Source organism: Lentilactobacillus raoultii, from assembly GCF_900411375.1.
In the GTDB taxonomy this organism is placed as follows: domain Bacteria; phylum Bacillota; class Bacilli; order Lactobacillales; family Lactobacillaceae; genus Lentilactobacillus; species Lentilactobacillus raoultii.
Window position 1 is genome coordinate 1 of sequence record NZ_LS422988.1, and the last position, 57,671, is coordinate 57,671.

Genomic DNA, 57,671 nt, shown 5'->3' on the forward strand with positions numbered 1-57,671 from the left:
GCCATTTTCTCACGCATCTACCGGCCGTTTTGACCAGGGAATTAGTGTCAGCTTGAATTTCCATTTTCTGACGGATTATTCCAGGACGACTAAGGTGTTCGGTTAATTTTTAGCTTTCAAGTTTCAGATTATTAACTTTTGCAGGATTCATTTTTTATATCATTAAGGGTGGTAACTTGATGATCGGCTTCTTCGTGATGGCCATCATCTGGTCGATAGTCGGCATGGTGCCGGCTGATCAAGTGATTCAAAAAGTTTTTGCTGAACCAGCGCTTAATTACGCCCCGACAATTCTTTACATTGTCTTTGGATCGTGGTTTGGTCGTGTACTGGTCGATAGCGGGATTGCCCCGGCCATTTCCGAACAAACTAATAAAGTTGGTAAAAAGCACCCCTTTGTGGCAGCCGTGTTAGTATTGCTGGTAACTGCGCTAATTTTTGTGAGTGCCTACGGGGTGGGCTCCGTTATCGCAATTGGCGTGATCTTACTGCCAATTATGCTATCTGTCGGTATTCCAAGAGATTTAGCATTATCGACCTTTACCATGGCAATTGGCGCACCGATGTATCTCAACGTGGTTTTGTATAATCAAATTAAGGCATTCTTTCCGCACGCTGTGTACGGTGGCAGGTATTTGGCCTTTGGTTGGCTTGCAATGATTATTCAACTGGTGGCCGTGATTATCTTTCTATTTTTCAATCGAAAACGGTTTGACCCGGCTAAAGCTCAAGAAAATCTTGAAATAATTGGCGAACCTGAAAAAACTGATCAAATTGCCCAAGTACCAAAGATCGCTTATGTAGTACCCGTTATTCCGGTTTTGATGAACATGCTGTTTAGCTGGGATGCAATTCCGGCCTTGATTTTAGCCACTTTGATTGCGATGCTTTTAACTGGTAAATTCAAAGGCTATCAAAAATTTGTCGACTTCTTGAACAGTACGATTCAACAAGCAATTTCCGATATTGCCGGTTTGATCATGTTCTTAATGGCACTAATTATGTTTAGTGGTGCGGCTCAAATGGATGCGGGGCGCTTTAAACCGATTTTGGCGGCAATTCTACCGCATAACCATTTGATTTTGGTGATTGCGATCGGTGTCTTGGCTCCTTTAGCACTTTTCCGAGGGCCACTGCATGTTTGGGGAGCTGGTGCGGCGACCGCAGCGGTGCTATCTGGAACCGGGCTATTTAATGACGCCTTTCTGTTACCATTATTGTATATCCCGTCAATCATGGCGGTTTCAACTGATTTAACGCAATCTTGGAACGTTTGGGGTTTGAAGTATATGAAAGTTTCCTCAACCGCCTTCTTGAAAAATGGGGTTGTTTTGATGTGGATTGTCTCGATTATTAATGAAGTGTTGGTTTATTACTTTTGTGGTTAAATTAAACCAGAACAAACGAAAAGTGAGGAATTTAATGATGAGTGAATTAATTACAATTGGCGAACCAGTGGTCACTTTTGCATCAAAGCAGCCGGACGTCTCTCTGATTGATGCGACCGAATTTACCAAAATTATGGGTGGTGCTGAATTAAACGTTGCAATTGGGGCGACTCGTCTGGGTCATTCGACCGATTATATTTCAAGGGTCGGCAGTGATCCGTTTGGGGATTACGTGATCAAAACGATTTTGAGTCACGGGGTGGGAACCCGTTACATTTCACGAGATCCTCAATATTGGACCGGGCATCAGCTAAAACAGTTGGTGACCAAGGGCGATCCACAAACGTATAATTATCGTAAGGGGTCGGCAGCGGCGCATTTATCAAAAGAGGTCATTGAAGCTGTTGATTTGTCAGATGTCAAAATGGCCCACATGTCTGGGATCTTTCCGGCAATTTCTGAAATGGCCGAAGAAACCTTTACCACATTGTTGAACCGGTTGATTGAGCACAAGATTCCCATGACCTTTGATCCCAATCTGCGACCGACACTTTGGTCGAGCCAGGATAAGATGGTTCAAACGATTAATAAACTAGCCGGATCAGCAGACATTGTCTTACCAGGCGTCGAAGAAGGGAAAGTTCTATTAGGTACTGATGACCCGCAAAGAATTGCCGATTACTATCTAAAGGGTGAACGAACCAAAGTCGTCATCGTTAAAGTTGGTGCTGAAGGCGCCTTTGTCAAAACCAGCGCGGGTGATCAATATGAGGTGCCCGGGTTTAAGGTTGACCAAGTCATTGACACGGTTGGTGCCGGGGATGGCTTTGCCCTTGGCGTGATTACAGCACTGTTGGAAGGTAAACCATTAAAATCGGCGGTTATCCGGGGCAATGCAGTTGGGGCTTTACAGGTCCAAACGTATGGCGATAATGATGGTTATCCGGATCCGGCTCAATTAAAAACATTCTATGAAAAAGAAGGAGTCAATGAATAATGAAATTACAGGTTGCAATTGATCGGGTAACGCTTGGCTATGCCTTTAACTTGGCGCGTCAATTAGACGACGTTGTCGATATTATTGAATTTGGGACGTCATTGGTGAAAGACTATGGGCTGGTGGAAATCGGTAAACGGCGTCCCGAGTTGACACACGCCCAATTACTACTGGATTTAAAAACTTTTGATGAAGGCCCCTATGAATTTGAAAAGGGCTTTGATGCCAAGGGCGATATTTTAACTGTCATGGGTGCCGCTTCATCTGATACGCTACAAGGTGTTTACGATGTCACACGTCACCGACAAGGCGAGATGTTTATTGACTTAATGGAAACTACTGATCAAAAAGTCAACCAAATTGCGGGCTTTGAAAATGTGATTTATGGAATTCATCATTCCCACGATGCCACAGCCGGCTTTAACGCTGTCTCAACGGTCGAAGATTTTCACAAAAAATTCCCCAAAATTAAGCGGATTTCGGTCGCCGGCGGCATTGACTTGGCCACTGCTAAACGACTGGCTGATCAAGGAATTGCCGAATCGGTGATTGTTGGGAGCAAAATTATTAAAACTGAGGATCCGGTTGCCAGTGCAAAACAATTTATGGAGGTCTTAAAATGAGTTTAGTTAAACAGGTGATGGATGAAGTCAATCAAGTGATGGGGTTAATTGACGAAAGCCAGTTGGCCTCGGCTGAACAATTAATTCAAAAAGACAAGCGGATTTTTGTGCTCGGCGCTGGTCGGTCCGGTTTAATGGCTAAGGGCTTTGCCATGCGATTGATGCATATCGGCTACACTGTTTATGCCGTTGGTGAAACGATTACACCTTCGATTCAAGCCGGTGATGTGTTGGTTGCCGTTTCCGGCTCCGGCAAGACTGGCAGCATTTTGGAAGTGGTCGAAAAAGCCAAGGCTGATGGGGTCAAAGTTGTTGCAGTGACTAGCAACGCTGAATCCCCTCTGGGTAAGCTCGGTGATACCACAGTGGTTGTTCCAGGTGCGACGAAGGCTGGTGATGGGGTTAAATCAATTCAATTATTAAGTACCCTGTTTGATCAAAGTGTTCATATTACATTGGATATCTTGTGCCTGATGCTGAGTCGTCGCGACCACGTGTCAAATGATACGGCTAAGGCCACTCACTCTAATTTGGAATAAGATTGACACTGGTTAGGAGATACGAAAAAGTAGTTTAGATCTGGTCAGCTATGAAAATGACCTTAAGAATTAAAACGAGTTGTTAAACTGACACATCCGGTATCAGGGATTGTTTGGTCATCTCCGGCCATTGGGAGAGCAAGCAATCCCTGATCTTTTAGCTATTGATGATTTAGGGCTGAACACTGTGCTAAAATAATGATTAATAGGTTGATAATTAATTGAGAAATGGTGATTTAATGTCAAACAAGGGGAAGAAATCGGCAAATATTAAGGATGTCGCCGCGCTGGCCGGCGTTTCTGTGGCAACCGTTTCACGTTATTTAAATGGTGAATTGGGGCGAATGTCATCTAAAACGGCCAAAACCGTTCAAGAAGCGATTGAAAAGCTGAATTACGTGCCCAATTCAGTAGCTCGCCAAATGAAAACCCGCTCCAGTAAAATGATTGCGGTCGTTGTGTCCAATGTTGATGATTACTTTTCAACCGAGCTGTTTAAAGGGATCAGTGCCATTTTAGAAAGCCGGGGATACATCGGGGTGCTCTTTGATGTGGACTCTGATGAGCAACGTGAAAGGAAATTGTTGCGGACCATTGGTAGTCAGATGTTTGATGGGCTGATCATGCAGCCGGCTAATGGTCCGCAGACAATTATTGAAGCGCTTCGGCGGCCGTTACCAATCGTGACGGTTGACCGGGAAGTTGATCACAGTTCCTGGCCACAAGTGATTGTTAACAACTATGAGATTGCACGCTCGGTCAGTCGACACTTTAGACAGCTAGGGTACACTCACGCCATTGTCTTAACTTCCGAAATCAAAAAGGCCCGTACACGTCAAGAACGGTATCGTGGAATTACCGCTGAATTTAACCATGTGGACGCCATTGAAATTTCTGAGTTGGCTCACAATCATCAGGCAACGTACCGCCGACTGGTGCAATTAATTCAGGCAACGGCGGAAAAAACACTGATTTTTTGCTTAAAGGAACGCTGGCTGTTAGAATTTGTGCCACAATTGGTCTTTGATCAGCTGATTGACAATCAAAAGGTGACAGCCACTGGGTTTGCGGATACCGATTATGCTCACCAATTAGAGCCCCGTTTGAAGTTGATTTCGCAAAATCCTTATTTGATGGGGGGAAGTGCAGCAGAATTGATGCTAAATCAATTGCAGGATCATCCTCAACCAGCCGATCGGATTGTCATTCCGGCCAAATTCAAATAACCATCAGTTAAACTAAAAAAAGCGGCCCAAGAGTCGATCGATAATCGATTTTGAGCGGCTTTTTAAAATTAAAGCGATAGCATTAGTTAAGTGGCGTTGCTTAATCACTTTGGGTAGAAACCGGAAAAAATTAGGTGATTAATCCCGAAATAATTCAACCCATAAAGGAAAACAACGACGGCGTTGATTGCCAGCGACATGACGATAATCCCATAACGGAAAGTTGCCGTGTACCACCCGTAAGTCCATGGATTAGCATAGTGGGGGCCCTTAAAAGAGATGGTCATGATAAGTAAACCGATGGTGATGATTGCCTGGAGAAATAACCCCAGTAGGTAAATCGTAGGGCCACCATTAATTAGTTGAAAAAAATAGCCGCCTAATGCGATGGCATCCAAAAAGATTGCAAATAAGGTCAAATTTTTCCCTCCATCCAAATTGGATTTGATTTGTGCCAATGACCGTTTTCAATCCAAATATATGATATGCTTTTAATAATACCATTTTGCGAGATTTTGGAAAGGACGGTTACTTATGCTTGATTATACAACACAATCAGAGTGGGCTAATGGATTTGGTTCACAGCAATCACCAATTGACTTAAGGTCAAAAGACGCCGATCAGCGAGAAATGGGGTTAGGGTTTGAACGCCGCGATTCCTATCAGCTAACCAGTGAAATTGACGATCAAACGACTATTCGAGTTTTAGGTGATGGCGCTGCCAGTATTTTTGGCCGCCCATTTCAGTTTGTTCAACTTCACTTTCATGCCCCAGCTGAGCATTTAGTTGATGGCCAGGCGCAACCATTTGAAATTCACCTGGTTCATCAAAATCGGATCGGTCAATTGGTGGTGGTTGCATTACTGGTTAAGCAAGGGGAGGCAGATGCCACGCTCCAACAAATCATCGATCAGTTTGAAGCGGGACAAACCAAGCCGGTTGCCATTCAGCTGGGGGATTGGCTGCCTGAACGGCCAAGTGGCTTTCATTATTTAGGCTCGTTGACAACCCCGCCATTAACTGAAGGCGTTGAATGGCTGGTAGTTACTAAACCAAATGTGACAATTAGTGAGCAGCAATTAGCGTGGTTTAAAACTCATTTTCAACCAAATAATCGAACTATTCAATCCTTAAATGGGCGGACAGTCGAATACTATTCAAAATAATCGTGGGAGTGATGAATCGGGATGATCAGTCTTTCAAAATTGGCCAGTTGGTTTATTGTTGTCAATGCCCAGTCATCGTCAACCGAAAAGCTGACCCAGATGAAATTGATGTTTCTCCTATACTATGTTCAAGGTACTTATTTAGCACTCTATGATCAAAAAGCTTTTTCCAACGATATCCTTGCTTGGCGTTATGGCCCCGCAATTGCTCAAATCCACCAGCACTTTCGTGGCAAGCGGGTGGTAACATCAAACGTCACGACCCAAGACGAGGCCAACTATCGAGCCATTAATCGGGATGATCGATTATTAAAAATTGTTTTTGAAGTTCAGGAAACCTTTGGCCATCAAACGGCCGCTGCGTTGAGCCAACAAACAATGCGGGAACGGCCATGGCAAAGCACGCTCCAAAGTCAGGTTATCGATCCGGCAATTATTAAGGACTATTTTCAAAAACACGTTGTCGAAATTGAAAAGTAGAAAGTTAAAGCGGCCGATATGGAAGTTAGGTTCCATACCGGCCGCTAATTTAATAATGATTATTTTTCCCAACCGCACAGCCGATAATGGTGTGCCTTTGCCCAATGTAGAGTAACATGGACCTTTTTGCCGGCATTACTTAACCCACGACAATTTCGGGTGTAATGGTATTTCTTGCCGTGATGCGGTGCAATCCAGACATAGGTCGTTCTTGCGGCGGCGTGCATAGGTGGCTGAACCACGGCAATCCCGCCAAACATAAACGAGACGGCAGTGATCACAGTTGCCATTTTAAGTTTAGTCATTTGATGATTCTCCCCTCAGAAAATATCATGTGATCTCGATCACAATATCATCTTATCATAAGCCTCCTAATATTAATAGGCGTTATTTAAGAATATTAGTTGTCAGGGAGGAGACCAATCAAAAAAGGATGGCCGCTGGCATGGAATCTAATCTGACTTGTGCCAGGCGCCTTTTGAGTAGCGATACATGGTGATCTGGTTATCGTTTTTACCATGATGCCAAATCCAAGGATGTCTGGTTGGCACAATTTTAGTTCCGTATTTGAAAATCACTTTTGAGTTTTGAGTTGGTCGATACTTGGAGAGAATCAAGTGTTGCTTGATATTATACTCGGTGTTGTAACGAACGTAGTTTTTTGCTTCAATGCGGTATCCATGGAATTTTTTAGTCTGATATCTGCCGGCAAACAACCCGCTGGTCGTGAGTTGGACGCTGTCGGCATTAGCATTAACGGTCAGGCCGGCAACGCCCAAACAAAGGGTTGCAAGACCTAGATAAACGTAGTGACTTAATTTCAACGATTGGTGCTCCTTAGTAGTCTTTAGTTATTTCTGAAAGTCAGTTAGTCATTAATTTTCAAAATGGTTATCTTTATCTAAATTATCATGTTTAATCAGCTTAGACAATAACTGTTACAGAAGTGTCACCAGAATTTAAGTTTGGCAAACTAACGGTAACTAACAGGCATTAAATTAGTCGACAGCCCGCGACCTTTGATAAGCTATTGTTAATTCATCAACTTATTGAGGAGGAACGATTATGATACAGGTTAAACAGAGGCAGAATTACTGGCTATTGGCTGGTTTGATTATCGGGATTGAATTATTGGGCATGCTATCATCGATTTTGTCGGGTGATGTGCGTGGAATCTATGAAAGTTTAACACTGCCACCATTATCACCACCCGGACAACTATTTGGCATTGTCTGGCCCGCGCTATATTTATTAGTGGCGATTTCAGGCTATCTGATTTCAATGGCGGTTCAACCCAAATCAGTTAAACGACCGCAACTGATTTGGTATGGGTTGCAGCTGGTTGTGAACTTTGGCTGGTCAATCATCTTCTTTGGTGCTCAGATGTATTGGTTGGGCTTTTTGATGACCATTGTCATGGATCTATTGGTAATCGGGTGTCTCATTCGTTTCTACCCAACCAGCAGGGCCGCTGCCTGGTTATTAGTTCCATATCTAGCTTGGCTGTTGTTTGCGACTTATTTGGCTGGTGGAGTGGCATTGCTAAATTAAGACACTTAATTTAAAAGCAATTCAGGTTGCCAAACGACAAAAAATTTTCTGACTTTATTTTTCAAAAAAATAGTGATGCTGGATGGTTTACGCAACAGGGAGTTTGAAAATTTTGCTAAAACGTGACCCCATTTTCCCATTGCTTTTCCAAATTTCCACCAATATAATAAGAATTTGGCGGAAGGGGGAATTTTCGAATGGATAAAACAGCGGCGGCTGTCATGGATGTTGCGTTAGATGCAATGCAGCAGGGACAAATGGTTCGACTGGAAGTAGGCAACCAGCAGGAACAATCATCAGAAATCAACGCTAAGGTTGGCTACATAACGGGGATCAAAGGTAGCCGGTTAACTTTTACCAATATGTTGAATCAAAGCAAATTCGTAAAGTTATCGACAATTAGACGAGTTGAACTGGTGATGAAGTGAAGTGAGCGGATCCAAACGGTTAGACTCCGGAGTGTAAGGCGTTAGATGGGGAAATCCTGGGTCTGGATTTTTTCATCTAATCTCTTACATGCAGGAGTCTGCTTGGAGAAGCTGTCCTGGTAACGATGAGCGGATTATCTCAGTGTCAATTAGCTCCTTTAACATATATTCAAGCGGCCATCAATCGGAGTTTTACCGATACGATGGCCGCTTTTAAATTTAGTTGCGATGATTGCCCTGGTAATTTACTAAGTTAATTTTCTTTGATGGTGCAAAGGTATACCAAATGCGATAGTTTGAGTAATTGATAATCGAAGCGGGGTGCACATCACTAACTGAATGGGCTCCCTGATGGCCGAATAAAGGGACTGCTTGACCTAATCCAACCACTCCGAATTTGAATTGGTGAAAGTTTTTGAACATGTAACCTGAATCCGGTTTATGCTGTTCGGTTTTTAAGTTACAAATGATTCGTTGACCAGTGGTGAATTGAATGCCGTTTCTTTTTTGATATTGGGCAACCAAGAAAACGGGTTCACGCTTTGAGTTGAAAGCTGTCAAACCCAGAATAACGCGATCACCCTTTTTATTGAGATTAATCGTTGTAATGGTTTTTGGATTTAAAGTTTCGTCTCGCAACTTGTAAGGCATTCCTTGAAATGAGGATTTGGCCAGTTTGGTTGTATAAACCGTGAGCGCTACTACAAATAGCAACCCTAAGCTTATCAGTAAAGATACAATCTTTGGTGTTTTTTTAATAATTAACGCCTACCTTCCACAATAAAATTAAAAGTCTTGATTATCCAAGATTCAATATACCAATGATATGTGAAAATTTTATGACTAGCATTACTTCAATTGCTTCCATTAGAAAATACTCTAAAAATATTGATCATCTCACGCTAAAGTTAAAAGAATTGAGCAGCATTAAGGGCTTTGCAATTGGTTAAGTCGACTAAACGGTTGCCACCGTCATTACTATTCACATATAGTTTCTATAAAAAAATCAAACAATGGTCACATTAAATTCACTTTTATCGGTTATTCTTATGATGATCATAAGAATAATGGAGGAATTAAAATGAAGCAATCAATAAAACGTGGCTTATTGCTAGCCAGTGCATGGACGACAATAGTTGGCGGCGCACTTATTTTATCGGATCGGTCCGTTGAAGCGGCTAAAACTAAAATTACCCACCACAAGGCCCTCAAAACAAAAGTCAATCGACGAAACGTTGAACCGACTGGTAAAGCCGGGTTATATACCAAGCCAAGTGCTTTAACTGGTGAAAAACAGGTATTATCCAAGAAAACGATGAAGAAAATGGATCGTTCGGAAAATCCGGACCATTATTTCCGAGCTTATCGGGTGGCCAAAACCAATCGCCAACAGGTTTATTACAAGGTAGTCAGCTTTGATGGCAAGTATCGGGGCTGGGTATACGGTGGTAAAAAGATTAATCAGTTCTCTGGGGGCGTTTCTCGAGCAGAAACGTACCATGAAGTTGGCTTAACGGCCGAACAACGGCAAAAAACGTATCGGTTTGCCAATCCAGGAACCCATCATGTGACTTGGCGGGTACCGGAAACCACCACTTATAAACCGACCAAAGTGATTAACTCAACAACACCATACGCTGGTGATTCATTGTCAATCAAGAGTGCGGTTGAGCAGGAGAAGGGGGATCTGGTTTACTATTACGTTGCCAGCAAGCAACACCCTCAAATTAACGGCTGGATTAATAGTAAGGCGCTAACGTTAAAAACAGCCGGTCAATCAACTGTTCCGGATAACGCAGGTTCATCAACGCCGGCACCGGTGCCAACTCCCAGCGAACAGCCGCCAACCACTAATCCCGGCAGTTCCAATGGTGGTTCCCTTAATTACAGTGGCTCATTTAAGTATACTGACGCTAAAGTAATGAAAAACGCTTTTTCACAGGAAACGGATCAGGCGATGATTGATAAGGTGCAAAAGAGTTATAAAGAAGCCATCATTAAGAATCTTCCCGAGCCGTTTAAGTACGACCAATCAATGTCACTGGTTGAAGTCGCCAACAAGTTGGGTCACGGCAAACGATTCACGGCTGAGGGGGGTCGCAACTATATGGTGGTTGTTAACCCGACAGTACAGTCACTGGTAACGCTGGTGCCATATTCACAAATCAAGTGGATTAATCCAAAGGCCGAAGTTTCCGGATTGAATACTGGGTTCATCGGGATGTTCTTGAATGATGAGTTGAAATCTCAAATTCAAACCGCAGTTAACCTCCTCTACAAGGTTAATTATCTGGGCTCGCTGGTAATTATGTCACCGATGTCGGATAACACGGTTAAGAATCTCTTGGGAGATGGCAAACAATTAACCATCAATGTCGAAACCTTCTTTGAAGAATTGCCGATTAAGTTGAAATTCGATATTTCAGTTAAAATTGATCGAGATGATAATGGCATTTCAGGAGTCAATGTTGACTTGAAGCTGGATCCGGCTTCACTAATCGTTCCAGATCCGGCCAATCCAGCTAATTGCCAAATGGATGTTGATTCAAAAGCACTTGGCTTGAGTGGGTTTAAAGATACGCTTTTCAAAGCAGCCGTTAAAGTTTTCTACTCGATTAGGTATCCCTACTACAACAAGATCGATCAGAGTATGAATCCAGAAAAGGTGAAACGAGTTTTGGGTCATGGTAAAACCATCGCCATTGACCAAGCTGGTGTTAAGGCTAATTTGACCATGCAAGTTGATGTTGAACAAGCCGGTGGATCGGTTAAAAACGTATCAGTTAAGACTATTGCAACTAAACCAACTGAATAAACGATCATTAAAAAGTCGCTTGCTTCTGTGATAGAAACGAACGGCTTTTTTGCGTTGTTCACTGGGAAAAGGGTGACCATTGATTTTAGGATGAGTCAATTGTTTTTCACTTCAGAAGCGACTATAATTGAACGAACAGTTTTAAATGTCTTGGGCAAAATTCGCCTACTTGACAATCAAATGACTTTTATCAGAATCATCAACCCCGTTAATGCCATGATTGACTGTACAATTGAACGGGGGTTAAGGAGAGATTAAATGTCTCAATCATTTTCTAACGACCACTTTACAAACTTACCGGATAATATTGCTGACCTTGCGACTGGGTTGGCGATCCGACTGACTGAATTTCAAAAACGCTTGGCGCCGCCTCAAGGAAAACAAGTTCGCTCACAAGAAGAGTCCGCGTTACCCGGAAACGTGCTTTTTTATGTGCCGGAGCTTCATATGGATGATGCCCAGTATCAGGGACACGGTTTTTTACCACATTTAGTCAAAAAAAGTTTTTTGGACATTGACGTTGGCTTTGTGCCGGTTAGACAGGAATTGACTGTCCGACATGCCAAAATGGCCGGTCATTTTACCTATGAAGATGTGCATATTGATTTATTTAATCGGGTTCATCATCCTGATTACATTATTGGCGGCTATGAGATTAATGGTCACCGGCTTCGGGGGGTGATCATTCCAATCCCCGAGATAAAAACCAGCAGTGTGTTTGTCAGAATAGATGAACACTGGCACATTGCGAATGAGACCAATTCTTACGCGGTAGCAACTTTCCATCGATATTTTTTGGTAACAGGTGTTACAACAGGGCCCGACTCATTTCCATTAGTGGCAATTGTTAATCGGGATTTATCAATGATGGGGCCGGCTTGGACGCGACTGCTTCAAAAAGCAAGCACGCTTGGTTATCGGACTCAGTCAGGAAAGGCTCTGTTGGCTAATCCACAGTATTATGAACATTTGGGGATGTTTACTAATTATCAGGGAGCCCTTCAATTTGGTGTTGGGTTGGAGTCGCAGAAGGAAAAGCACCAGCGATCGGCGTTGCAAAAGTACAATTTGAACGTTTTGGGAAATCAGGGAAATTGGCAACAGGCGCCGCTTTTAAAACTTGAAAAGTTAGTTTAATAACCATTTTGTTAACGTTCGATTCTTTTGATTATTAAAGGAATCGAATGCTTTTTTATGATTAAATATGGAAAGAAAGCGCTTCTCATTTTGAAGCATAATGATGGCACCTGTATGTCGAGTGATTTATAATGAAAGTGTTGAAAGGAAAAGATATGTTTTAGGGGAGGTTTTAGATATGACGTTTGATCTTAAAAAGTCATTGCTTGTTTCAATGGCTGCGTTAGGACTGTTTGCGGCAACCGCAACCGTTAATGCTAATCAGGCCAACGCCAAGAGTTACGCACGAGTAACCTCAAATCAAAAGATGACGTCTGATCCGGCAACTCGAAACATTTCCTTTACCGGCAGTAATGCACTTTATACTAAAGCCGGCACACTTCGAGGTGCCAGAGTAGTTGCGACAAAGACGACGACGTCATTGTTGGCAAACTCAAGCTTGTCATCAGATAACTTCCGGGCATACCGAGTAGCAACGACCAACCGGGGATCGGTCTACTACAAAGTTGTCTCGTTTGATCGGCAATACCGTGGCTGGGTTTACGGTGGCAAGAGCACCGCAAGCTTTGGTGGCGGCACACAGGCTTACACCACGTTTACCAACACAAGTTTAAGTACGGCTCAGCAAAACAGCCTGTACAAGATTTCTAATCCTGGGGTTGCTAACGACGGCAAGACAGTTACCTATAAGCAACCGGCATGGACACAATACAAAGTTGGCCGTCAAATTATGGATTCAACGCCTTACGCAAACGCAACCTTTAAGATTACGCAAGTTGGGACACGAACCCGTGAAGGTGACCAATGGGTTAAAATCCAAGCTACCGATAATCAATACAGTCAAGCTAACGGCTGGATTTCATATAGTGGTTTGACTTTAACTCAAACACCGGTTGCTGACAACGCAGTCCGAGTCAACTTGGTTGATGCCAATAACAACAATAATGTAATTAAGACATTTGATTACGCCAAGAACGGTGCTCAAAAGGGCAGTCGACTCGGTACTCAAAATGGTTCCAACTGGACGTTGGCTTCAAATGATCAGACCGCTTTACAAAACCAAATCAATACGGCTTTGAATGGCACTGGTTATTACGTTGGGATCTTAAGTCAGAGCCAGATTAACGCTTTGGCTCAAGGTACTTTCGGCAGCTCGGTCAATGTTCCGGTTACTAAACAATCCAATATCGCTGATAACGCTGTTCGAATCAATTTGGTAACCCCAAACGGCACGTTATTGAAGTCGGTTGATTACCAGAAGAACGGTGCTTCAAGAGATAACACAGTTGGCTACTGGAACGGTTCGACTTGGACACTCTACAGTGGTGATAATACTGCGATTACCAATTTAATCACCAGCGCTTTGAGTGGTACCGGTTATTACCTGACGAACAATCAGTTAACCAGTGCTCAACAACAAGCAATTGCCGCTGGCCGATTTGGTGGTAGTGTGACGGTTAATGTGACAAATACACCTCAAACACAGTTTAGCCAAATCACGCCACGTTCAATCGGTTGGGGTGGACCATGGCTTGGTTCGACGGCTATGACTGCTACCAATTCTCCATATGATACGAAGACAGTTACTATCAATGGCCATTCGTATAGTGCTAATACCATCCAAAACATGGGGACTAGTGGAGAATCTTGGAACAACTTGGTAAAAGACATTAAGGCAGATAGTAGCGGCCTTGATAAAATTAATGCCAATTTTAAGAACTCTGCAATGAATCAATATATTGCACAAAACAATATGGCATTTGGCCCCGGATCAGGAAACTTTAATTCAAGTCAGGTAATGGCATATATTAATGCTAATGGGAATCTGAAGACGCTTCATTCACCGCAATATCCAGTATTTAGTCCAACAGGTTCAGGAGACAGTAGTAGTTACAATGTTTCCTATGCTTCGATCACTTATACTGCTTACAGCTCTGTTGATGGAACGTATGGTAATCCAATTGTGGTTTACTACAATTATCAATAATGATTAGGTTTCCCAATTAGATTTAATTGGGTCCTTCGAGTGAAATGTTAAAAGCGAATGGTTTATAAAAATAGACCGTAAGTGGGGAACAAAACCCGCTTCTAAATAAATAACGACGTTTATTTTTGCGAGAGTGGGAATAAACGTCGTTATTTTTATGACTTGTCATAATGTTTTTGGATGTTCGTTATTTTTTCATACTGCTTATGTATTTGAAATATAGGTTTGAACCCTGCTTAGGCCATAGTTGTTATTGAACTGACGAGTGAATTTCAACTGCAACTACGATATACTGGATGTTAAGAGTATTCCCCACATATGTGGGGGTGATCCTAGTATATGTGTGTTAAGAGAGTATTCCCCACGTATGTGGGGGTGAAATATCGAGTGTAACTTTGAAGATGATATGTTATCAGTTTATATTGGATTGCGTTATATGTCAGCTTTTATCTAATTATTATTTCACTGTTTAACTTAGATAATTTAGAAAAGTTAAAGAACGGCCGGCAACTCGATTAAATTGGTGATTCGGGCAGTAGATTAATCCGGGCCTAAAAATTTATGATTGAAGCTCACTTAAATTAATTAATCAGCTAGGGGCCGTTTAACGATTGGCGAAAATACTAGCAGCAGCACATTAATGGGTAAGTTACTTCCTGCTGTAAGAGTGTTCTAAATTGACAACTTTAGCTGGCATAAGGCGAGTTAACCAAGCCCTGATTAGTTTGGCCGCTACTAAGCTAGCACAAACGATAATGTTGAACTTGACTCGTAAGCCTATTTTTCAGTCATCAGGAAGCAGGTTACAACATATTTCAACATCTAAGGCATTTGCTCGTTGTATTCCGGTCTTCAATAGTTAAATCGGTGATTTCTTAAAAATCAAAATGTGATTGTTGATGATCAATCAGTAAAGTTAAAGAAGGATCTAAAAATTAAGAATAGCTTCTAAAAGTATTAAAAATAACTCAAACGCTAAAAGAGAGGGAAGTTGAACAAAATATTTTATATAACAGTATTTGTGTTTTAAAAGTATGCTATACTGTATTTGTTGATATCAATGAAGTTAATAAGAAATTATGAAAGGAAACCAAAGATGAATTTTTCAAAAAACGTAAGCGGTTTCTGGGGCAAAAAACGAAGAGATAAAAATGGCCAACAACTATGGCTACCACTTATCGTTCATTTAATTGACACCTCAAATACAATGAACTGGCTGTACAAAAATTGGTTGAGCGGCGGACAGAAACAGATCCTAAAAGCGAAAACGCTAAGTCAGGACGCATTTTCCGATGAAGATATCCAAAAGCTGATTGTGTTCTTGGGATTTATGCATGACATCGGCAAGGCAACCCCTGCATTTCAGACGAAACCATCTCGTATTTGCGATGTTGAAATGGATCGAAACTTTATCAATCGATTACGGGATCATGGCTTCTCTGACCTTAAACTTCCTAACCCCAATTTAGTTGAAAAATCTCCTCATGCAACTGCTGGGGAGGCGTTGATCGAGTTTGGAGAAGATTTTAATGTGAATGAGTCAGTTGGTGCCATTATCGGTGCCCATCATGGCGTTCCGTTGGGAAAAGCACCAAGCAGAAACATTAAAGATTTTCGGTCCAATTATTACCAGGTTGATAAGTCAGGCCCTATTCAAGATGTCTGGAAATGTGCTCAAAAAGAATTGTTTGATTATGGATTACACTTAGCCGGTTATCAGTCGGGCTCTGAAATCCCATGGGTAGGCCAGCCCCAAGCTGTTATTTTAACTGGTTTACTGACTATGGCCGATTGGTTAGCATCTAGTGAGTACTTTACAAACAAACAGAGTGATAAAGTTGAACTTTTTCCTTTGATTCCATTCGATCAAATAGCTAGTGATGTTGATACGTCAGTGCGATTTGAGAAAGCGATTAGAGCTTGGAATTTAAACGGAAGGTGGGTTCCCCACGCTATTGAAATGAATTCGGATCCTTACCAAAAACTTTGGGGCTTTCGTGCGCGACCTGTCCAAAAGGCGGTTATCGAAGCGGTTAATCACACCAAGGAACCTGGGATGGTTATTATCGAGGCCAGCACTGGTTCCGGGAAAACCGAAGCAGCCCTTGTCGTAGCTGAACAACTGGCTCGTTTTGACCACGAAGATGGGATTTTCTTTGGCTTACCCACCCAAGCGACAACCAATTCAATGTTTGATCGAGTCGATGATTGGTTAAGTAAAATTGCAAAATCTCAGAAAAAGAATTTGTCCATTCGATTAATGCACAGTAAAGCTCAATTTAATCGCCATTTTCAACGGATTCCGCATGCTAACAATATTGATGATGCAGATGATAAGTATGCCGATGGTGCGGTGACGATCAACGACTGGTTTTCTGGTAAGAAGTCAATCTTAACCAAATTTACCGTGGGGACAATCGATAATTTGTTACAAATGAGTTTGAAGCAGAAGCATCTTTTCCTAAAGCACCTTGGATTGAGTGGCAAAGTCGTCATCATTGATGAGGTTCATGCGATAGATGTCTTTATGAACCAGTATCTCGAGCAAACAATCATGTGGTTAGGCGCTTACCATGTTCCCATCATTGTTTTATCGGCAACGTTGCCAAAAGATAAACGATCAAGATTAATTAAAAGTTACTTAACTGGAAAGTATGGTTCCCTGAGTCCCAAAAAGTTTATCAAACCGGAAATTGCGCCAAAAGATTGGGAAACTACTGAATCATATCCGTTGGTTAGCATTTTGGATGGCAAGAAGTTAACCCAAATCACAAAATTTCCGGGCCGAAATGATCAGTCACCATTTCAGATTCAAGTTAACCGAATTAATCCGAGTGATGATGAGCTAATCAATCGAGTGGTTAGCCAGTTAAAAGGCGGCGGTGTAGCCGGAATTATCGTTAATACAGTTATTCGAGCACAAAAATTGACTAAATTGGTTCCAAAAGAAATCAAATTGATGCTATTGCACGGCTCTTTTTTGGAAACGACACGGGAAAGACTGACACAACAACTTCAGGATGATATTGGCAAAGACGGTCATCGGCCTAATCGAATGATTATTATTGGCACCCAAGTTTTAGAGCAGTCTCTCGATATCGACTTTGACGTTTTGTACACGGATATCGCACCAATTGATTTGCTTTTACAGAGAGCTGGCCGGCTCCATCGTCATCAGATTCAGCGGCCTAAGAATTTGCAAGTACCACAATTGTTTATCACCGGGATTGCTGGAGCTGGCAAATATGGTAAGGGGAATGAAATGATCTATTCAAAATATTTGTTGATGAAAACTGACTACTTTTTACCTGATACGATCAGCATTCCAGCAATGGTTTCCAAGTTGGTACAGGCGGTGTATAGCAGTGAAACAGATGGAGAAGTAGCAGAAAAAATTCCGGGTTTGCTTAAAGCAAAAGACGCACAAGGAAAGTTTATTGATCATGAAGAATGTAAGGCGAAATCTTTTCGAATTAAGCGGCCTCAACAGTTTGGCTACTCCACTATTCATAGTTGGCTTGAGCATAGGAATTTCGATGTTGACCGGGACCCATACATTTCGAATGCAACTGTGCGGGACATTAAGCCAACTTTAGAGGTGATTCTGCTTCAGCATACAGATGATGGTGATTTCTTAATTGACGAAGGAACTACTCGCGGTGAGAAAGTGACCATTGATGATGCTAAGTTGATTGCTCAGCAGCTGATCAAACTTCCGGTAGCTGTGACGGAAAGAAATATGAATGGTGTATTAGAGGTGCTGCAAGATCTTACTAAGAAATATTACCCGGATTGGGCAGAAAATTCTTGGTTAAAGAAATCATTAGCGTTGCCACTAGATGAGCATTTTCAGATTTCCTTAAGCGGATGGAAATTAACGTATTCAACCAAGTTTGGTCTAAGTTATGCAAAGGAGGATTAGTATGAGCGCACGAAGTTTCAACTTGATAACTGAGCCGTGGATCAAGGTGATTGATCGAGGGACCAACCGGGAGGAAACGGTATCGCTAACTAATCTTTTTGAGAATGCCCAAAATTACCGCCAATTTGCGGGGGAATTACGAGCGCAGGACTTAGCGATTTTACGTTTTTTGTTGGCCATTCTAACAACGGTTTATTCGCGTTTCGATGCAGCTGGGAAACCGTACCCATGGTTGAAGGTGGATCCTGAGACACTAGAGGATATTGGTGAGGAAGATATTAGCGCATATGAAGTGGTTGGCAAAAGAGGTCCGCAGCGTTATGTTGCCGACTTATTAGAAACATGGCGCCAATTAAATTCCCAGGGACATTTTTCAACAATCGTGGTGACATACTTACAGCACCATTCCAAGCAATTTGACCTATTTGGTGATCAGCCGTTCTATCAGGTAACTGAGGAGCAGTACAACCAATTAGTTTTGGACAAAGACCGAATATCTTTAAAAAAGCCTAAGGGAATGGTGGCAATTCGCCAGATCAATCGGCAAATTTCTGAAAGCGGTAATAAAGTTGCCCTCTTTTCACCAAAGTCGGAATCCTATAAGGATCAAATGCCATTAGATGAACTGGTACGTTGGTTGATTTCATATGAAAACTACAGTAGCGTCACTGACAAATCAAAGGTTAAAACAGATGAGAAAATGAGTGTTCCAGCTGGTTGGCTATATAAATTAAATCCAGTCTTTATCCAAGGGAAATCAGTTTTTGAGACCCTAATGTTGAACATGGTGCTGGTTAATCATGATGATAATAACGACCAAGGATATGTTTCTCAGAAACCGGTCTGGGAATACAACAGTGTTTTTGAGTATATTGATAAACGGAAAGGAACAAGTCGTCCCGATAATATTGCTGAACTCTACACAACGTGGTCGCGGCTTCTGTACATTGATTGGGAAACCGGGAAACCAGTGATTTTTAGCGCCGGCATCCCTATGTTTAATAATTTCGAAGCGTATATTGAACCGATGACAACTTGGCGGAAAACGAAAACGCAAAACGACGGCACACATTGGCTTCCACCACAGAAGAGGCTGAGTAATGTAAACGTTGCAATGTGGCGCAACTTTGGTCAGTATGTCAGCGTAAATCAAAATGATGATGAGATTAGTGTTGATTCTGAGCCTGGAATCGTTAAATGGCTACATCTGTTGGAAGAAAGAGGATTGATTGAGAATCAAGCAACAATCTCATTAGCGTCGGCGACCCTGATAAGGGACGATAATTCGTCATCACAGATGCCTGTGGCTGAGGTGTTTGATGATATGCGGATTAAGGCCAATGTACTGTTTGACCCAGACCCTGACAGGTCTCAGTATTGGCCTGGAAGAATTGAAAATATGATTGACTTAACCAAAGAGAGTGATAAGAAATCCGTCGGGACCATCTATCGCACTTTCATCACAAATATTTCAAGAATCCGTAACGCGGGAACTGCCAATCAAGGTTTTGTTAATGCAGCTATGGCGTCATACTACGATGGCTTAAATGGGCCTTTTAAAGAATGGCTCGAAGGTTTAAGTAATGATGATGATCGAGACGATAAAAGTGAAGAATGGATGAATTATCTGCGTCATTATGTATTTCAACTTGCGGATAATATTACACGGCAATTATCTCCCAGAGATATTGCCGGTTATACGGACCGTAATCGTCGTAAACATAATATCTTCATGGCAATGAATCGATTTAAACACGATATTGCGAGTCGATTGAGAAAGGGAGAAGTGACTAAATGACGAGTGCAAAAATACAAGATGAGATTGCTACTGGAATTGAAACTAGCGCTGTTCGAATTATGAGCGAATTATACAATCATGGCAATTTAAATCGGGCCGCCCTAGCCGGGGCTCGAGGAGCAGCAACCATCAGCAGTCCCCGAGCACAGAAAGTCTGGCCATTAATTATGAGTCAGTTAGAAAAGTTGGATACAACTATTCGCCAAGAAGCTCCAAAAGCTAAAATTCTGAGCATTTCTGGAACGCCCACTAATGTCGAAACGGCTTTGTATACCGCAATTCACTTTTATGCGATTCATCAGCAAGGAAGCGACCGGGTGGAATTTGGTAATTCGCGTAGAGGCAACGGGGCCACATTTTTTACCGCGTTGGCGCAATTACGGAATGTTCAGGGGATGCGAGATTCTTTGGACCGGCGGATCGACGCACTACTTGGCATGACTAATATTCATGGAGTTATTAATGCGTTGGCCCATTTGGTTGGTATTCTCAAAGCTAAGTACACGGGCCCTCAAATTGATTATCCTCGATTAGCAAAGGACTTGTTTGTTTTTCAGGAAGGTTATATTAGTGCTAACGCGACACGTCTTCAATGGGGACAAGAATATTATTAATTAATCAGACAACTAACGACTGATAAGGGAGTAAGAAAATAATGACTCAAAATTTATATATTGACATTAATGTTCTTCAAACGGTTCCGTCTTCGAATATTAATCGTGATGATAATGGCGCACCGAAAACCGCTCTATATGGTGGTGTTACTCGCTCGCGAGTGTCATCTCAAAGCTGGAAGTATGCAATGCGAAAGGGGTTTGAAACGGACAACATTGAGAATGGTATTCGAACAAAGAAAGTGGTTGAAGAGTTATCTAAAGATTTAGCAGCCGTTGACGAGTCTCTTGATGACAAATCAGCAACTCAAAAAGCCGTTGCCGTTTTGAAAAAATTCGGTATTAAATTTGAGACCGAGAAGGGGAATAAAAATAAATCAAGTGCGCTGTTAATGGTAAGTCATGGTCAAATCAAAAAATTTGCTAAATATGTAACTGCGCATGACATTTTAAAGCAGAAAAATATTACTAGCAAAACAAAGAAGGAAATTGAAAAAGTATTATCTGGGGATCGAACCTTAGATTTGGCACTCTTTGGCCGAATGGTTGCCGATGATGCCGAATTGAATGTTGAAGGGGCTGCTCAAGTGGCACATGCGATTTCTACTCATGAAGTCGTTCCGGAGTTTGACTACTTTACGGCAACTGATGATTTATCAAAAAAGAGTGAAAGTGGCGCCGCGATGTTGGGAACTATTGAATATAATTCAGCAACCCTTTATCGATACGCTAATTTGAATGTCAAAGAGTTAAGCGAGAATCTGGGAACCACTAATACAGTGGAAGCAGCAAAGGATTTTATAAAAGTATTTATATCCACTATGCCAACTGGCAAGCAACATACATTTGCTAATAAAACCGTTCCGAATTATGTAATGATCAACGTTCGTACGGACACGCCCGTTAATTTAATAACGGCTTTTGAAACACCAGTTAGTGCAGATAATGGTTATGTTGCCAAGTCAATTGAGGCTTTGGAAACGGAATACGATGAAACACAACAATTTGTTGACGCCCCACTTTTAACGGTTGTTTTGGCAGAACGCAAGTATAATTCAATAATCGAAAATCGGGTGGATAAGTTATCTGAATTGCTGAGCCAAGTTACTGATGTGGTATCAAAGGCGGTGCAAGATGAAGACCATAACGATTAGGCTTGCTGGCCTCTTGCAGTCATATGGAAACGAAGCCCCGTTTAATATTCGAACGACCAGTAATTATCCATCCAAGAGTGCAGTTATCGGGATGATTTCGGCGGCATTTGGGTATCAACGAGATTGTTCAAAAATTCAGATATTCAACCGGTTAGAATTCGCAGTAAGAATTGATCAGCCGGGAAAACTATTAACTGATTTTCAGACCGTTCACACTGCTAAGTCTTCCTATACAACTCATCGTGATTATTTGCAGGACGCAGTCTTTGTTGTCGCAATTGGAAGCGACGATGAGCAATTGATTGATGATATTGATGAGGCGTTACACCATCCCAAGTATCAATTATTTCTAGGGAGAAGGGCAAATGTCCCAGCAGGGATCTTAAAGACGAAAGTATTCAAGAATACCAATCCGTTGACAGCTCTAAAGCAGTTATCTTGTCAAGCTGATGAATGGTATCAATATCAGCATTATCAGGGGCGTGATTCTATTCAGTTGAAAGTGTTGGGTGATGCTAATCTAGTACCGGATGCTGAAAGTTTCTTGGTTAAAGATACCGTTAAGTCGTTTGATCAAAGCCACCGTCAGCATGGCTTTAGAGCTGTAGTAGAAAGTAATGTGATTACGAAGATAATTTGGAGAGATGGAAATCGAATGAATGATAGTGGGCCAGACACGCACCATAATCCGATGCGGTTTCTTTAGGAGGGAATATATATGTATTTATCACGTGTTGAAATTGATGTCGGCAATCGGCAGAAAATTAAGGGTCTCACGCATCTTGGCGCTTACCATAATTGGGTGGAACAATGTTTTCCGAGTGAAATTAAAGCTGGAAAACGTGGTCGCCACCTTTGGCGAATTGATCCATTGGATGGTAAGAAGTATTTATTACTGGTAAGCGAAGAAGTTCCGGACTTGCAACAAATGGAATCTAATGGAGTTCCGGGGACCGCTGTCACTAAATTGTATGATCAGTTTTTAGATCGTTTGAGAAAAAATCAAATCATGCAGTTTCGTTTAACGGCCAATCCAACTTATGCAATCAAAAGACCGGGAAGTAAACAACCGCGAATTGTGCCGCACATCACCATCGATAATCAACGCAACTGGTTGATAAAGCGAGCTGAGAAGTTGGGGTTCCATTTGGTACAACAGGTTCATAGCGATCTCCTTAAATCGAAAGACACATGGGCGTTTAATATTGTGAATCGAGACTACCAAATTCTTCGAAAGGGCCACCGAACGATTCGTTTGAGCCGGGTGACATTTGAAGGACTGCTTCAGATCGGTGATTTGGAGCGATTTAAGAAAACTCTGGTAAATGGAATCGGTCGTGAGAAAGCTTTTGGTATGGGCTTGATGACGGTGGTACCATTAAGCTAAATAAGGATTAGCTAGTATTGACGCAGAAAAGTCTAAAATTTTAGAATCTGACGGTAGCTGATACAAAAGCCACCTTGATTCTGATATTGAAACTAATGAAAAATGATGATTCTTATATTTTAAAGCACTATTATATCAACGTTTGCTTAGTGTATTCCCCACGTATGTAGGGGTGATCCCAAGTTCTAATAGAACGTTAAAGAACAGGCCCAGTATTCCCCACGTATGTAGGGGTGATCCTGTCTGGTGGAAAAAATCCAACAGGCGTATGGAGTATTCCCCACGTATGTAGGGGTGATCCTTACATAATGGAATTATTAAAAGACCTGGAATTGTATTCCCCACGTATGTAGGGGTGATCCCGAATTTAAGGATGCCAATATCAACACCGTTTAGTATTCCCCACGTATGTAGGGGTGATTCTTATCAGTTGGTTGCCGACGTATCTAGCTTTCTGTATTTCTCACGAATGTAAGGGGTGATTTTCACTTATGCTGCACTTTTAGCTTTGTTGATGAAATCGATGGTAGCCTAGTTGTGGATTATTACGTTTTAATGATATTATTTTTCCAAAATATTAAAAAGCAGTTCTTGTGATTTCGAAAAGCGTAAGAACTGCTTTATTTTGCATATTTGCAATCAAATGCTAATCATTATGATATAGTAATGAAAAGAAATTTGCAGTAAAATAAAAATCGTAGTATCAAATAATAAGTATTGGGGATAATCTATATGAAGCTAAACCTTAAGCGGTCGCTGTTTATTTCAGCAGCCACACTAAGCTTTTTTGCGGCTGCTGGCTTTGGGAACCAGCAGGCCAGCGCCAAAAGTTACGCGAAAGTCACATCAAATCGAACGTTGTCGATGAATCCATATGATCGAAACGTTACGTTTACTGGCAGCAATGCGCTTTATACTAAAGCAGGAACTTTAAAAGGAGCAAAATTGGTCGCTTCATCCAGTGAACTACAAAGCCTTGCCAATTCATCGAGTTCTCAGAACAATGTCCGGGCTTACCGCATTGCACGAACGAATCGTGGTTCCATTTATTATAAGGTTGTTACGTTTGACGGCCAGTATCGTGGCTGGATTTATGGTGGCAAGAGTGATTCGGATTTCTATGGTGGGGTTTCTCAATATAGCACAACGAAATATACGGCGATGTCCAATGATCAGCAAACGGGGACATTTAAAATTACTAATCCGGGAACTGCCAATGATGGCAAAACCGTAACCTATAAACAGCCAGCTTGGACTCAGTATAAAGTTGGCCGGCAAATTACAGATTCCAGTCCGTATGCCAATAAGACGTTTAAGATTGATCAGGCAGCTACCAGAACTCGTGAAGGTGATTTATGGGTTCACATTAGCGCAACTGATTCCGCCAATTCAGCTGCCAACGGTTGGATCCTTTATTCAGGCTTAACCAAGGTTAGCGGCAGTTCAACCAATTCTAATTCCAATAGCTCAACACCAACCACCAATAATGCGGTGCGGATTGTGTTGACTGACCCGAATGGTAATACCATTAAAGTACTTAACTATGGTAATGGCACAAAAGGCCAAACTTTGGGAACGCTAAATGGCTCAACTTGGTCATTGTCCGCCAATGACAATTCTCAAATCACAAGTCAAATTAATACGGCCTTGGCTGGAACCGGTTACTCACTTTCAAGTAGCAGTACAAATGGTACCTTAAGTCAGGATCAGATTAGTGCGCTAGCTCAGGCTAAGTATGGCTCGTCAGTCACAATTAAGACACTTGCATTGGGGCAGGCAACCCTTTCAGTTGTGCCAAATGGTTTGACTGCTGAAGATGGACCTGTGATTAGTGATTCTGCTGCACCTAGTTTTAAAAATACTGGATGGTCATCTTTCACTATTCTGCCATTTAAATTACCTGCAATGACACCAGGGACCTTTACCGCTTCCCAATTGTATAAGATGCAATCTAGTAATAACTCTGATTATCAAAAATTGATGTTTGCAATGAATCCACCAATTATCTCAACTGCTAACGATGTCAGCGCAATTAACGCCGCATATCTAGCAGAAGCTAAGAAGGAATACCTCAAATCATCCGTACCAACGCTCCACGGTGTCAACGGATCAAAACTTTCAGCCAGTGACATTGCCAGCCGGGTAACGGGCGTTAAGTCACCGATGTATCCACAGTTTGTTAAGGAAGGCGGCTTCCTTGGAATTGGCCAACAGTACGTATTGCGTTGGTATCACCTGAACTATACCGCAACCTCAGCTGCTTCGGATGGCACGCTTGGTAGCAGCACACCAGTTAGTGTTAATCTTACTGCTAGTGTTCCATCCAATAGTAGCTATGATAAATAATCAATCATTATATTCTTTGAAAGAACTAAGCTGGATGATGGCTTGGTTCTTTTTGTTTTTAAAAATATTGTAATGGTGATAAGGCTATCTGATAAATTATGTAACATTGGTGAAATATTTTAGGCTAAAAAATATTTTTCTCTATTTTTTCTTCGTTTTACGTATAAACGAATGAGATTAATTAGCACAATTACTTATTATTAATATTCATAATTTCTTCATATTTTGTACACAATTTAAAAAGTGAAATGGTTACCGTCACAGACAGGATTTGAAGAGATTGCTATCTTTATAAGCTCATTAAAGTATGAAGATTTGAATTTTTTGTGAATTTTCAGAAATTTTTTGAAAGCTTAATTTTTACTTTCTACTTTTGTTACAATGTTGTTTCAACGTAACCTTTTTGTAATATTAACTAAAAAACGAAAACTTTTCGTAATTTCACTAAAAGCTCGATAGCGTATACTTTTAATTATTCTTTGTGGATACACAAGAAAAATTGGAGGAATATATTTTGACAAATAACTTGAAAAAGTCATTATTTGTTGGATTGGCTGCCTTAGGGTTTGTCGCAGTTGCAGGTTCTGCAACGACTCAAGCAAGTGCTAAGACTTATGCTAAGATTACATCTAACAAAGCATTGACTTCTGAAGCTACATCTCGCAACGTAAATTGGACCGGTTCAGCTGCTTTATACACTAAAGCAGGTACTTTAAAGGGTGCCCGCGTCGTTGCCGGCAAGTCAACTTTAAACAATGCCGCTTCTTCAAAGGATAGCAAGAGCAACGTTCGCGCATACCGGGTTGCCACTACTAACCGTGGTTCCGTATACTACAAGGTTGTTTCATTTGACGGCCAGTACCGTGGCTGGATCTATGGTGGTAAATCAGCATCTAAATTTGGTGGTGGCTTAACATCATACGCAACCACTAAAGATGCAACATTAGACAGTTCAGCTGCTAATGCTACTTATACATTTGCACAACCAGGCTCAGATGCCGCAAACTTAGCATATGAAGCGCCGGCATGGACTCAATATAAGGTTGGCCGTGCCAAAGTTAATGGTAAAACCTTAACGACTACTGCACCATATTCAGGTGCTCAATTCAAAGTTACCAAAGCAGTTACTAATGCTCGCGACGGTCAGACTTGGTATCAAATTTCAGCTGCACCTGCCAGCTCAGCAAGTGCTTCAAGTGCTACAGCAAGTGCCGCTTCATCAGCAAGCACTTCCAGCGCCAGCTCATCAGCTTCATCATCCGCAAGTTCATCAGCTTCAGCAACTGCTGATCAGTTGAACGGCAAGTGGGTTGAAGCTTCTGCTGTTAAGGCTACATCAGCTTCATCATCTGCTTCTTCAGCATCATTTGATGCCAACAAGAGCGTTAAGGTTCAATACCGTGATGTGAAGACTGGTAAGACGTTGGACAAGACAAACACTTGGACAACTGCTTCATCCAACACTAAGAAGGATCAAAACCTTTACAATAGTGGTGCCAGCTTCAAGGACAACTCAGGCCGTGACTTAGGTGCCTACATTGTTAATGAAGGAGCTCCTTCGGGCTATGCTTTCACTACAAATGATAATAAAGATCCTGAAAGCAACGGTACCAGCACTAATTTGACAATCAGCCCAGCCTTGTCAAGTGCAACCTTTGGTGCAACTGTGACAGTTGATGTTCAACCAACTGCAGCAGCAACCAAGGTTTCATTTAACTATGTAAATGGTAACAATGGTTTGACCACTTTGAAGTCATCCGACTTTGCACTTGGGTTCCCAGGCTTAACTGACAATCAGCAAAAAGCCGCTTTACCAAATGGTGGCGCTACTGATGGTTCATTTAAGGTAAATGATTTCTTTGGTGACAATGGTAAGTTTGAAAAAGCTTTGAATGATTCAAATACCAAAGTGACCCTTGATTCCAAGAACTTATACACTGATACTTCTTCGAACAAGCAAGTTAGCGGTATGGGTTCAACAACCGGTTTCTTCGGTACCAGCGTTCCTGGATCAGATAACTGGCGTTACTTCTACGCATACGATGCTCAAGGAACTGATAGCAACAACGCTGCCAGCTTAAGCAACGGTTCAACTGTGAAGGTTGTTCTGCACCGTTACGTAACTCAAATTTCAGTTAACAGCAAAGACACATCAGTTAATGCAAACGCAAATTACGTTGCTAAGTAATTAGGGCTTGCCATGTTTAACGATGACTCGTTGAAACTGTAACTTCTTCACTTTTAAATAATAGGGGGCTCGGGGAATCTTTCTCCGGACCCTCTTGTACATAAGGCATCTTGACGAAGATGACCTTATTAATCATTGATAATCAATATATTGACTATCTTGATTCTCCAAAATTGATTTGGATGACCGGATGCTCTGATTCAAGCTCTTAGTATCCGTCACTTAACTGTTAGGGATGATTCAAGCTCATTCTTAATAGCTCACTAGGTAAAATAAAGCGAAACTATCGGCTCACTCCAAGGTCGATGGTTTCGCTTTTTTAAATTACTTGAAGAGGCATCTATTAAGTGATTTTGCTTACCACTCAATTATCTTCACACTTTCTTCACAATTAAGAATCCTCAAAATCTTCTTATCTGACAAGTATTTTCGCTGCTAAGCCAACACTTTATCCTTGATTATTTCGCTAAAATATGAAAAAAGTGTGAATTTTCAGATTTTTTAGAAGTTCCTTTCCCAGATTGTTAGAATGTTATCATTTGGAAAGATAGTTGTAAAAGTAGACCATTTTTGTGGTCAATTAGTAATGCCATAAACTAGTTTTTGAGGCTATACTATCTGTATTCTTTGTGGAAACACAATAGAAAATGGAGGAATGCTTTTATGACAACTAATTTTAAGAAGTCTTTGTTTGTCGGCTTGGCAGCTTTGAGCTTTGTTGCCGCTGCAGGTGCAGCCAACACTCAGGCAAGTGCAAAATCTTATGCCAAAGTCACTTCGAATAAGACTCTAACTTCAGACGCGACAACGCGTAATGTGACATTTAATGGTTCCAACGCACTTTATACCAAAGCTGGTACTTTAAAGGGCGCCAAGGTCGTTGCAACTACGACGACTTTAAAGAATTTGGCCTCATCCGATAGTTCCGAACAGAACGTTCGGGCTTACCGGGTTGCGACAACTAATCGTGGTTCGGTTTACTACAAAGTTGTTACCTTTGATGGGAAGTATCGTGGTTGGATTTACGGTGGTAAGTCGACTTCTTCATTCGGTGGCGGGATCGATTCATACGCTACGACTAAAGATGCAACATTAAGCAGTTCTGCTTCAAGCGCAACTTACACTTTTGCCAACCCAGGTTCCAGTTCAGCAGATTTAGCTTATAATGCCCCTGCATGGACCCAATACAAAGTCGGTCGAGCAACGGTTAATGGTAGTGTTGTGACAACGACGGCGCCATACTCTGGTGCTAAATTCACCATTACCAAAGCAGTTACCCGTTCTCGTGAAGGCGATACTTGGTATCAAATCTCGGCTGCGCCAGCTAGCTCAGCAAGTACTTCCAGCTCAACTTCAAGCGCATCATCTTCGGCTAGTGCTTCATCAGTTGCTCAATCCACTGCAGCTCAGTTAAATGGTAAGTGGGTTCAGGCTTCTGCATTGAAAGCTACTTCTGCCTCTTCATCTGCTTCATTTGATGCTGACACCAGTGTTAAGGTTCAATATCGGAATGCTTCAACCGGAAATACTTTAAGTACCACTAGGACCTGGACCACTTCTTCATCCAACTCATCAAAAGGTGAAAATGTCTACAATAGTGGATCAAGCTTTAAGGACAGTACCGGTCGTGACTTAGGTGCTTACATTGTCAACGCTGGCGCACCTTCGGGTTATGCCTTTAAGACAACAGATGATAAGAGTGCTTCCAGCGATGGGACCACCACTAACTTGAGCATCAGTCCAACGTTGTCAAACGCAACCTTTGGGGCAACTGTAACCGTTGATGTTGTGCCGGTTGCTTCCACCACGAAAGTTTCCTATAACTATGTCAATAGCAATGGGGGCTTGACAACCTTATCATCCAGTGACTTTGCGCTTGGGTACCCGGGATTGACTGATACACAACAATCAAACGATTTGCCTTCAGGTGGGTCAACTGACGGGTCCTTTAAAGTGAGCGATTATTTTGCTTCCAATGGTAAATTTGAAACTGCTCTTGATAATTCCAATACTAAAGTGACGCTTGATAACAAGAACTTGTACACTGATACCTCTTCAGGCAACAAAGTTTCACTGCTTGGCCAGTCAACCGGCTTCTTCGGCAGCAATGTCCCCGGATCTGACAATTGGCGCTATTTCTATGTCTACGATGCTTCTGGTACCGCAGATAACAACGCTTCTTCATTGACAAACGGCTCAACAGTTAAAGTAGTGCTTCACCGTTACGTTACCCAAATTTCTGTTAACAGTAAGGATACCTCTATCAACGCTAATACAGATTACGTTGCTAAATAACGACGAAAATTAAGATTAGGAGTCGTGAAGGCCACTGATCTTAGGGGGGATCGAAAGTCAGTTTCGGCTCTCCCCTACATACATAAAGCATGTCTTACCTGCATGCTTTATTAAAAAATAGATATACATTCCTTCAATTAATATATCTACTTTCATATAAATTGACTTGTCCGCGGAAAGTTGTTCAAGCCGGCTGTCCGCGTGCTGACCAGGGTTCCTTCAAGCTTGCCCGGGTTTGGTTCACCAGGTAAATGGAACGTCTCGAGATTAACTCGGGACGTTTTTTTAATATGAGTAAAAATGACTACCAATCACATGGTAAACTATTATATAATTACTACGTGATTATCAATGATTCTATGAGGAGGAAACGGGTATGAACAAGAGGTTACATAAATCGCTATTTATTGGTGTGGCAGCTTTGGGGCTATTTGTGGCTGCCGGTTTTTCAAATGTGCAGACTGTTAGTGCTAAAAGCAAAGCAGCAAAGGTGACACGAGACTACGCCGCAAGTGCAAAGGGATCGGATCGAAATGTTGTCCCAACCGGGCAGTACGCAATTTATACTAAGCCTGGAACGGTGAAAGGTGCCCGCTTAGTAGCCAGCAAGACAACTTTGAGTGATTTGGCCAATTCTGAGAACTCGAAGGATTATTTCCGGGCCTATCGAATTGCGAAAACCAACCGTGGTTCTTATTATGCAAAAGTTGTTTCATTTGACTATCAGCACCGTGGCTGGATCTATGTTGGTAAAAGTAATCCTGACAGCGATTGGGCATCAGTGGGCTATGGTTTGAAACATGCTGAAACGACAAAGCAAACACCATTGCCGGACACTAGGACGGTTCAGTTGACCAATCCGGGTGTTGTTAACGGCCTTTGGAATGCACCTTACCGCTCACAGTATCGGGCTAAGAAGTTGATTGAAGATACGACACCATATGGCGGTCAAAACTTTACAGTGACTGGCTCCGTTGAGATGACGCGTGAAGGGACACCATACTACTATATTGTGAATGACAATGATCCACAGGTTAAGGGCTGGATTTATGCTGGTGCTGTGATTGAACAGGTACCGACACCGACTGTAGACAATGATAAAGTTGTTTATGCCAAGATTATTGACGCTGACTCTGGACTGGTAGTGGCTGACCAAAAATTAACCAATACCCGAACGGACTTAACCAGCGCACCAGCTTTTGTCGCAACTGAGCTTGGAAATGGATCGAGTGATGAAGCAAAACTGGGCGCTTATGCACCGGGCTATATTTACGATACCTTAAGCGCTGCTGACAAGAGTGCCAATTACAGTGCGATTGCAGGTGCAACTTACGGTTCAACAGTAACGGTTAAAGCGCGTTTGGCTTCAAACAGTGTACCTTTTGATACGCTAAAAGATGCCAACTTGACGACTAACTAATTTTTTAACTGATTTCTGACTTTTTAAAGTTAAAGTGCTCCGATCATTGATTGGGGTGCTTTTTTATGACTTCTTTTTAGTAATTCGTGGCAAAACTACTCGGCTAGCTTAAGTACTATTCAACAGCTCGGTGAATTGCCTGTCAGTGAATAAAATCACTCACGATCAATGATCGATTTGTTTGAATGACTTGAAATTGTGAAGAATCTGTGAAATTATAATGAATGTGATATGCTATGAATTAATTTTGACTAAATTGTGAATATAAATTGACTTTTTCCTTAAAAAACAATTAAATTCGTAAAACTTAAGTCAACAAAATTTGTTACTTTTGACTGATTGGAAAGCTTGCTGTTAGCAAGCAATCAAGCCGGTTTGATAGCCTTTAGGGCTTAATTTTTTTGATTGGTATGGCCGACTTTGAACACTAAAAGTCTGATTAGGATTGTGAATTAGCAGTTCTTTTTGTTTACAACTTATAGCCATGATGTTATTATAATGTCTGAAGGGGCGAGAGTTTACATATCGCGTCTAATATCTTTATCACTAGAGAGGGGAAATTCGAATTATGAAAACTAATATCAAGCGATCATTATTCGTCGGCTTGGCTGCATTAAGCTTTGTAGCTGTTGCTGGTGCATCATCTAATGCATCTGCTGCTAAGAAGAGTTACAAGATCGACTTCAACCAAGCTGCAAGTAGCTCAACTGCTACTAGCCGTAATTACGTTCCTACTGGAACAAATGCATTATATACTAAAGCTGGCGTATTAAAGAGTGCTCGTCAGGTTGCTTCAACTGCAACTTTACAATCACTTGCCAACTCAAAGAAGGGTAATGACTACTTACGTGGTTACCGTGTTGCTAAGTTAAGCAACGGTTCATACTACATGAAGGTTGTTACTTTTGATAAAGCTTACCGTGGTTGGATCTATGTTGGTAAGACTGATCCTCGTAGCAATTACCAAAGTGTTGCCGGTGGCTTGAAGTACACTGATACAACGACCGATGTAACTTCACAATTGACTGACGCACAAAAGAAAGCTACTTATCAATTGAGCAATCCAGGAACTGCCTTTGAATCACAAACATTTAAGGAACCTGCTTATACTCAATATAAGATTGGCCGTAACACAACTGACACTACCAACTACAAGAACGATACCTTTACAGTTACAAAGGCTGTAAAGCGTAACCGTGAAGGTGATGTTTGGTATTACGTAAATGATGCTAAGAACCCATCAATCAATGGTTATGTTCTTTCAACATCACTTAAGCAAGCTGCTGGTTCAAGCTCATCATCATCTGCAACTTCAACGGCTTCACAAGGCTACAGTCAAACAACTGTTGACAGTACCTACAATGTTGAAGGCTACAGCATGGCAACTGGTGGTAAGCAGACATCATCAGTTCGTTGGACAATTCCTTTGATGAATGCCAACGTTAACTGGAACAATGCCGTTAACAACTTTAACCGTGATGCCAGCGTTAAGGGTAACAAGAACGATGTCATCCCTTCAGCTACTTTGAAAGCAGCTTTGAAGAAGAACGGATTTGACACTGTTTACATGAAGATTACACCAACTATTTTGCCTCGTATTTCCGGTGGGATTCTTGACAACTTGGATTCATTTACTGGACTTTACATGAAGTTCAATTTGGATCAAGATGCATTGCCACAAAATCCACACTACGGTGATACGTTACGATTGGCTTACACGGTTGATGATTCAGCTCTTTATCGTAAGGGCATTACCAACAGCAAGTACGAATCAAACCTTAACTCAGATGGTTATGTCGGCATGACGATTTACCGTCAATGGATTAAGACGATTCTTGACTTGATCGTTGTCAACCCATTACTCTAATTTAACGATTAGATAAAAATAAAAAGTACACCGTTTTGGTGTGCTTTTTTTATGCAAAAAATTGTCAATGAAATTCACTAATAACTTAATTGTTACGCAATTTATACAAAAAATGATACATAATCTTAACCTTTACTGTGTGAAATTAATTGGTTAATGGGTTATAATGATTGTGTAGTTAACGAAATAAAGAAATGATTTGTTAGCTGGCTGATATATCAATACTGGAGGGGATTTTATGAAAAATAAGCTGGTTAAGGCGACGATGCTTAGCATAGCCGCTTTGGGACTGGGTGTGACTGCTTTTGCAACGACACCTTCAAATGCGTCTGCTAAAAGCTACGCAAAAGTAAAGTCCAATAAGGCTTTTACAACTAATTATACTGAACGCAATTATTTACCAACCGGTTCAGCAGCACTTTATTCAAAGGCGGGAACACTTAGAGGCGCTCGAAAAGTGGCCAGTGTCACAACGCTTCAATCAATGGCCAATCGAGCCGATAAAGGCCAAAGCTACTTTAGAGCCTATCGCATTGCCAGAACTAACCGTGGTTCTTACTACTTAAAGGTTGTTTCGTTTGATAAGAGTTACCGAGGTTGGATTTATGCCGGTAAGTCAAATCCAGCCAATCGAACATCGGTTGGCGGTATGAAGAAGGTTTCAACGTTCAACCAGGGCAACTTGACGACTGATATTTCTAATACCACTTACTACTTTGGTGGCTCGACGACAACATACAAACAACCCGATTGGACCCAGTACAAGATTGGTCGAAACATGAATTCACTTTCTGGTGATTACTCGAAAGATCCATTGCGAGTAACTGGTGTGGGGACCAAGACCAATGGGCGTGATAATAATGCTACTTATTATTTCGTTGAAGACAGTGCTCATCCAACGGTTAATGGTTGGATTAAAGCATCTGATCTGAAATCAGGAACCGGGGCTGGTTCATCATCATCAAATCAGATTGGTAACAATCAAGTGCTGGTAAACTACGTTGATTCTTCAACTGGAAAGACGGTTTCCAGCAAGTTGCTGACCAATAATAATGCTTCCACTCAATCGGCTGCTAATTACTTAGGAACCAATTTATCTGGTCAAGCTTACTCAAACATTCCAAGTGGTTATTCGGCTCCAGGTGATAGTACCCAATATGGAACGGCTAATACGAGTGCATTAGCAGCGGCTTCATATGGGAACTCGGTAAATTACTACGTGGTCGCAACTTCGACAGATAACTTGTTCAGTACGGCACCTAAATACACTAGCAAGGCCAATAACCGAACATACAGTGGCCTTCCAGGTGATCCAGTCGGCAAGAATGCCTTCACTTCACCAAAGGGTGTGCAATTCAGTTCACTGCTTTCTAGTTTAGCTAAGAGTAGCTATACCAGTGGCAACAATGGCCAGAAGTCAGTATTTACGTCAAATGACGTTTACAATGCGCTTCAAAGTGCCGGGATGGATAAAATTTACTATCTTGCATATTGTGATCCGATGAGTAACCTCTTTGATGGTAATAAGCAAGCTATTTTGACTGCCTCCAGTACCGGAACCCCGAGTGTTAGTGGGTTGTTTGGGACTAGTTCGAGCTCAAGTTCAAGTGATACAACGAATCAGATTTCTGCAATTCTTCAGGCTTCGGGTGCTGATCCACTTGGGTCACTTTTAAGCGGGCTTGGTAACATCGTCTCAAGTGGTCTTGATGGCATTGCCAACACGTTGTTTGGTGGTCGAATCTGCTACCGAATCGTTGAATTGAAGACTGATCAGTCAGCTATCCAATCAGCTAATGGTGATAGCATCAAGATGGGAACTCAAGTCACAATTCCTTACACTGCAACTGCTTCTAAGGTTGTAACACAAGATACAGTTAAGGGTTATCATAATGATTTGCAGGCAGGTTTTGGGGATGCTAAGGCTGATCCTGATCAAAGTTACGCCTTCAATGACAAGACCTTCTCAAGCAGTACCAGTGCTTTAAGTGGTTTACTGACACAAAACACCAGCAGTAATGCTAATAGTAATACTAATACAAGTTCCAGCGCTCTATCAGAAACCTCTACTGGTACCTCGTCAAGTGACAATGGGATCTCAAACTTAAGTGACCTTATTGGAGCACTGTTTGGTTAATCGATAGGTATTGGTTGCTTAAAACTTAAGACCAAGAATCAGTAAATAAGAAAAAGTGTCATTGGAAAATTATTTTGGTTTTCCAATGACACTTTTTTTGGCTATCATTTTAATTTATGCAAGTGGCCTTGCTCATAATTACGAGTCATCTGTTCCACTAGCTTTTTCATTCCGGCAATGTCTAAGATACTATCCGCAAATTCCTTACGAACCAGTTCATCCGGTAAGTATTCATCATACTTATCAAAGGTTGGCACTTCATTTGGAAATAACAAGTCAAGCGGAGAAAAATCCTTACCAGCTTCTTCCAGAATAATCTGAAAGAATTCAGCTTCATTACAATCCATCGCAAATTCCATAAAATATGGTCGTGATGAATTAAATCCACGTAAATTAAGCCGATCAGCACACTTGATTCGCAACAGTCGTTCTAATGCTAAAAATTGATAGCTACCGGTCCACGGGAAGAATGCCCACAGCTTACCGCCAAGATTAATTAACTGATTGTGAGGAAGTCCGGCCATATTAGCCGCGTCTCTCATTTGGGTCACCCGGGCGCGAGCATTCCCTTGTAGGTAGCTATACATTTGGGTCTCACTAAGGACTTTTCTCATTCGTTGGAGAATTTTGGGATGAATATCGCCGGCAACATCCCCGAAATAGGCCGGAATATGTCCCTTTACCTCATGACAGTAAACCTGATGTCTTTGCCGGTCCACGTCTTCGACGACCCAGACTCGGCCGGCAATGGCTATTTTATCACCAACCGGGGGCGGCATTACAATTGTCCCCAATTCTTCTGATTTGGAATGGACACTAAATTCTTCATTATCTTGAAAGACAGCATAGAACTTATAGTTGTTAACAACCCGTTCTCCGGCGATGCCAACAATCAGGCCCCCAGCTGGAGTTCGTTCAATTTGGTTTGTCTTCAAAAGATGTCGCAACAAGGTTCGGTAATCATCTTGACTGATATTATGAAAATAGGCCAATTGTAACACTCGTGATGCTAACTCTGCCGGGGTCATTTCACCACTTGAGGCGAGAGTGCTCATGGTTTGATGATATAACAAACTGTACGGCAATCGATTGGTCCGGGGCGGCTCAACCCATCTTTCTTCGAGATATAATTGGACCAACGCGATACCTTGTAGTAGGGGCCACGGAATTAGATCGGGAAGCATTGCCCGAGATTCGGGGTGTTCTTCGCGCATCACAAAGTGCATTTCCGGCGGGTTTCCCCGTCGTCCGGTTCGACCCATTCGTTGCAAGAATCCCGAAACGGTGAAGGGGGCATCAAGCTGAAAGGCACTTTCCAACTTACCAATATCAATTCCTAATTCAAGGGTCGCCGTCGCACAAGTTGTCATGTTCGCGTCTTCATCCTTCATGGCATCTTCCGCCGTTTGCCGCAAAGCTGGTGACAGGTTTCCATGATGAATTAAAAACCGATCGGGCTCATGATTATATTCCGCGTATGAACGTAATTCCTGACAAACCGCTTCACATTCCTCACGACTATTAGTGAAAACAAGGCATTTTTTGCCGCGGGTGTGTTCAAAAATATATCCAATTCCCGGGTCAGCCAATTCGGGTGCTTGATCCGTCTTTTGGCCGACTAATTGAGCTGGATCAAAGTTGTCAGCCGAGGCTTGAGGATCAGTTTTATAAAAATGCTCCATCGAAAGACGCCAGATTTGGCCGGTGCTGTTTACCTTTGGTGCTGCTGTTTGGTACTCACTGCCCGCACCCAAAAACTTACTGGCCGACTGGACGTTGCCGATGGTTGCTGACAGCCCAATTCTTCGTGGTTTAACATTAGCCAGTTTTGAAAGCCGTTCAATTAAACAAAATGTTTGGCCCCCTCGATCACTCCTTAAAAAAGAATGGAGCTCGTCAATGACAATGTAACGCAAACCATGAAAGAGACGTGGAACATCCATGTGCTTGTTGATCATGAACGATTCCAATGATTCCGGGGTGATCTGTAAGACCCCAGACGGGTGTTTTAACAACCGCCGTTTACTTGATTGGGAAACATCACCATGCCAACGCCAAACGTTAATGCCGGTATCCTGGCAAAGATCAGTAAGCCGGTCGTACTGATCATTAATCAATGCCTTTAATGGGGCAATATACAAACACTGGATTGAATCTGAAGGTCGCTCACTCAAATCAGTTAGAATTGGGAAAAAGGCCGCTTCGGTTTTTCCCGAAGCAGTGGATGCCGATAGGAGAACATTGTGATCGGTATTAAAGATTTCCTCGGCGGCTGCCACCTGAATGGCGCGTAAATTTTGCCAACCGCGGTTGTAAATATAATCTTGGATAAACGGTGCATATCTTGAAAATACATCCATAGCGCACCTCCTTAACTAAATGGTGAACTCCGTGTAGTCTTGATCCTTTTTATCAGAAACCGCCTCAGACTTGTGATAGTCGAAATCACTTGAGGATAATAATTTTTCGACCGTGGTATCGGGATTTTGCCAAACAATGTCTAGAAGCTCAATGAAATCTCGAATGACTTCTCGGGGCGTGATGTTTGTGTCGGCACCAATTCGGGCGTATTCAATTTTGATGAATTTAACTAAATCCGCCTCAGTAATGGTGCGTTGGTAACCGTACAGTCCAGCATGCATATTGGCCAATTTTTCGACTAGAACCAGCATTTCTTCAGCGGTCAACGGCTCAAGCTTAATAACCGGTGCGTACATGTCACGGGCACCAGCCGTCGCAAACTTTCCCTGGGTTAATCGTGAATGGAGAGCCTCATAGCTATAGACACCCCGGCGACGGTCTTCAACGGCTTGTGGAGTCCCGCCCATAAGAATCCCCAGATACTTTGCTTTGCCTTGAAGTGTGTCATTGTACATTGTTAAAATTTTTTCGTAATTATACTGACGGCTGATGCTGTTCGGGATCTTGTAAATATTCACCAACTCGTCAATCATAATGATAAGGCCGGCATACCCAGCCTGCCTAAAGAATGAGGCAAATAACTTTAGATATTCATACCAGTCATCATCAGAAATGATGACGCTAACACCCAGCTCCTGCTTGGCTTCGGTTTTATGTGTGTATTCGCCCCGGAACCACTTAATGACCTTTGCCTTTGTGGCGTCATTGCCATCAAGATAAGCGTGATAGTACATATTTAACAGCTTAGCGAAATCAAAACCGTGAACCAGTTCGCTCAACGATGAAATGACTGCGTAAATTTTCTTATCGACGGCCTCAGCAAACTGAGGATCATCGACTGCCAAGCCACTGTCACTGGCAACATTGCTCTGGACGGAGCTAATCCAGCGGTCGAGCACTAAGGTAAGTGCACCGCCTTCTGGTCGGGTCTTGGTTGCCAGATTTTGAATGAGTTCCCGGTAGAGGGCAAGCCCCTGACCTTTGGTTCCTTGAAGTCGCCGTTCTGGTGATAAATCTCCGTCAACGACGACAAAGTTTTTGTCCATGACGTAGTTGCGCATGGTTTGCAGCAGGAAACTTTTTCCTGAACCGTACCGGCCCACAATAAAGTGAAAGGAAGCCCCGCCTTCAGCAACAACGTCGACATCGTGAAGCAGTGCTTCAATCTCTGCCTTACGACCAACCGTCACGTACGGTAAGCCAATTCTTGGGACTACCCCACCCTTGAGGGAATTTAAGACTGTTTGCGCAATCCGCTTTGGGACGCGTCTCTTCTTTATATCTGTCATCAGATAGCCACTCCTTTACGATAAAAATAGTTGTTCCAAATCCTGACGATAATCTTCGACGACAACTGGCTGATTATCAGCATTGAATTCAATGACTGTATCGCCAATTTCATCCAACAGCTTTTCATTAATTTGATCGACTAAAATAGAAACCATTAAGTGATGATCCTTTAGGTATTGCTGCCAGGGGCGATTTTTCAATAACGCAACAATCAGCATGGTTTCATCAGTATTTAATAAAGACTGGTTGTCGGGAGTTGCCGGCTCCTGAGAAGGTTGTGGAACCGTTTTTTTCTTTGGTTCAGCCGGTGCTTCTTTTTCTTCTTCGGTTAACAAGCTTTCTCGGGTCAGTGACGCATCCGTTCGAATTTTGTCAAGACTATCCAGATTAAGCGTTACCCGCGGGCGTCGTTTTTCCTCTTGAATTTGTTGATACGCCATAATCCCATCCATAATTGCTTGTTGCAAAAGTGAACTCAATTGCCGGGGCTTAAGTGGGTGGCCAAAGTGAAATGCCTTTCTTGCCAAGCGATCTACCTCATGTAGCAGCGTGTTGAGCTTTTTGCCCTGGTGATCGACTGGATAATAAACTTTAGAACTGCATGTCCGCTCGCCTAAATGATAAATGTGGTCAGCGTCAATTTGATACGTTTTGAGCCGTGGTGGCTTTTGAAAATAAAATACGGCACTTCTAAAATACGTATGGGATGTCGATACCAACGTGGCAATGGCTTGGCTGAAGTAATCAAATTGATTTGTTTGCCGTAAATTGAGAATTTGTTGCCAAACGACTTTCAACAGCTCGGCGAATTGCTTCGGTGACTTTTTGAACAATAGGCAGGACTTAAGGTAGGTTGAATGGCTTTTAAAGACGGCTAATAGTTGCTCGGACGAATAATCGGCTGGATGCAATAAAATATGATAATCTTGGTCGGCAGCCAGCGTTTTTGCGAAAATAGTCCGGGCCTTTTGCCGATCAAGCCCATAATACAACACATAATCATATAGCCATAGATCAAGTAGTTCGCGCATTCGTGAATGATAACTGGGAGCGCACTGATCACGAAATTTGATGAGTTTTGCGTAGCCTTCCTCAGGTGAGGCCACCCCAATATTATTTAAGAGCTCGTAAATGTAAAGGTAGGCGTATGAGGTGCTGGTAACCTGGAAATGTTCCTGTCGTAACCGAGTTCGCCAAGTAAAATATGTGCGTAACTGATGAATCGTCAGTTCATGATAGACAGGAAAGTACCGTTTCAACTCATAGATGGCATCGTAATGGTCTTCGTAATCTGCCATCATTTGACCCTGATGGTAAAAATTATAAGCAACAATCTCAGATGACGGGACTGTATAATCATATGATTGAATCATCTTTTGGATCGCTGCTGGGACATCGCTTTTTTCTTGTTTTTGAGCAGGCTGAGGGCGAACTGGTAATTGAATCTGTTGGGCACGGTACTGCGGATTGGCCTTCTCATCAGGAGGTAAGTAAACTGCCTGTTCCTGAGATGTGTGGTTTGAATTTTTTGGAAAATGTTTAAGTGAATAGTTCAATACTTTTTGTAACATGATTTCATTAATCGACTTCACGGAGACGCCAATCCACTTTCGGTTCCTTATGAATTTAGGAACTGAAAATTGAGGCAAGTGCTGAACGATGACTCCCAGGTTGCCGCAATAGACATCGATGTTTGTCGGATCATCCTGACTTGCAATCACAAAAGGACGGTTTGAAACTGGATGGATAAGGACTTTAATATGTTGAGGTGATTCAGCAGCTAAAACAAACTTTAATCCATAATAGTTAGTGACCAAATCATTAATTTCTTGCCAGTTCAACTCTGTACCCCCATTTCATTGCAAACATCTTCACGTCTAAATTCTATCCTATAACGTAATCCAATAGTTAAGAAAAAACAAATTTCCATTAAAATTTATGAACTGGTTATACTTGTTACAGACTCAAGATCATTGATTTATATGGCACATAACGCTTTTGCAACCTAAAATTATTGTAAACTTTTACTATCCATCCGATCATCACTTTAATCGTTTGAAATAGGCTCCTATCTCGAGAAGTTTAACGGAGACAGGGGCCTATTTAAATATGTCGTTATATATTAACTGCTTATTTATTAATTAGTTTGGATAATTTTATTTAACAGTTGTGTGGGTGGTTGATGCCTTTTTAGTAGAACTGGCAGTAGCTGTTGTCTTTTTAGTTGCCGTCTGACTCGTCTTTTTAGTGGTCTTAATTCGATCTTTAGGATAGTTATTAATCATGAATTGAGCGATTTCACGGCCCATTAACTGATAGGTCTTAGCCGATGGATGAAGTCGTTCATCGAACAAGCGATACGTGTGATTACTGTCAGTGATTAACTGCTTGGTATCTTTTCGCCAATCAAGATAGGGGATGTCGAACTGTTGATAAACCTCAGCTTCTGCATCTCTTAATTCATTCATAGTGAAGTTGCCTTTACCGATGACATCATCGGAGTTGGTATTACCATCATATCGGGTAATTGGTAAAATTCCGTAAATAATCAACTTTTTATTCTCAGATTTCATCTTTTGAATATTTTGTTTTAAAGTATCTTGGATATCGGCAAGTGAGTTGGAAACATGACCGTAATCATTTGTACCATAGGCGATGGTGGCGACATCATAGTTTTTAAAATTATGTGCATTGACCGTTGGCGTCAGATCACCATCGGTTTCCTGTTCACCACCGTCACATAGAAACGCACCGTTATAGCCGGCGTTCAGCACAGAGGTGTTTAAGTATCGGCTGAGCCACGTTGGGTAACCCATGTTGTCCAACGTTTCGTAACCATCATAACCCTTGGTGATCGAATCACCCATACTAATGATTTTTTGGCCCTTAAAGTAATCACTATTCTTCATGGCAATATTAAAAGTCCCTTCTGAAATTGGTTCAAGATTTCCCTGCCAAATCCAGCCGGTTTGGGCACCTGAACCACTCTTTACATAGTACCAAACCGAATTGCCGCCACCCTGTGCAGAACGGTCAATGACTGCCTTTTTCTCTGTATACCAGGTGACTTTTGAAAAATCTTTAGCGGAACCGGCTTGTTTATTTAACTTGGAAGAGGTATAAACATAACCTTTCTCAATATGATAAGGTAGTTCCTCGTCAACGGTTGTACTGCTGACGATGGAAGCCGCTGGGATCGTCTTCTTGATAGAAGAACTGGATGCTTTAGTACTGGATGATGATTGTCTGCTTGTTGCAGTTGTCGTAGTCTTTGAAGGAACCGTTGCTTTGCTGGCCGCCCGTGTTGTAATAGTCATGGACATCCCCAGTAATACCGCCATTGCAACGGTCATGTATTTTGTTTTTATCATTTCGATAATCTCCTCAAAATATTGTTAACGCCCCTTAGAATACCACGATAATGTTACGAAGACTTTACGGGTGGGTGAAAACCTTATTAACTGGGCATTGGTCCTTAATGCAACAATATAACAACTTGAAAAAAGATCACAAATAATTTATTATGGAACATGTATAGTGCGACTCTTTTAAGGTCGGGGGGGATTTAACATGAACAAAAAGTTCAAATTCAGGTGGTCGATAGCGGCATCATCGATAATGCTGGCTTTGTTCAGTTTTGGTGTTGGGGGCGACGTTAAAGCTGATAATACCACTGTACCTGCCAAAACGCAGGTAACTGCTGTCAACCCTTCTTCTACGAATAACAGCGAGCAGAGTTCATTACATAACGGGGACAATAGTCAATGGGCACTGCAAAGTTCGTCACAATCCGCTGGGAGTTTAGGAAAAGACAGTTCGACAGAGAATTCATCTACTACATCGGCATCGGCTTCTTCAGATACCGCCAGTTCAAGTAGTTCGACTAGTAACGGGGACACGACGACTACTTATGGCAATGCAGATGATAATAATCTTGATGGTGCCAATAGTAGTTCGGCGTCGTCAGCTTCAAGCAGTTCTTCATCTTCCGAACCCATGATGGGACTGGGTGATAAGGGTTCAGCAGCGGCGGGGACCGGTGCTGATAAAGTCATTAAAAAAATTATTGATAAGGTTGTCCCTGGTGGTGGTTTGGATAACACCAAGCCAGATGTCCCACCAGTGGATAGTTCTACGGGTAACGATCAGCAGTCAGCCAATCAAACAACTAATCAAGCCACTGGTTCTGGAAAAGCAGCAGCGACTGGCAATTCAAATCAAGTCAGTCAACAGACTCCTCAAATCGAATCAGGAGTTGATGCAGGTGGCTCAAGTGCGGTTGCTCAATCAACTCGGCGAACAGCCATTGAAAAGTCAAATGCAGCGAATGCTTTGACCCATAATTCTTTCGCTAATCGGGTTTCAAAAAGTGATCATGTGGGCACCCAAAAAAGCAATGCCAAGTTGGTCAGCTTCGATACCTTTAGTAATCTTTTCTACAAGCAGGCGCTCAATCAAAAGAAAAATCCGGGCAAGTTTACAACGTCAAAAGGTAAAAAGGTCACCATCACAACACCGGTTTCAAATGTTAAATACACGAATCACGATGTTAATGGGGTGATTGAAACGTTGCCGGTAATCATTACATTATCGATTATTGGCATTGTTGCCGTTTCGTTTATTGTTTTTGATCCGTTGAGATTTATTTTTAAATGAGCCTTATAATACAGACTTCAGGAAATACCCTTAAAACGGGGATACTTGAGGTCTGTTTTTTGTTTCAAAGAAAATGGGTTGGCGATGGTACTCAGGTTATGGCAGTTAGGCATGCTAAAGAAGGCTGGTGCGTCGCGGCTCAATGAGTTTCAAAAAATAATTCAAAAAGTTGAGACGCAACCCTTGCAAACGCTTCCAGATATGTTATTATATAGTCAAGGAAGGGAAGAGAAGTTCGAAGCACCAAGGGTTGAAGACCTACTTTGAATGTTCTTCCACCAACAGTAAAACGTTGGCAGTATGATGGTTCAAATATTTGTAATTTGAAGTAATGGTAATGAATCCAAGCAAGTATCTGTTTTGATGTTGTGATTAAGATAGTTATGAACAAGGATGACAAATTAATTTCAGGTGATTAAGTGTTTGAATATAAAATGATCCAATCACATCGAATGGATTTAGAGACCTACTATTAATACTCATTGGAGTTATCGAATAGGTTGATGTACAGGGGTCGCTTGTAGTAGATCGATGAATCCGATAAGTAATCAAATTGATGGGATATCAAGTTGATGGATAGGTGACAGATTCACAGATCAGATAATCAAGAATTAGATCTTTACAGCAGTAAGACTTTAGTACCAGAGATTTAAGTTCCAAAGTTTCACGTAACATTAAATTGATCGTGCGGCAAATTTATCAAAAGTTAAATTAAATGAGTTGATTAAAGTTTGCGACAGTCAGATCAATTAGATGAGTTTAATTGAGGCGATAAGACATTAGATTTAAACAAAAGTGGGTATTAACCCTTAATGATCAGATCCCTTCCGAAAAATAGGCACTCAGGTTGAAACGCATAGCAAACCTGAGGCCTATTTTTGTGTCTAAAATTAGTGGTTGGTAAGTGGTAAAAAAATCCTACGGGAATCGACTTTACAAAGTTGTGTTATTAAACCGTTTTTGCTATAATGTAAGCGCCAACAAGATAGTAAAAGGTCTTACTAAAAAACAAATGACTCATTTAATTTACAGACCTTTGGATATTCGGTATTCTAGTCAATGGAATTACTTTTATCCGTTAATTTTGTGCAAAAAAGGAGAAGCCGTCATGGATTTTCAAAGAGTGATCATTATTGATATCGCGTCGCTTGGCATTGGCGAGGCCAGTGACGCTAATCGATATCATTCAGTGGGTGCCGATACGTTGGGACACATTGCCCAACGGACAAGTGGTCTAACTTTACCCACACTGACAAAGTTAGGATTGGGTAATAGTCGCTCTGACAATCCAATTGAAGGACTTCCTGCCGTTAAACAACCATTGGGGAACTACGGCAAGATTCATCTTGAAGGCTTGGGGAACCAGCCTCAGAGTGGGATTCGTGAAATGCTCGATTATCAGGATGGAATTCGGGTGACCAGTGTGATTGATCCGGTTGTCAAATATAGTGATGATTATGCACGGTCAGTGATGATTACTAATTATCAAAGTTACATCTCTAATCAGAGCTTGGCCGATATTGTTGCCGTGAATAAGGATTCGCTTGCGTTTCAAACATTGCATCACGAAATCGTCTCACCCGTTAATGGTTTAGTTTATATGATTGTTCAAGGGTTACCGCGAGCAGCGGAAAACGGTGACTTAAAGAAGTATCTTGAAATTCTGAAAGAAACGGATCAACACATTGCTCAAGTGATCAATGAATTGCATCGAACGGATCTGTTGATCATTACTTCAAGCTTTGCCAATGATATGACAGTTGCGGTGTCGCCGACCCGTGAATATTTACCCTTGATCGTCTATTCACCAGATTACGAGTCGGGCCACTCAATCGGTATTCGTCATTCATTAGCTGATATCGGTGCGACAATTGCTGAGGCCTTTTCATTAAACTATTCTAAGGAATCCGTTGGCCACAGCTTCTTAAGCGAGGTATCACTTTAAAACGGGGTTTAACTATTAAAACCAAATCTAATAATAAGGGGGATCGTCACGTCAAGGTAGTTTCTTGAGAGTGTTTTTTGCAATTATGCTTGTTTCGGTATCTAAAAACAGAAAAGAGGATTTCCGCATATGTATTTATTAATCAATATACTCGGGGTCATTGTTTACCTTGGGATTGCGCTCTTATTTTCCAAAAATCGCAAAGCCATCAACTGGCGTTCGGTGATTGTCGTCCTGGTGCTCAACCTGTTAATTGCCTTTATTTTGACTGAATTCAAATGGGGCCGGGATGCTGTTAAAGCTGCGGCTGACGGTTTTAACTGGTTAGTCCAGGTTGCCTATCAGGGGATTAATTTTGCTCTGCCTAACTGGGTTACCCCGCAATTTGGCGGAACAGCCAAATCGATGAACTTTGTGACCAGTGCACTGTTGCCAATTCTGATGATTGTGCCATTGTTCGATACGTTAACTTATATTGGTGTTTTACCTTGGATTATTAAGTGGGTTGGCCGCGGCCTGTCATTTATTACCGGGGCACCGAAGTTTGAATCATTCTTTGCCGTTGAAATGATGTTTCTTGGTAACACTGAAGCACTGGCTGTTTCATCGTTGCAGTTAAAACAAATGTCAGCTAAACGGAACCTGACTTTGGCCTTGATGTCAATGTCCTGTGTAACGGCGTCAATTATTGGTGCTTATACCCAAATGGTTCCAGGGCAATACGTCTTGACCGCAATTCCGCTAAACGTGCTGAATGCGTTGGTTATTACCAGCATTTTAAATCCGGTCACTGTGACACCGGAAGAAGATACGATTGCCAAAATGGGTGGCAGCGGGGCTGACAGTGCGGTTGCCATTGAAGAAGGTGAAGTTGGTGAAAATGGTAAGAAAGAACCCTACTTCTCATTTCTTGGTGATTCCATCCTAGGTGCCGGCCGCTTGATTTTAATCATTGCCGCTAACGTTATCGCCTTTGTTGCCTTAGCTGCATTGATTGACAAAATTTTGGCACTGTTTAACCCGTGGTTGTCTTTGGAACACATTCTCGGTATTATTATGTTCCCATTTGCTTGGCTGATGGGGCTGGATGTTAGTCATGCCTTCCAATTTGCCCAATTTATGGGTATGAAGTTGGTAACCAACGAATTCGTTGTGATGGGTAAGATTGCCGGAACAATTCATAATCTGTCGATCTTCCCGGCCCACTATCAGGCCCAACTCACCGTCTTCATTACGTCATTTGCCAACTTCTCGACAACTGGGATGATCATCGGTGCCTTCAAAGGATTGGTTGATAAAAAGAAAAATGATTTGATTAGTAAAAATGTTGGCATTATGTTACTATCCGGTATTTTAGTATCACTAATGTCTGCCGGAATTGTTGGTCTTTTTGTATGGTAAAATTACAAATTCGAAAGTTAGGTTTTATTTTTGGATAAGTTACAAAGAGAAGAGGCCGTAGCTAATAAACTGCGGCTCAGTGAAGCGTTTCGGGATAAACAGCTCATTAAGCGTGAAATTATTGCCGGAATTACCGGATTCTTTGCAATTTCATATATCATTATTGTAAATCCAATGATTTTAAAAGATGCGGGGATTCCGACCGGCCTGAGTGTCTTCGCAACCATCATCGCCTCATTAATTGGTTGCTTAATCATGGGCTTCTGGGCGAATGCACCGGTCATTTTAACACCTGGAATGGGGGTTAATGCTTTCTTCACGTATACCGTTGTTGTGGCAATGGGGTTGTCATGGCAGGAGGCCTTAGCCATCTCCATAGTTGCCAGCGCAATTTACGTGGTGATTGCCTTTACCCGGTTAAGCCAAATTCTGGCTGACGGGATTCCGGATGCCTTAAAAGCAGGGATTACTGCCGGAATCGGCTTGTTTTTGGTCGAGATTGGTCTGGAAAAAGCTCAGTTGATTCAGGCCGGCAAGAGCTCAATTTTAGCTCTTGGTGACTTAACACAACCGGCTACGCTATTAGCGATGTTTGGATTGCTGCTGACACTGTTTCTCTACGTTCGAAATGTAACTGGTGGTTTCTTTATCGGGATTTTTGTCACATCCCTATTGGGGATCTTGTTTGGCATTAAAGATCAAACGTCGCCATCGGTTAGTCTTGGTGATATTGGCCATTATTCAAAGATTTTATTCAAGGGTAATTTCAATCACCTCGTGAGCATCACGTTTGTGTTAGCCGTCTTTTCGATGACCATGATCCTGGTGTTTGAATCGATGGGGCTATTGGAAGGCATCATGCCCAATCCCAAAAAGTTCAAACGGGCCTTTCAAGCAAGTTCAGTTACCAGCCTGCTGTCAGGTGCTTTAGGAACCAGTCCGACAGTTGCGGCCGCAGAAAGTGCTTCGGCAATTGAAAGCGGTGGCCGAACGGGGATTACCGCAATTGTTGCCGGCCTGATGTTTGGCCTCTCCATGTTTTTTATCCCATTGCTGTCGTTTGTTCCACAAGCCGCAATTGCCCCCGTGATTATTATTACAGGGGCGCTGATGATGAATCAGCTGAGTCGAATTAATATGTTTGATTTTTCAGATTGGTTTCCGGCCTTTTTGATTGTGGTGCTAATCCCATTTACTACCAGCATTTCAACCGGATTGGCGTTTGGATTCGTTGCTTATCCAATTTTAAAGATTGCGGCGGGCCGAGCGCGGGAGCTCACCACCGCGACGTATATTTTAGGTGGCTTGTTCCTATGCGACTTGATTCTTTCAGCATTACTGTAGGTGATAACTAGTTGATCCGGCAGTTCTTCCAACCAAATAGCCAAACTGGTTGGCAATGCCGGGTGGCATCTAAAGGAGAAACTTAAAAATGACAATTAAGATTGTAATGGATACTGATCCGGGAATCGATGATGCAGCGGCGTTAACTATGGCATTAAATGATCCCCAAATTGAGGTTAAATTGATTACCAGTGTTGCTGGCAACGTTACGGTTGATAAGACGACCCGAAATGCACAAAAAATCGTGCGGTTCTTTAATAAAGATGTGCCGGTTGCCGCTGGTGCCAAACAACCATTAATTAAAGAATTTGAAGATGCAGCTCGAATCCATGGTGAATCGGGAATGCCAGGATATGATTTCCCTGAGGATCTGTCAAAACCACTGGATAAAAGTGCGGTCGAAGCGTTACGTGACACGATTATGAGTAGTGACGAGAAAATCACATTGGTGCCAACCGGATCGTATACCAATATTGCCCTATTGTTTAGTGAATATCCGGAAGTTAAGGCGCATATCAAAAGAATTGTTGCCATGGGTGGTTCGCTTGGAATGGGGAACATGACCAGTGCGGCGGAATTTAATGTCTTTACTGATCCGGATGCTGCCAAGATTATGTATCATGCCGGGATTCCGATTACGATGGTTGGCCTTGATATTACGATGAAAGCCCTATTGACACCAACTTCACTTCAAAAGCTTGAAACTATGAACAAAACTGGTAAGATGCTGCATGATATCATGATTCATGATGGTGATAATAGTGCACAGGGCATCGCGATGCACGATGTTAACACAATCTTTTATCTGTTGCATCCTGAAGCGATCAAAACTCAGCCAATATGGATTGATATCGTGACAGATGGCCCGGCAATTGGTGAAACGGTTGGCGACATTCGTGGAGCCTACCATCATGGTCAAACTAACGCGGATGTCTGTGTCGATATTGATGCGGAAGCCTTTAATCAGTGGTTCTTAAAGGAAGTTGCCGCAATTAAGGAACCTTAATTTAGTATGATTTGCCATAAAACGTCCCCTGATCTGCTTCAAGATCGGTGGGCGTTTATTTTTTGAGGCTGCGAGGGCTTGCTTGCCAGGCCATTGTCACCTATTATTAAAAGCAGATGGTCAATTATCAAAGTGGGTGAGTGAGTTGAATGACTTTGATCAAGAATTAATTGAATCGTTATTTATTAAATATGCCAAAATCAATACCCGATCGAACCCGGCCAGCCCGACCGTGCCAACGACACCTGGGCAAGTTGAATTGGCTCAGGCAATTGTTGAAGATTTAAAAAATTTAGGCATCAAAAAGGTGACCTATGATACTGACAGTGGTTATGCACTGGCAGAATTACCGGGTAATTCCGATAAAGCTTTGACGCCAATTGGGTTCATTGCCCATTTGGATACGGCGGATTTTAATGCCGAAAATATTTCACCGCAAATTCATGCCAATTATTCGGGTGATGACATTGTCTTGAACCGTAAAAAGGGCTTGGCTTTGAGTCCTAAACAATTTCCTAATTTGAAAAAAGTTGTTGGCCAACGATTAATTACAACGGATGGCAACACACTGTTGGGAGCAGATGATAAAGCAGGCATTGCAGAAATTATTGGTGCGTTGGCTTATTTATTAAAGCATCCTGAAATCGAACACGGCCCAGTTGAGGTGGCTTTTGGACCCGATGAAGAAATTGGCCGGGGTGCCAAGCGGTTTCCGGCAAAAGCTTTTGCGGCGCGCTTTGCTTATACAATGGACAATGGTCATTTGGGTCAGATTGAACCGGAAACGTTTAATGCTTCCCAAGCTGAGATTCGAATTAAAGGAACTGCCGTTCATCCGGGAGACGCCTTTGGACTAATGGTTAATGCAATTAGCTTGGCAAATGAAATTGTTTCATCCTTACCTAAAAATGAGGTGCCGGAAAAGAGTCGGGGTCATCAAGGTTTCTTCTTAGTGAGCGATTTTAAGGCAACTATTTCACAGGCCCATCTGATGATTATGATTCGTGATTTTGATACGGATCAGTTTCATCAAAAGGAGCGGTTACTTGAAACCATCGTGAATAATATTAACGCTCGATACCAGGAACCAAGAATCGCTTTGAAGATTGACGAACAGTATCAAAATATTGGCGATACCATTCGACAACATCCTTACGTGATGAACTTGGTTTTGGATACTTATCGCCGATTGGGAATCAAGCCCGATATCACACCATTTCGAGGTGGTACGGATGGCAATGCCATCACAGCTAAGGGCATTCCAACGCCGAACTTGTTTAACGGGGGCGATAATTTTCACGGCCCCTATGAATATGTCACTACTGAAGCAATGGTCACGGTGGCCAAAGTAATTGTCGAAATTTTAAAGGAACATGTTCGTCAATTTGGTCATGAGGATCGACGGCCGGTTTCTTTTGATAATAGATAACTTAAGCATTAAGTTCGGGTGAGGATCCGGACTTTTTCTTATTGCTCGAAAAGTGGTCGATAACCGATTATAATTTTAAATATGGGAAATGACGGATTTTTGAAAAGTTATTCCAGACTAGTCCTTGTCATGTCAACGATTTTAAGGTAAAGTAGAATAAGACGTGAAACAGAATTGTTTCACATTCCAGGAGAAGTTAATTCATGACGATAGAACAATTTATTAAGGCGCTTTTGGCGCATAACATTCAAGTAACCGAAGATCAATTAGACCAGTTTGAGGCCTATTTCAAGCTATTAGTTGCAACAAATGAGCATGTTAACCTGACGACAATTACAGAAAAGTCAGAGGTTTATTTAAAACATTTCTATGATTCGATTACGCCGGCTCTTTTTGTTTCACAGATTCGTGAGGCACCAATTTCACTTTGCGATGTTGGTGCAGGGGCTGGTTTCCCATCAATTCCACTTAAAATTCTTTTTCCACAGTTAAAAATTACCATTGTCGATTCACTCAATAAGCGTATTCGCTTTTTGACCGAACTGGTAGATCAACTGCGGCTGAATGATGTTAGATTGGTTCATTCCCGCGCGGAAGAATTCGGTAACCGAAAGTCTCCGGATCGCCAATCCTTTGACATCGTCACGGCCAGAGCGGTTGCCAGGTTAACCGTTTTAAGTGAACTTTGTCTGCCATTGGTTAAAGTCGGTGGCCAAATGATTGCGATGAAAGCAGCCAAGGCGGAGGATGAGTTGAAAGCTGCTGAGAAGGCCATCATGATTCTGGGTGGCCAGTTTCAGGCTGATCATGCGTTTACACTGCCAATTTCAGATGAGCAGCGTCACTTGATTGTGATTAAAAAAATTAAAGGAACACCAAAAAAATATCCACGAAAGCCGGGAACTCCAAATCGAGAACCCTTAGGTGAAAGTCATTAAGAATAGGAAAGGAGGCAGACCTGCCATGTCATACGTGATTGCACTTGCCAATCAGAAGGGTGGCGTCGGTAAAACGACCACGGCAGTTAACCTGGGGGCCGGAATGGCCTCATTGGGTAAAAAAGTCTTGCTGGTTGATGCGGATGCCCAAGGAAATGCGACCAGTGGTGTCGGCATTGCCAAATCAGAAATCAATAAAGAAATTTACGACGTTTTGGTTAATGAAGAACCCATGCAGGAAGCAATTGTTCACACGGCACATAAAGGGTTGGACATTGTTCCGGCAACCATTCAGCTATCAGGTGCAGAAATTGAATTAACCCCCCAGATGGCTCGTGAAACCCGGTTGAAAGCGGCACTGGATGTTGTCAAGGATCAATATGATTATGTATTAATTGATTGTCCGCCGTCATTAGGGTTAATTACCATTAATGCTTTTACAGCGAGCGATTCGATTCTCATTCCGGTTCAAAGCGAGTATTATGCTTTGGAAGGGTTGAGTCAATTACTTAATACCGTGCAGTTGGTTCGAAAACATTTTAATCCGGATCTGAAAATTGAAGGGGTCCTTTTAACGATGTTTGATGCGCGAACCAACCTGGGGGTTCAGGTTAACCAGGAAGTTCGAAAGTATTTTAAAAATGATGTTTATAAAACAGTGATTCCAAGAAATGTCCGCCTATCGGAAGCCCCGAGTTATGGACTGCCGATTATGGATTATGACCCTAAGTCAAAGGGTGCAGAAAAGTATATGAAACTGGCGAAGGAGGTGCTGGCGAACCATGGTGAATAAGAAAAAGCCAACTGGGCTGGGAAAGGGAATTGAAGCCCTTTTTCAAGACAATACGGTTGATACGAGTAAGGAAACGGTTATCGATATTAAGGTCAGCGAAGTAAAGCCTAATCCATATCAGCCACGCCACCGATTTGATCAAAAGGCACTGGAGGATTTGGCACTTTCTATTAAAAATTCCGGTGTTTTTCAACCGATTATTGTTCGCCAACCGGATCCGGCCGTCGAGTCTTACCAACTGCTAACGGGAGAACGCCGGTTGCGAGCTTCCAAAATTGCCCAACAGAAAACGATTCCGGCAATTGTTCGGGATGTCAATGAAGAACAAATGATGGAAATCGCGGTTTTGGAAAACTTGCAGCGCGAAGATCTGACCACATTGGAAGAGGCTGAAGCTTATAATATGCTGATGACCAGATTGGATCTGACCCAAGCACAGGTCGCCCAAAAGCTGGGTAAGAGTCGGCCGTACATTGCTAATTATTTGCGGATCTTGGGGTTGCCGACCGAAGTCAAACAAATGCTTGAAGATCATAAATTATCGATGGGTCAGGCCAGAACGTTGTTATCTGTTAATAATAAGCAGGAATTGATTAAGCTGGCTCGAAAATCGGTTGCTGAATCAATGACCGTTCGCCAGTTGGAACGGGCAGCTGCTAAAATTAATGGTAAAAATGGCACCAAAAAGAAGCGGGCCCAGCGCAAATCACCATTTGTCCGAGCTTCGGAAGGTCAACTCCAGGAAAAATTTGGCACGCCGGTTTCAATCGTGAATTCTTCTCGAAAAAAGGGGAAGGGGAAAATTGAAATCGAGTATCTGTCTACTGAGGATTTGAATCGAATACTAGCCTTACTAGATGTTAATTTGGATTAGTCAGTCGAAAGCAAAATTTGTCACCTTTAGAAAGGATGGTCAAATATGTATGGTCTCCATGATTTAGTTGAAATGAAGAAGCCACATCCATGTGGTACCAATCGTTGGGAAATCATCCGAATGGGCGCTGATATCAAAATTCAATGCACCGGGTGTGGACACATTGTAATGATGCCAAGAAGAGAATTTAACCGAAAAATGAAAAAGTTGCTGCAAAAAGCTGAAAGTTCAGAAAACTAGGATTAGAAAGAAGAGTTGTTAAGTTATGTCACTCACTGCAGGAATCGTTGGCTTACCAAACGTTGGTAAATCAACGCTGTTTAACGCAATCACCAAGGCCGGTGCCGAAATGGCCAACTACCCATTTGCGACCATCAAACCAAACGTCGGAATGGTTGAAGTGCCGGATAAACGCCTGGACAGAATTCAAGAATTGGTTCCGGCCAAAAAAGTTGTTCCAACAACCTTTGAATTCACAGATATTGCCGGCATTGTCAAAGGCGCCAGTAAAGGTGAGGGACTTGGAAACAAGTTCTTGGAGAATATTCGACAGGTTGACGCCATCGTCCACGTTGTACGGGCTTTTGATGACGATAATATCACCCACGTTTCAGGAAAAGTCGATCCCATTGATGATATTGAGACGATCAATTTGGAGTTAGGGATTGCCGATTTGGATGCAGTCAATAAGCGACTGGGTAAAGTTCAGCGGGCTGCCAAAGGAAATGATAAGGAAGCCAAGGCTGAGTTGGCGGTTCTTGAAAAGATCAAGCCGGTTTTGGAGGCCGGCGGGTCCGTTCGCTCAATTAGTTTTGATGAGGACGAAGAAAAAATTGTTAAAGGGCTGTTCTTGCTGACGAGTAAGCCGGTTCTGTATGTTGCCAACATTGCCGAAGAAGATATGGCAGATCCCGAGCATTCCAAATATTTCCCTCAAATTGCTGAGTATGCTGCCAAAGAAGGCGCTCAGGCGATTGGAGTAGCTGCAGCTCCTGAAGAGGAGATCGCTCAGTTAAACGATGATGAGAAAGCGGAATTTTTGGAAGCTGAAGGCGTTAAAGAGCCTGGCTTGAATCGGCTTATTCGGGCCTCTTACAAGTTATTGGGGCTTGAAACCTTCTTCACTGCCGGTGGCAAAGAAACTCGTGCATGGACCTTTAAAAAGGGTACTAAGGCCCCTCAGGCTGCCGGCATCATCCACTCGGACTTCGAACGCGGCTTTATTCGAGCAGAAGTTATGGCGTTTGATGATCTTGATAAATATGAAAGCCCAGCTGCCGTTAAGGAAGCCGGCAAACTTCGCTTGGAAGGCAAAGATTATGTGATGCAGGATGGCGACATTGTCGAGTTTAGGTTTAATGTTTAATTTTATAAGTGATAAGACCACAGTTTTAATAGAATTTAGGAAGTGATGTGCGTGAGTAGTAGCGAAGAGTCAAAACAAGAAAGCAAGGCCCGTAAAAGAAATGCCAATGTTCGTCAGGATCGGGATCGAGCTAAGAAAATAGTGCATTCTCAATTTGATAATATTGGGTTAACAAAACGGAATGCTGAATACATGTATAGATTCAATCAGGAAATTGCCAAAACCAAATTAACCCCTCAGCAACAAGCAGAAACAGTTCGACAAATGGTTGAAGCACTTCTAACCGGTCAAAAAACCGGTAAGACAGCTCGAAATATGTGGGGGACTGTCGATCAAAAGGTTCAAAGTGTTTTAAATCCGCCAAAACGTAAGCCGGATATTAAACGGGATTATTGGCCAAATGCGCTTTATAATGCCTTACTGTTTTTTGTGATCTTTACGCTTATGTACGGACTGGTATCGCTCTTTTCCAAGAGTGGTGTTCACGGCACAATGGGCATTACCGGGATCATTGTGACGGCGATTGTAGCCGGTTTGGGCATTCCGGCAATGACGATTTTGATTCAACCCGGGGTTAAACATAAATATCCACTGTGGCTTAGAATTATCTTTATGATTTTGTTCTTCGTTGTTTGGATGTTTATCTTCTTCCTGGCCAATCTTATTCCACCAATTATTAATCCAATCCTCAATCCATATATTTACATTGTATTGGGTGGCCTTGGCGTTGTGGGGGCTTTCTTTGTCAAAAGAAACTTCCAGATTACTGGTGGCTTGTTCTAAACCCAGTGCTGTTTGATTAGATCCTTCAAAAAATAAGGATCACTTTATCTGCGTATTTCGCAGTCATAAAAAAGCCGATTACGAACAATTGTTTTTGTGATGGGCTTTTTTATTTTAACATCGCTACGTAAAACACGAACATTATCAATCACTTATTCGAAGGACTTTAAGATTGTCCGTAAAAAAATCGTGATTTCCCTTTTAATTTTCAAAAAGTTCGTGTATAATGAATACAATTTTTAACACTTACTGCCTGAAAACCATGCTGTGAGATTAAATCATCATTAGAAAGCTTTCAGAATCGTTGATTTTATACGAACGGCATGATAAGTTATTAGGCAATCAAATTTTAAAAGGAGCGAGATAGATGGTTAGTTGGGATGAAAAGTTCGGGAAAAAGGGTTATACATTTGACGACGTGCTGTTAGTACCCGCTGCGAGCGATGTATTACCGAACGATGTGGATTTGTCGGTGCAATTGGCAGATAATTTAAAATTAACGATTCCTTTCTTAAGTGCCGGCATGGACACAGTGACCGAATCAAAGATGGCAATTGCGTTGGCAAAGCTGGGTGGCTTAGGCGTCATTCATAAGAATCTGAGTATCGAGGCTCAGGCACAAGAAGTTGCCAAAGTTAAAGCCGTTAAGAAGACAAATGAGACGCCTAAAGCGGCCGTTGATGGCAATGGAGCCTTATTGGTTGCAGCGGCCGTTGGGGTGTCCTCGGATACTTTTGATCGGGCAACTGCCCTGCTTGATGCTGGTGCGGACGCCATTGTGATTGATACCGCCCACGGCCATTCTGCGGGTGTGCTGAGAAAAGTTGCTGAAATTCGTGACCATTATCCTGATACGACACTGATTGCCGGAAATGTCGCAACCGGTGCCGGCACCGAGGCACTCTTCCAAGCTGGAGTTGATGTTGTCAAGGTCGGGATTGGCCCTGGTTCAATTTGTACTACTCGGGTGGTTGCCGGCGTTGGCGTCCCGCAATTAACAGCGGTTTACGATGCTGCAGCGGTTGCCCGTAAGTGGGGGAAACCCATTATTGCGGATGGCGGCATCCAATATTCGGGTGACATTGTGAAAGCTTTGGCTGCTGGTGGGACTGCGGTGATGCTTGGCAGCATGTTTGCCGGTACCGAAGAAGCTCCAGGTGACGTTTACGAAGAAAACGGTAAAAAGTATAAATCTTACCGTGGCATGGGGAGTGTGGCCGCAATGAGTCAGCAGCACGGGTCATCTGATCGTTATTTCCAAGGTGGCGTTAATGAAGCTAACAAACTTGTCCCAGAAGGCATTGAAGGAGAAGTTGAGTATAAGGGCAGCATTAATGACATTGTCTTTCAAATGGTTGGCGGCTTGCGTTCAGGAATGGGCTACACCGGCTCGGCAACGGTCAAGGACTTAAACGACCACGCCCAGTTCGTTGAAATTTCAAATGCCGGCTTACGGGAATCCCATCCACATGATATTACCATCACTAAAGAAGCTCCTAATTACGAGCCAGAATCATAAATTTTAAAACCAATTAACCTAATTATATTGAAAACGGATCAGCATTAAGTGGCTGATCCTTTTTTAACGGCTTTAAAATATTCTGCGAAATCAGTTGTTTTTTATTACGGTTAATGATATCATATTGATATCAAAATTAATGCATTGGAGTTTAAACCAGTCAGGTTAACGAAAGCGGTTATGTGATGGGGGATAAAGGAACTGAAAAGCGCTTCTTACTGCGGCTCAGTAATCAGCTTTATGACCAATTGGCAGCAGAAGCGACTGAAAAAGATAAAAGTGTCAATGCGTATATTGTCAGCTTGTTGGAAGCGGCTGAAAATCAGACTAACTTTGAACATCGTCAGTTTATCGGTCAAGCAATTCCCGGTAAGGATATCTTTATCGAAAGTGGCTTAGTGCTGGTTTCAGGAATCTACTACCGGTATTTGATTGATGAT

General features: G+C 42.2%; 46 protein-coding genes and 1 CRISPR repeat array (1 of these 47 running past the window's edge). Of the genes, 38 read left to right on the plus strand and 8 right to left on the minus strand.

Going from position 1 to position 57,671, the window contains the following annotated elements; genetic code table 11:
* Positions 1 to 179 precede the first annotated feature (179 nt).
* The 5 genes from ED605_RS08015 (at position 180) to ED605_RS08035 (ending at position 4,773) form a co-directional block, all read left to right on the plus strand.
* Entirely contained in the window at positions 180 to 1,388 is a 1,209-nt protein-coding gene (locus ED605_RS08015) for a gluconate:proton symporter (protein WP_225419090.1), read from the plus strand.
* A 37-nt stretch (positions 1,389 to 1,425) separates the two neighbouring features.
* Positions 1,426 to 2,385, plus strand: a complete 960-nt coding sequence (locus ED605_RS08020) for a sugar kinase (RefSeq protein ID WP_121978390.1) — start codon at positions 1,426 to 1,428, stop codon at positions 2,383 to 2,385.
* Positions 2,385 to 3,008, plus strand: a complete 624-nt coding sequence (locus ED605_RS08025; RefSeq protein ID WP_121978391.1) for an orotidine 5'-phosphate decarboxylase / HUMPS family protein — start codon at positions 2,385 to 2,387, stop codon at positions 3,006 to 3,008. Before ED605_RS08020 ends, ED605_RS08025 begins: the two co-directional genes overlap by 1 nt.
* Positions 3,005 to 3,547 carry a 6-phospho-3-hexuloisomerase gene (gene hxlB, locus ED605_RS08030; protein WP_121978392.1) on the plus strand — a complete coding sequence of 181 codons (543 nt, stop codon included), beginning with the start codon at positions 3,005 to 3,007 and terminating at the stop codon, positions 3,545 to 3,547. The genes ED605_RS08025 and hxlB overlap by 4 nt, the downstream gene beginning before the upstream one ends.
* Before the next feature lie 239 nt (positions 3,548 to 3,786).
* Positions 3,787 to 4,773 (plus strand): LacI family DNA-binding transcriptional regulator, encoded by a 987-nt coding sequence (locus ED605_RS08035; RefSeq protein WP_121978469.1) that lies wholly within the window; start codon positions 3,787 to 3,789, stop codon positions 4,771 to 4,773.
* 104 nt (positions 4,774 to 4,877) lie between these two features.
* Here the strand turns inward: ED605_RS08035 and ED605_RS08040 are convergent, their stop codons facing one another.
* Entirely contained in the window at positions 4,878 to 5,192 is a 315-nt protein-coding gene (locus ED605_RS08040; RefSeq protein WP_121978393.1) for a hypothetical protein, read from the minus strand.
* Positions 5,193 to 5,307: 115 nt separating this feature from the next.
* Here ED605_RS08040 and ED605_RS08045 point away from each other — a divergent pair, with 115 nt between their 5' ends.
* Positions 5,308 to 5,940 (plus strand): carbonic anhydrase family protein, encoded by a 633-nt coding sequence (locus ED605_RS08045; protein WP_121978394.1) that lies wholly within the window; start codon positions 5,308 to 5,310, stop codon positions 5,938 to 5,940.
* A 21-nt stretch (positions 5,941 to 5,961) separates the two neighbouring features.
* Positions 5,962 to 6,420, plus strand: a complete 459-nt coding sequence (locus ED605_RS08050) for a Panacea domain-containing protein (RefSeq protein WP_121978395.1) — start codon at positions 5,962 to 5,964, stop codon at positions 6,418 to 6,420.
* Positions 6,421 to 6,479: 59 nt separating this feature from the next.
* Here the strand turns inward: ED605_RS08050 and ED605_RS08055 are convergent, their stop codons facing one another.
* Entirely contained in the window at positions 6,480 to 6,725 is a 246-nt protein-coding gene (locus ED605_RS08055; RefSeq protein WP_121978396.1) for a hypothetical protein, read from the minus strand.
* 147 nt (positions 6,726 to 6,872) lie between these two features.
* The gene (locus tag ED605_RS08060) at positions 6,873 to 7,244 is read right to left on the minus strand and encodes a hypothetical protein (protein WP_121978397.1); all 372 of its coding nucleotides are present in this window, start codon (positions 7,242 to 7,244) and stop codon (positions 6,873 to 6,875) included.
* Positions 7,245 to 7,485: 241 nt separating this feature from the next.
* Between ED605_RS08060 and ED605_RS08065 the strand changes: the two genes are divergently transcribed.
* Together ED605_RS08065 and ED605_RS08070 are read left to right on the plus strand one after the other, a co-directional pair.
* A complete protein-coding gene (locus ED605_RS08065; RefSeq protein WP_121978398.1) occupies positions 7,486 to 7,971 on the plus strand; it encodes a TspO/MBR family protein in 486 nt (161 codons plus the stop codon).
* Positions 7,972 to 8,168: 197 nt separating this feature from the next.
* A complete protein-coding gene (locus ED605_RS08070; RefSeq protein ID WP_121978399.1) occupies positions 8,169 to 8,399 on the plus strand; it encodes a hypothetical protein in 231 nt (76 codons plus the stop codon).
* A gap of 219 nt (positions 8,400 to 8,618) precedes the next feature.
* Here the strand turns inward: ED605_RS08070 and ED605_RS08075 are convergent, their stop codons facing one another.
* A complete protein-coding gene (locus ED605_RS08075; RefSeq protein WP_162919780.1) occupies positions 8,619 to 9,113 on the minus strand; it encodes a hypothetical protein in 495 nt (164 codons plus the stop codon).
* A gap of 367 nt (positions 9,114 to 9,480) precedes the next feature.
* Between ED605_RS08075 and ED605_RS08080 the strand changes: the two genes are divergently transcribed.
* From ED605_RS08080 to ED605_RS08150, 15 genes are all read left to right on the plus strand, one after another.
* A complete protein-coding gene (locus ED605_RS08080; protein WP_121978401.1) occupies positions 9,481 to 11,214 on the plus strand; it encodes a GW dipeptide domain-containing protein in 1,734 nt (577 codons plus the stop codon).
* 258 nt (positions 11,215 to 11,472) lie between these two features.
* A complete protein-coding gene (locus ED605_RS08085) occupies positions 11,473 to 12,351 on the plus strand; it encodes a hypothetical protein (protein ID WP_121978402.1) in 879 nt (292 codons plus the stop codon).
* Positions 12,352 to 12,529: 178 nt separating this feature from the next.
* On the plus strand, positions 12,530 to 14,338 hold the full coding sequence (locus ED605_RS08090) for a hypothetical protein (protein WP_121978403.1): 1,809 nt from the start codon (positions 12,530 to 12,532) through the stop codon (positions 14,336 to 14,338).
* A gap of 1,096 nt (positions 14,339 to 15,434) precedes the next feature.
* Complete coding sequence (cas3, locus tag ED605_RS08095; RefSeq protein ID WP_121978404.1) at positions 15,435 to 18,260, plus strand: CRISPR-associated helicase Cas3'; 2,826 nt, start codon at positions 15,435 to 15,437, stop codon at positions 18,258 to 18,260.
* Between the two features lies 1 nt (position 18,261).
* Positions 18,262 to 20,058, plus strand: a complete 1,797-nt coding sequence (locus ED605_RS08100) for a type I-E CRISPR-associated protein Cse1/CasA (protein WP_121978405.1) — start codon at positions 18,262 to 18,264, stop codon at positions 20,056 to 20,058.
* Complete coding sequence (gene casB / locus ED605_RS08105; protein ID WP_121978406.1) at positions 20,055 to 20,672, plus strand: type I-E CRISPR-associated protein Cse2/CasB; 618 nt, start codon at positions 20,055 to 20,057, stop codon at positions 20,670 to 20,672. Before ED605_RS08100 ends, casB begins: the two co-directional genes overlap by 4 nt.
* Positions 20,673 to 20,713: 41 nt before the next feature.
* Positions 20,714 to 21,826, plus strand: coding sequence for a type I-E CRISPR-associated protein Cas7/Cse4/CasC (gene cas7e / locus ED605_RS08110; protein WP_121978407.1), 1,113 nt, complete (start codon positions 20,714 to 20,716; stop codon positions 21,824 to 21,826).
* Entirely contained in the window at positions 21,807 to 22,532 is a 726-nt protein-coding gene (gene cas5e / locus ED605_RS08115; protein WP_121978408.1) for a type I-E CRISPR-associated protein Cas5/CasD, read from the plus strand. Before cas7e ends, cas5e begins: the two co-directional genes overlap by 20 nt.
* Positions 22,533 to 22,544: 12 nt before the next feature.
* Positions 22,545 to 23,213: a type I-E CRISPR-associated protein Cas6/Cse3/CasE gene (cas6e, locus tag ED605_RS08120; RefSeq protein ID WP_121978409.1), complete on the plus strand. Its 669-nt coding sequence runs from the start codon at positions 22,545 to 22,547 to the stop codon at positions 23,211 to 23,213.
* A 151-nt stretch (positions 23,214 to 23,364) separates the two neighbouring features.
* Positions 23,365 to 23,636: direct repeats of the CRISPR family, unit length 28 nt; unit sequence GTATTCCCCACGTATGTAGGGGTGATCC.
* Positions 23,637 to 23,945: 309 nt separating this feature from the next.
* Positions 23,946 to 25,559 carry a surface layer protein SlpB gene (locus tag ED605_RS14690; RefSeq protein WP_191981360.1) on the plus strand — a complete coding sequence of 538 codons (1,614 nt, stop codon included), beginning with the start codon at positions 23,946 to 23,948 and terminating at the stop codon, positions 25,557 to 25,559.
* A 514-nt stretch (positions 25,560 to 26,073) separates the two neighbouring features.
* Positions 26,074 to 27,747, plus strand: coding sequence for a hypothetical protein (locus ED605_RS08130; protein WP_121978410.1), 1,674 nt, complete (start codon positions 26,074 to 26,076; stop codon positions 27,745 to 27,747).
* A 663-nt stretch (positions 27,748 to 28,410) separates the two neighbouring features.
* Positions 28,411 to 30,042, plus strand: a complete 1,632-nt coding sequence (locus tag ED605_RS08135; protein ID WP_121978411.1) for a hypothetical protein — start codon at positions 28,411 to 28,413, stop codon at positions 30,040 to 30,042.
* 376 nt (positions 30,043 to 30,418) lie between these two features.
* Positions 30,419 to 31,462 (plus strand): GW dipeptide domain-containing protein, encoded by a 1,044-nt coding sequence (locus ED605_RS08140; RefSeq protein ID WP_121978412.1) that lies wholly within the window; start codon positions 30,419 to 30,421, stop codon positions 31,460 to 31,462.
* 568 nt (positions 31,463 to 32,030) lie between these two features.
* Positions 32,031 to 33,329: an S-layer protein gene (locus ED605_RS08145; RefSeq protein WP_121978413.1), complete on the plus strand. Its 1,299-nt coding sequence runs from the start codon at positions 32,031 to 32,033 to the stop codon at positions 33,327 to 33,329.
* 238 nt (positions 33,330 to 33,567) lie between these two features.
* A complete protein-coding gene (locus tag ED605_RS08150; RefSeq protein ID WP_121978414.1) occupies positions 33,568 to 35,466 on the plus strand; it encodes a hypothetical protein in 1,899 nt (632 codons plus the stop codon).
* A gap of 104 nt (positions 35,467 to 35,570) precedes the next feature.
* Here ED605_RS08150 and ED605_RS08155 read toward each other — a convergent pair whose 3' ends face one another.
* The 4 genes from ED605_RS08155 to ED605_RS08170 all read right to left on the minus strand — a co-directional run bounded on the left by ED605_RS08155 (position 35,571) and on the right by ED605_RS08170 (position 42,548).
* Positions 35,571 to 37,826 (minus strand): DEAD/DEAH box helicase, encoded by a 2,256-nt coding sequence (locus tag ED605_RS08155; RefSeq protein ID WP_121978415.1) that lies wholly within the window; start codon positions 37,824 to 37,826, stop codon positions 35,571 to 35,573.
* 15 nt (positions 37,827 to 37,841) lie between these two features.
* Positions 37,842 to 39,176: an ATP-binding protein gene (locus tag ED605_RS08160; protein WP_121978416.1), complete on the minus strand. Its 1,335-nt coding sequence runs from the start codon at positions 39,174 to 39,176 to the stop codon at positions 37,842 to 37,844.
* Positions 39,177 to 39,191: 15 nt separating this feature from the next.
* A complete protein-coding gene (locus ED605_RS08165; protein ID WP_121978417.1) occupies positions 39,192 to 41,018 on the minus strand; it encodes a TerB N-terminal domain-containing protein in 1,827 nt (608 codons plus the stop codon).
* A 315-nt stretch (positions 41,019 to 41,333) separates the two neighbouring features.
* On the minus strand, positions 41,334 to 42,548 hold the full coding sequence (locus ED605_RS08170; RefSeq protein ID WP_121978418.1) for an SGNH/GDSL hydrolase family protein: 1,215 nt from the start codon (positions 42,546 to 42,548) through the stop codon (positions 41,334 to 41,336).
* 199 nt (positions 42,549 to 42,747) lie between these two features.
* On the opposite strand from ED605_RS08170, the gene ED605_RS08175 reads away from it, so the two are divergent.
* The 14 genes from ED605_RS08175 to ED605_RS08245 form a co-directional block, all read left to right on the plus strand.
* A complete protein-coding gene (locus tag ED605_RS08175; protein WP_121978419.1) occupies positions 42,748 to 43,833 on the plus strand; it encodes a hypothetical protein in 1,086 nt (361 codons plus the stop codon).
* Positions 43,834 to 44,941: 1,108 nt separating this feature from the next.
* Complete coding sequence (locus tag ED605_RS08185; protein WP_121978421.1) at positions 44,942 to 45,778, plus strand: alkaline phosphatase family protein; 837 nt, start codon at positions 44,942 to 44,944, stop codon at positions 45,776 to 45,778.
* A gap of 129 nt (positions 45,779 to 45,907) precedes the next feature.
* The gene (locus ED605_RS08190; protein ID WP_121978422.1) at positions 45,908 to 47,179 is read left to right on the plus strand and encodes a NupC/NupG family nucleoside CNT transporter; all 1,272 of its coding nucleotides are present in this window, start codon (positions 45,908 to 45,910) and stop codon (positions 47,177 to 47,179) included.
* 30 nt (positions 47,180 to 47,209) lie between these two features.
* Positions 47,210 to 48,523, plus strand: coding sequence for an NCS2 family permease (locus tag ED605_RS08195; RefSeq protein ID WP_121978423.1), 1,314 nt, complete (start codon positions 47,210 to 47,212; stop codon positions 48,521 to 48,523).
* Between the two features lie 88 nt (positions 48,524 to 48,611).
* A complete protein-coding gene (gene rihC / locus ED605_RS08200) occupies positions 48,612 to 49,529 on the plus strand; it encodes a ribonucleoside hydrolase RihC (protein ID WP_121978424.1) in 918 nt (305 codons plus the stop codon).
* Between the two features lie 136 nt (positions 49,530 to 49,665).
* Positions 49,666 to 50,958 carry a peptidase T gene (gene pepT / locus ED605_RS08205; RefSeq protein ID WP_121978470.1) on the plus strand — a complete coding sequence of 431 codons (1,293 nt, stop codon included), beginning with the start codon at positions 49,666 to 49,668 and terminating at the stop codon, positions 50,956 to 50,958.
* Positions 50,959 to 51,161: 203 nt separating this feature from the next.
* Positions 51,162 to 51,896 carry a 16S rRNA (guanine(527)-N(7))-methyltransferase RsmG gene (rsmG, locus tag ED605_RS08210; protein ID WP_121978425.1) on the plus strand — a complete coding sequence of 245 codons (735 nt, stop codon included), beginning with the start codon at positions 51,162 to 51,164 and terminating at the stop codon, positions 51,894 to 51,896.
* 25 nt (positions 51,897 to 51,921) lie between these two features.
* Positions 51,922 to 52,689 (plus strand): ParA family protein, encoded by a 768-nt coding sequence (locus ED605_RS08215; protein WP_121978426.1) that lies wholly within the window; start codon positions 51,922 to 51,924, stop codon positions 52,687 to 52,689.
* Positions 52,679 to 53,563 carry a ParB/RepB/Spo0J family partition protein gene (locus ED605_RS08220; protein ID WP_121978427.1) on the plus strand — a complete coding sequence of 295 codons (885 nt, stop codon included), beginning with the start codon at positions 52,679 to 52,681 and terminating at the stop codon, positions 53,561 to 53,563. Before ED605_RS08215 ends, ED605_RS08220 begins: the two co-directional genes overlap by 11 nt.
* 45 nt (positions 53,564 to 53,608) lie before the next feature.
* Positions 53,609 to 53,803 carry a DUF951 domain-containing protein gene (locus tag ED605_RS08225; RefSeq protein WP_121978428.1) on the plus strand — a complete coding sequence of 65 codons (195 nt, stop codon included), beginning with the start codon at positions 53,609 to 53,611 and terminating at the stop codon, positions 53,801 to 53,803.
* Positions 53,804 to 53,828: 25 nt separating this feature from the next.
* Positions 53,829 to 54,929, plus strand: coding sequence for a redox-regulated ATPase YchF (ychF, locus tag ED605_RS08230; protein WP_121978429.1), 1,101 nt, complete (start codon positions 53,829 to 53,831; stop codon positions 54,927 to 54,929).
* Positions 54,930 to 54,974: 45 nt separating this feature from the next.
* Positions 54,975 to 55,712 (plus strand): DUF1129 family protein, encoded by a 738-nt coding sequence (locus ED605_RS08235; RefSeq protein ID WP_121978430.1) that lies wholly within the window; start codon positions 54,975 to 54,977, stop codon positions 55,710 to 55,712.
* A gap of 367 nt (positions 55,713 to 56,079) precedes the next feature.
* Complete coding sequence (gene guaB / locus ED605_RS08240) at positions 56,080 to 57,231, plus strand: IMP dehydrogenase (protein ID WP_121978431.1); 1,152 nt, start codon at positions 56,080 to 56,082, stop codon at positions 57,229 to 57,231.
* 185 nt (positions 57,232 to 57,416) lie between these two features.
* Positions 57,417 to 57,671, plus strand: the 5' portion of a protein-coding gene (locus ED605_RS08245) for a toxin-antitoxin system HicB family antitoxin (protein WP_121978432.1). Its footprint extends 84 nt past the window's final position; 255 of the gene's 339 nt are visible here — the first part of the coding sequence; its start codon is at positions 57,417 to 57,419; its stop codon lies beyond the right edge, outside the window.

Bases quoted from the DNA above. Each gene is read 5' to 3' on its own strand.
- ED605_RS08190 (WP_121978422.1), top strand. From the start codon at position 45,908: ATGTATTTATTAATCAATATACTCGGGGTCATTGTTTACCTTGGGATT.
- ED605_RS08155 (WP_121978415.1), bottom strand. From the start codon at position 37,826: ATGGATGTATTTTCAAGATATGCACCGTTTATCCAAGATTATATTTAC.
- ED605_RS08160 (WP_121978416.1), bottom strand. From the start codon at position 39,176: ATGACAGATATAAAGAAGAGACGCGTCCCAAAGCGGATTGCGCAAACA.
- cas6e (WP_121978409.1), top strand. From the start codon at position 22,545: ATGTATTTATCACGTGTTGAAATTGATGTCGGCAATCGGCAGAAAATT.
- rsmG (WP_121978425.1), top strand. From the start codon at position 51,162: ATGACGATAGAACAATTTATTAAGGCGCTTTTGGCGCATAACATTCAA.
- ED605_RS08080 (WP_121978401.1), top strand. From the start codon at position 9,481: ATGAAGCAATCAATAAAACGTGGCTTATTGCTAGCCAGTGCATGGACG.
- ED605_RS08020 (WP_121978390.1), top strand. From the start codon at position 1,426: ATGAGTGAATTAATTACAATTGGCGAACCAGTGGTCACTTTTGCATCA.
- ED605_RS08100 (WP_121978405.1), top strand. From the start codon at position 18,262: ATGAGCGCACGAAGTTTCAACTTGATAACTGAGCCGTGGATCAAGGTG.
- ED605_RS08050 (WP_121978395.1), top strand. From the start codon at position 5,962: ATGATCAGTCTTTCAAAATTGGCCAGTTGGTTTATTGTTGTCAATGCC.
- ED605_RS08235 (WP_121978430.1), top strand. From the start codon at position 54,975: ATGTGCGTGAGTAGTAGCGAAGAGTCAAAACAAGAAAGCAAGGCCCGT.
- ED605_RS08045 (WP_121978394.1), top strand. From the start codon at position 5,308: ATGCTTGATTATACAACACAATCAGAGTGGGCTAATGGATTTGGTTCA.
- ED605_RS08150 (WP_121978414.1), top strand. From the start codon at position 33,568: ATGAAAAATAAGCTGGTTAAGGCGACGATGCTTAGCATAGCCGCTTTG.
- ED605_RS08085 (WP_121978402.1), top strand. From the start codon at position 11,473: ATGTCTCAATCATTTTCTAACGACCACTTTACAAACTTACCGGATAAT.
- ED605_RS08090 (WP_121978403.1), top strand. From the start codon at position 12,530: ATGACGTTTGATCTTAAAAAGTCATTGCTTGTTTCAATGGCTGCGTTA.
- ED605_RS08225 (WP_121978428.1), top strand. From the start codon at position 53,609: ATGTATGGTCTCCATGATTTAGTTGAAATGAAGAAGCCACATCCATGT.
- cas5e (WP_121978408.1), top strand. From the start codon at position 21,807: ATGAAGACCATAACGATTAGGCTTGCTGGCCTCTTGCAGTCATATGGA.
- casB (WP_121978406.1), top strand. From the start codon at position 20,055: ATGACGAGTGCAAAAATACAAGATGAGATTGCTACTGGAATTGAAACT.
- ED605_RS08185 (WP_121978421.1), top strand. From the start codon at position 44,942: ATGGATTTTCAAAGAGTGATCATTATTGATATCGCGTCGCTTGGCATT.
- ED605_RS08135 (WP_121978411.1), top strand. From the start codon at position 28,411: ATGACAACTAATTTTAAGAAGTCTTTGTTTGTCGGCTTGGCAGCTTTG.
- ychF (WP_121978429.1), top strand. From the start codon at position 53,829: ATGTCACTCACTGCAGGAATCGTTGGCTTACCAAACGTTGGTAAATCA.
- ED605_RS14690 (WP_191981360.1), top strand. From the start codon at position 23,946: ATGAAGCTAAACCTTAAGCGGTCGCTGTTTATTTCAGCAGCCACACTA.
- ED605_RS08140 (WP_121978412.1), top strand. From the start codon at position 30,419: ATGAACAAGAGGTTACATAAATCGCTATTTATTGGTGTGGCAGCTTTG.
- guaB (WP_121978431.1), top strand. From the start codon at position 56,080: ATGGTTAGTTGGGATGAAAAGTTCGGGAAAAAGGGTTATACATTTGAC.
- ED605_RS08025 (WP_121978391.1), top strand. From the start codon at position 2,385: ATGAAATTACAGGTTGCAATTGATCGGGTAACGCTTGGCTATGCCTTT.
- ED605_RS08145 (WP_121978413.1), top strand. From the start codon at position 32,031: ATGAAAACTAATATCAAGCGATCATTATTCGTCGGCTTGGCTGCATTA.
- cas3 (WP_121978404.1), top strand. From the start codon at position 15,435: ATGAATTTTTCAAAAAACGTAAGCGGTTTCTGGGGCAAAAAACGAAGA.
- ED605_RS08170 (WP_121978418.1), bottom strand. From the start codon at position 42,548: ATGATAAAAACAAAATACATGACCGTTGCAATGGCGGTATTACTGGGG.
- ED605_RS08035 (WP_121978469.1), top strand. From the start codon at position 3,787: ATGTCAAACAAGGGGAAGAAATCGGCAAATATTAAGGATGTCGCCGCG.
- ED605_RS08070 (WP_121978399.1), top strand. From the start codon at position 8,169: ATGGATAAAACAGCGGCGGCTGTCATGGATGTTGCGTTAGATGCAATG.
- hxlB (WP_121978392.1), top strand. From the start codon at position 3,005: ATGAGTTTAGTTAAACAGGTGATGGATGAAGTCAATCAAGTGATGGGG.
- cas7e (WP_121978407.1), top strand. From the start codon at position 20,714: ATGACTCAAAATTTATATATTGACATTAATGTTCTTCAAACGGTTCCG.
- ED605_RS08055 (WP_121978396.1), bottom strand. From the start codon at position 6,725: ATGACTAAACTTAAAATGGCAACTGTGATCACTGCCGTCTCGTTTATG.
- ED605_RS08175 (WP_121978419.1), top strand. From the start codon at position 42,748: ATGAACAAAAAGTTCAAATTCAGGTGGTCGATAGCGGCATCATCGATA.
- ED605_RS08015 (WP_225419090.1), top strand. From the start codon at position 180: ATGATCGGCTTCTTCGTGATGGCCATCATCTGGTCGATAGTCGGCATG.
- ED605_RS08065 (WP_121978398.1), top strand. From the start codon at position 7,486: ATGATACAGGTTAAACAGAGGCAGAATTACTGGCTATTGGCTGGTTTG.
- ED605_RS08215 (WP_121978426.1), top strand. From the start codon at position 51,922: ATGTCATACGTGATTGCACTTGCCAATCAGAAGGGTGGCGTCGGTAAA.
- ED605_RS08220 (WP_121978427.1), top strand. From the start codon at position 52,679: ATGGTGAATAAGAAAAAGCCAACTGGGCTGGGAAAGGGAATTGAAGCC.
- rihC (WP_121978424.1), top strand. From the start codon at position 48,612: ATGACAATTAAGATTGTAATGGATACTGATCCGGGAATCGATGATGCA.